Source organism: Bacillus coahuilensis m4-4, assembly GCF_000171615.1.
Lineage (GTDB): Bacteria > Bacillota > Bacilli > Bacillales > Bacillaceae_K > Bacillus_T > Bacillus_T coahuilensis.
Window position 1 is genome coordinate 1 of record NZ_ABFU01000052.3, and the last position, 57078, is coordinate 57078.

General features: G+C 38.2%; 40 protein-coding genes, 1 tRNA gene, 1 rRNA gene, 14 pseudogenes, 1 riboswitch and 1 other annotated feature. Of the genes and pseudogenes, 23 read left to right on the plus strand and 33 right to left on the minus strand.

Translation table 11 applies throughout. The features are described 5' to 3' along the window. Nucleotides 1–13 precede the first annotated feature (13 nt). From leuS to M44_RS13385, 4 genes and pseudogenes are all read right to left on the minus strand, one after another. Nucleotides 14–2421: pseudogene (gene leuS, locus M44_RS23190) on the minus strand (leucine--tRNA ligase). A 77-nt stretch (nucleotides 2422–2498) separates the two neighbouring features. Beyond that, nucleotides 2499–2747: a binding site (T-box leader), on the minus strand. Between the two features lie 253 nt (nucleotides 2748–3000). Beyond that, entirely contained in the window at nucleotides 3001–4191 is a 1191-nt protein-coding gene (locus M44_RS13375) for an MDR family MFS transporter (RefSeq protein WP_010174397.1), read from the minus strand. A 637-nt stretch (nucleotides 4192–4828) separates the two neighbouring features. Then, on the minus strand, nucleotides 4829–5005 hold the full coding sequence (locus tag M44_RS13380; RefSeq protein WP_010174398.1) for a hypothetical protein: 177 nt from the start codon (nucleotides 5003–5005) through the stop codon (nucleotides 4829–4831). A gap of 15 nt (nucleotides 5006–5020) precedes the next feature. Continuing rightward, nucleotides 5021–5290, minus strand: a complete 270-nt coding sequence (locus M44_RS13385; protein WP_010174400.1) for a YtzC family protein — start codon at nucleotides 5288–5290, stop codon at nucleotides 5021–5023. A gap of 166 nt (nucleotides 5291–5456) precedes the next feature. On the opposite strand from M44_RS13385, the gene mnmL reads away from it, so the two are divergent. Continuing rightward, nucleotides 5457–6419 carry a tRNA modification radical SAM protein MnmL/YtqA gene (gene mnmL, locus M44_RS13390; protein WP_010174402.1) on the plus strand — a complete coding sequence of 321 codons (963 nt, stop codon included), beginning with the start codon at nucleotides 5457–5459 and terminating at the stop codon, nucleotides 6417–6419. After that, the gene (mnmM, locus tag M44_RS13395) at nucleotides 6416–6988 is read left to right on the plus strand and encodes a tRNA 5-(aminomethyl)-2-thiouridylate-methyltransferase MnmM (RefSeq protein ID WP_010174404.1); all 573 of its coding nucleotides are present in this window, start codon (nucleotides 6416–6418) and stop codon (nucleotides 6986–6988) included. The genes mnmL and mnmM overlap by 4 nt, the downstream gene beginning before the upstream one ends. A 34-nt stretch (nucleotides 6989–7022) precedes the next feature. On the opposite strand, the gene M44_RS13400 is transcribed toward mnmM, so the two are convergent. The 3 genes and pseudogenes from M44_RS13400 to M44_RS13410 form a co-directional block, all read right to left on the minus strand. Then, nucleotides 7023–8024: an LLM class flavin-dependent oxidoreductase gene (locus M44_RS13400; protein WP_010174406.1), complete on the minus strand. Its 1002-nt coding sequence runs from the start codon at nucleotides 8022–8024 to the stop codon at nucleotides 7023–7025. Between the two features lie 68 nt (nucleotides 8025–8092). Next, nucleotides 8093–9170 (minus strand): annotated as a pseudogene (locus M44_RS23195) (tetraprenyl-beta-curcumene synthase family protein). Between the two features lie 4 nt (nucleotides 9171–9174). Beyond that, nucleotides 9175–9993, minus strand: coding sequence for an alpha/beta hydrolase (locus M44_RS13410; RefSeq protein WP_010174413.1), 819 nt, complete (start codon nucleotides 9991–9993; stop codon nucleotides 9175–9177). A gap of 67 nt (nucleotides 9994–10060) precedes the next feature. Here M44_RS13410 and M44_RS13415 point away from each other — a divergent pair, with 67 nt between their 5' ends. Then, complete coding sequence (locus M44_RS13415; RefSeq protein WP_010174415.1) at nucleotides 10061–10579, plus strand: gamma carbonic anhydrase; 519 nt, start codon at nucleotides 10061–10063, stop codon at nucleotides 10577–10579. A gap of 78 nt (nucleotides 10580–10657) precedes the next feature. Next, nucleotides 10658–11863, plus strand: coding sequence for a methionine gamma-lyase (gene megL, locus M44_RS13420; RefSeq protein WP_010174416.1), 1206 nt, complete (start codon nucleotides 10658–10660; stop codon nucleotides 11861–11863). A gap of 42 nt (nucleotides 11864–11905) precedes the next feature. On the opposite strand, the gene metK is transcribed toward megL, so the two are convergent. Beyond that, nucleotides 11906–13105, minus strand: coding sequence for a methionine adenosyltransferase (gene metK / locus M44_RS13425; RefSeq protein ID WP_010174418.1), 1200 nt, complete (start codon nucleotides 13103–13105; stop codon nucleotides 11906–11908). A 248-nt stretch (nucleotides 13106–13353) separates the two neighbouring features. Beyond that, nucleotides 13354–13467, minus strand: a riboswitch (SAM riboswitch). A 294-nt stretch (nucleotides 13468–13761) separates the two neighbouring features. Here metK and pckA point away from each other — a divergent pair. Next, a pseudogene (gene pckA, locus M44_RS23200) lies at nucleotides 13762–15349 on the plus strand (phosphoenolpyruvate carboxykinase (ATP)). 440 nt (nucleotides 15350–15789) lie between these two features. On the opposite strand, the gene M44_RS13435 reads toward pckA, so the two are convergent. Together M44_RS13435 and M44_RS13440 are read right to left on the minus strand one after the other, a co-directional pair. Beyond that, complete coding sequence (locus M44_RS13435) at nucleotides 15790–16032, minus strand: DUF2584 domain-containing protein (protein WP_010174424.1); 243 nt, start codon at nucleotides 16030–16032, stop codon at nucleotides 15790–15792. A 16-nt stretch (nucleotides 16033–16048) separates the two neighbouring features. After that, on the minus strand, nucleotides 16049–16861 hold the full coding sequence (locus M44_RS13440; protein ID WP_010174426.1) for an alpha/beta hydrolase family protein: 813 nt from the start codon (nucleotides 16859–16861) through the stop codon (nucleotides 16049–16051). 281 nt (nucleotides 16862–17142) lie between these two features. Here M44_RS13440 and M44_RS13445 point away from each other — a divergent pair, with 281 nt between their 5' ends. The 3 genes and pseudogenes from M44_RS13445 (at nucleotide 17143) to M44_RS29535 (ending at nucleotide 19685) form a co-directional block, all read left to right on the plus strand. After that, a complete protein-coding gene (locus tag M44_RS13445) occupies nucleotides 17143–18144 on the plus strand; it encodes an ABC transporter substrate-binding protein (RefSeq protein ID WP_010174428.1) in 1002 nt (333 codons plus the stop codon). After that, nucleotides 18141–18898: pseudogene (locus M44_RS23205) on the plus strand (ABC transporter ATP-binding protein). Before M44_RS13445 ends, M44_RS23205 begins: the two are co-directional and overlap by 4 nt. Continuing rightward, nucleotides 18879–19685: pseudogene (locus tag M44_RS29535) on the plus strand (ABC transporter permease). The pseudogenes M44_RS23205 and M44_RS29535 overlap by 20 nt, the downstream one beginning before the upstream one ends. Before the next feature lie 140 nt (nucleotides 19686–19825). On the opposite strand, the gene M44_RS23215 reads toward M44_RS29535, so the two are convergent. From M44_RS23215 to M44_RS13470, 3 genes are all read right to left on the minus strand, one after another. Beyond that, nucleotides 19826–20167 carry an NUDIX domain-containing protein gene (locus tag M44_RS23215; protein WP_010174431.1) on the minus strand — a complete coding sequence of 114 codons (342 nt, stop codon included), beginning with the start codon at nucleotides 20165–20167 and terminating at the stop codon, nucleotides 19826–19828. 118 nt (nucleotides 20168–20285) lie between these two features. After that, nucleotides 20286–20594 carry a hypothetical protein gene (locus tag M44_RS13465; RefSeq protein ID WP_010174432.1) on the minus strand — a complete coding sequence of 103 codons (309 nt, stop codon included), beginning with the start codon at nucleotides 20592–20594 and terminating at the stop codon, nucleotides 20286–20288. Nucleotides 20595–20641: 47 nt separating this feature from the next. Beyond that, the gene (locus tag M44_RS13470; protein WP_040365449.1) at nucleotides 20642–21058 is read right to left on the minus strand and encodes a phage holin family protein; all 417 of its coding nucleotides are present in this window, start codon (nucleotides 21056–21058) and stop codon (nucleotides 20642–20644) included. Between the two features lie 186 nt (nucleotides 21059–21244). On the opposite strand from M44_RS13470, the gene M44_RS13475 reads away from it, so the two are divergent. Beyond that, nucleotides 21245–21493, plus strand: a complete 249-nt coding sequence (locus M44_RS13475) for a DUF6154 family protein (protein WP_010174434.1) — start codon at nucleotides 21245–21247, stop codon at nucleotides 21491–21493. 231 nt (nucleotides 21494–21724) lie between these two features. Here M44_RS13475 and M44_RS13480 read toward each other — a convergent pair whose 3' ends face one another. Further along, a complete protein-coding gene (locus M44_RS13480) occupies nucleotides 21725–22171 on the minus strand; it encodes a Dps family protein (protein WP_010174435.1) in 447 nt (148 codons plus the stop codon). A gap of 120 nt (nucleotides 22172–22291) precedes the next feature. On the opposite strand from M44_RS13480, the gene ytzI reads away from it, so the two are divergent. After that, complete coding sequence (gene ytzI / locus M44_RS23220; protein WP_010174437.1) at nucleotides 22292–22510, plus strand: YtzI protein; 219 nt, start codon at nucleotides 22292–22294, stop codon at nucleotides 22508–22510. On the opposite strand, the gene M44_RS13490 is transcribed toward ytzI, so the two are convergent. After that, nucleotides 22478–22951, minus strand: a complete 474-nt coding sequence (locus M44_RS13490) for an S-ribosylhomocysteine lyase (protein WP_010174438.1) — start codon at nucleotides 22949–22951, stop codon at nucleotides 22478–22480. The genes ytzI and M44_RS13490 overlap by 33 nt on opposite strands. A 137-nt stretch (nucleotides 22952–23088) precedes the next feature. Here M44_RS13490 and yidD point away from each other — a divergent pair, with 137 nt between their 5' ends. The 4 genes and pseudogenes from yidD (at nucleotide 23089) to M44_RS26345 (ending at nucleotide 26064) form a co-directional block, all read left to right on the plus strand. Continuing rightward, the gene (gene yidD, locus M44_RS13495) at nucleotides 23089–23322 is read left to right on the plus strand and encodes a membrane protein insertion efficiency factor YidD (RefSeq protein ID WP_010174440.1); all 234 of its coding nucleotides are present in this window, start codon (nucleotides 23089–23091) and stop codon (nucleotides 23320–23322) included. A gap of 123 nt (nucleotides 23323–23445) precedes the next feature. Beyond that, nucleotides 23446–24801, plus strand: coding sequence for a cytochrome ubiquinol oxidase subunit I (locus M44_RS13500; protein ID WP_010174442.1), 1356 nt, complete (start codon nucleotides 23446–23448; stop codon nucleotides 24799–24801). Nucleotides 24802–24816: 15 nt separating this feature from the next. Next, nucleotides 24817–25855: pseudogene (locus M44_RS23225) on the plus strand (cytochrome d ubiquinol oxidase subunit II). Nucleotides 25856–25911: 56 nt separating this feature from the next. Continuing rightward, entirely contained in the window at nucleotides 25912–26064 is a 153-nt protein-coding gene (locus M44_RS26345; RefSeq protein WP_010174443.1) for a DUF1540 domain-containing protein, read from the plus strand. Nucleotides 26065–26113: 49 nt separating this feature from the next. Here the strand turns inward: M44_RS26345 and menC are convergent. The 7 genes and pseudogenes from menC to M44_RS23240 all read right to left on the minus strand — a co-directional run bounded on the left by menC (nucleotide 26114) and on the right by M44_RS23240 (nucleotide 33524). Continuing rightward, a pseudogene (gene menC / locus M44_RS28320) lies at nucleotides 26114–26928 on the minus strand (o-succinylbenzoate synthase). Next, nucleotides 26920–27220, minus strand: a pseudogene (locus tag M44_RS28325) (o-succinylbenzoate synthase); the annotation flags it as partial. The pseudogenes menC and M44_RS28325, both read right to left, overlap by 9 nt. Continuing rightward, nucleotides 27210–28680 (minus strand): annotated as a pseudogene (locus M44_RS23235) (o-succinylbenzoate--CoA ligase). The pseudogenes M44_RS28325 and M44_RS23235, both read right to left, overlap by 11 nt. A gap of 68 nt (nucleotides 28681–28748) precedes the next feature. After that, nucleotides 28749–29567: a 1,4-dihydroxy-2-naphthoyl-CoA synthase gene (gene menB, locus M44_RS13525; RefSeq protein ID WP_010174444.1), complete on the minus strand. Its 819-nt coding sequence runs from the start codon at nucleotides 29565–29567 to the stop codon at nucleotides 28749–28751. 12 nt (nucleotides 29568–29579) lie between these two features. Further along, nucleotides 29580–30389 carry a 2-succinyl-6-hydroxy-2,4-cyclohexadiene-1-carboxylate synthase gene (gene menH, locus M44_RS13530; RefSeq protein ID WP_010174445.1) on the minus strand — a complete coding sequence of 270 codons (810 nt, stop codon included), beginning with the start codon at nucleotides 30387–30389 and terminating at the stop codon, nucleotides 29580–29582. After that, entirely contained in the window at nucleotides 30379–32121 is a 1743-nt protein-coding gene (menD, locus tag M44_RS13535; RefSeq protein WP_010174446.1) for a 2-succinyl-5-enolpyruvyl-6-hydroxy-3-cyclohexene-1-carboxylic-acid synthase, read from the minus strand. Before menD ends, menH begins: the two co-directional genes overlap by 11 nt. After that, nucleotides 32118–33524, minus strand: a complete 1407-nt coding sequence (locus M44_RS23240) for an isochorismate synthase (protein ID WP_010174447.1) — start codon at nucleotides 33522–33524, stop codon at nucleotides 32118–32120. Before M44_RS23240 ends, menD begins: the two co-directional genes overlap by 4 nt. Before the next feature lie 312 nt (nucleotides 33525–33836). On the opposite strand from M44_RS23240, the gene M44_RS13545 reads away from it, so the two are divergent. Together M44_RS13545 and M44_RS13550 are read left to right on the plus strand one after the other, a co-directional pair. After that, nucleotides 33837–34757 (plus strand): 1,4-dihydroxy-2-naphthoate polyprenyltransferase, encoded by a 921-nt coding sequence (locus M44_RS13545; RefSeq protein ID WP_010174448.1) that lies wholly within the window; start codon nucleotides 33837–33839, stop codon nucleotides 34755–34757. A 152-nt stretch (nucleotides 34758–34909) separates the two neighbouring features. Continuing rightward, nucleotides 34910–35665: a TraR/DksA C4-type zinc finger protein gene (locus M44_RS13550; protein WP_010174449.1), complete on the plus strand. Its 756-nt coding sequence runs from the start codon at nucleotides 34910–34912 to the stop codon at nucleotides 35663–35665. 52 nt (nucleotides 35666–35717) lie between these two features. On the opposite strand, the pseudogene M44_RS23245 reads toward M44_RS13550, so the two are convergent. From M44_RS23245 to M44_RS13605, 7 genes and pseudogenes are all read right to left on the minus strand, one after another. Continuing rightward, nucleotides 35718–38130: pseudogene (locus tag M44_RS23245) on the minus strand (glycogen/starch/alpha-glucan phosphorylase). Further along, a pseudogene (gene glgA / locus M44_RS23250) lies at nucleotides 38120–39570 on the minus strand (glycogen synthase GlgA). The pseudogenes M44_RS23245 and glgA overlap by 11 nt, the downstream one beginning before the upstream one ends. Further along, nucleotides 39567–40594, minus strand: a pseudogene (locus tag M44_RS23255) (GlgC family sugar phosphate nucleotidyltransferase). The pseudogenes glgA and M44_RS23255 overlap by 4 nt, the downstream one beginning before the upstream one ends. 30 nt (nucleotides 40595–40624) lie before the next feature. Beyond that, nucleotides 40625–41772, minus strand: a pseudogene (locus M44_RS23260) (glucose-1-phosphate adenylyltransferase). A gap of 16 nt (nucleotides 41773–41788) precedes the next feature. Further along, the gene (glgB, locus tag M44_RS23265) at nucleotides 41789–43654 is read right to left on the minus strand and encodes a 1,4-alpha-glucan branching enzyme (RefSeq protein WP_010174453.1); all 1866 of its coding nucleotides are present in this window, start codon (nucleotides 43652–43654) and stop codon (nucleotides 41789–41791) included. Between the two features lie 621 nt (nucleotides 43655–44275). Continuing rightward, nucleotides 44276–44347, minus strand: a tRNA-Glu gene (locus M44_RS13600). Nucleotides 44348–44515: 168 nt separating this feature from the next. Next, nucleotides 44516–45355 carry a GNAT family N-acetyltransferase gene (locus M44_RS13605; RefSeq protein ID WP_010174455.1) on the minus strand — a complete coding sequence of 280 codons (840 nt, stop codon included), beginning with the start codon at nucleotides 45353–45355 and terminating at the stop codon, nucleotides 44516–44518. Nucleotides 45356–45456: 101 nt separating this feature from the next. On the opposite strand from M44_RS13605, the gene M44_RS28330 reads away from it, so the two are divergent. Both M44_RS28330 and M44_RS23270 read left to right on the plus strand, forming a co-directional pair. Continuing rightward, complete coding sequence (locus tag M44_RS28330) at nucleotides 45457–45741, plus strand: ion channel (protein ID WP_010174456.1); 285 nt, start codon at nucleotides 45457–45459, stop codon at nucleotides 45739–45741. Nucleotides 45742–45784: 43 nt separating this feature from the next. Beyond that, the gene (locus tag M44_RS23270) at nucleotides 45785–46504 is read left to right on the plus strand and encodes a TrkA-related ion transporter (RefSeq protein ID WP_010174458.1); all 720 of its coding nucleotides are present in this window, start codon (nucleotides 45785–45787) and stop codon (nucleotides 46502–46504) included. Between the two features lie 101 nt (nucleotides 46505–46605). On the opposite strand, the gene M44_RS25455 is transcribed toward M44_RS23270, so the two are convergent. The 3 genes and pseudogenes from M44_RS25455 to M44_RS13625 all read right to left on the minus strand — a co-directional run bounded on the left by M44_RS25455 (nucleotide 46606) and on the right by M44_RS13625 (nucleotide 50802). Continuing rightward, nucleotides 46606–47721 (minus strand): HD-GYP domain-containing protein, encoded by a 1116-nt coding sequence (locus M44_RS25455; RefSeq protein WP_010174460.1) that lies wholly within the window; start codon nucleotides 47719–47721, stop codon nucleotides 46606–46608. Nucleotides 47722–47822: 101 nt separating this feature from the next. Further along, nucleotides 47823–49110: pseudogene (locus M44_RS23280) on the minus strand (adenylosuccinate synthase). Nucleotides 49111–49452: 342 nt separating this feature from the next. Continuing rightward, nucleotides 49453–50802, minus strand: coding sequence for an IS1182 family transposase (locus M44_RS13625; protein WP_010174461.1), 1350 nt, complete (start codon nucleotides 50800–50802; stop codon nucleotides 49453–49455). A gap of 266 nt (nucleotides 50803–51068) precedes the next feature. Between M44_RS13625 and M44_RS25460 the strand changes: the two genes are divergently transcribed. The 3 genes from M44_RS25460 to M44_RS13640 all read left to right on the plus strand — a co-directional run bounded on the left by M44_RS25460 (nucleotide 51069) and on the right by M44_RS13640 (nucleotide 54922). After that, nucleotides 51069–52841 (plus strand): methyl-accepting chemotaxis protein, encoded by a 1773-nt coding sequence (locus M44_RS25460; protein ID WP_162013627.1) that lies wholly within the window; start codon nucleotides 51069–51071, stop codon nucleotides 52839–52841. 83 nt (nucleotides 52842–52924) lie between these two features. After that, entirely contained in the window at nucleotides 52925–54490 is a 1566-nt protein-coding gene (locus M44_RS13635) for an alpha/beta hydrolase (protein WP_010170249.1), read from the plus strand. Nucleotides 54491–54625: 135 nt separating this feature from the next. Next, a complete protein-coding gene (locus M44_RS13640) occupies nucleotides 54626–54922 on the plus strand; it encodes a hypothetical protein (protein WP_010170248.1) in 297 nt (98 codons plus the stop codon). A gap of 14 nt (nucleotides 54923–54936) precedes the next feature. Here the strand turns inward: M44_RS13640 and M44_RS13645 are convergent, their stop codons facing one another. After that, a complete protein-coding gene (locus tag M44_RS13645; protein ID WP_010170247.1) occupies nucleotides 54937–55152 on the minus strand; it encodes a hypothetical protein in 216 nt (71 codons plus the stop codon). 141 nt (nucleotides 55153–55293) lie between these two features. Here M44_RS13645 and M44_RS13650 point away from each other — a divergent pair, with 141 nt between their 5' ends. After that, a complete protein-coding gene (locus M44_RS13650; protein ID WP_010170246.1) occupies nucleotides 55294–56196 on the plus strand; it encodes a DMT family transporter in 903 nt (300 codons plus the stop codon). Nucleotides 56197–56647: 451 nt separating this feature from the next. Then, nucleotides 56648–57078, plus strand: a 16S ribosomal RNA gene (locus M44_RS13655); the annotation flags it as partial.

Here is a 57078-nt window from a genome sequence, read left to right on the forward strand (position 1 = left end):
TCTTTTTTATTGTTTAGTTCGCAACAATATTCACAAGCTTACCTGGTACAGCAATCACTTTGCGAACCGTCTTGCCTTCTATTTGACTCGCAACTTCTTCTAATCCAAGCTTTTCAAGCTCATCTCTTGTAGCTTCACGAGGAACCATCAGTTTAGAACGAACCTTTCCGTTCACTTGAACTACAATTTCCACTTCATTATCTACAAGCTTAGACTCATCAAATGTTGGCCATGCAGCGTAAGAGATGCTTTCTGAGTATCCAAGTTTGTTCCAAAGCTCTTCTGCAAGGTGAGGTGCAATAGGAGAAAGAAGCTTAATGAAGCCTTCGACGTAATCTTTTGAAATAGCTTCTGCTTTGTAAGCATCATTTATAAAGACCATCAGCTGAGAAATTGCTGTATTAAAGCGAAGCCCCTCATAATCTTCCGTCACCTTTTTAACCGTTTGGTGATACGTTTTATCTAATGATGCATCCGCAGTAGCTTGAACTTTTTCACTCACTGTGCCATCTTCTGTGATAAACAAACGCCATATACGGTCTAGGAAACGTCTTGATCCATCTAGGCCAGTTGTAGACCATGCAATGGAAGCTTCAAGTGGTCCCATAAACATTTCGTATAGACGAAGTGTATCGGCGCCATGGCTTTCAACGATATCATCTGGATTCACAACATTTCCTTTTGATTTACTCATTTTCTCATTGTTTTCCCCTAGAATCATTCCTTGGTTGAAAAGCTTTTGGAATGGCTCTTTTGTTGGGACTACGCCAATATCGTAAAGGAATTTGTGCCAGAAACGAGCATAAAGTAAGTGAAGAACGGCATGCTCTGCTCCTCCAATATACATATCAACAGGAAGCCACTCATCAAGCTTTTCAGGAGCAGCCAAGTACTCTTCGTTCGTTGGATCAATATAGCGTAGATAATACCAGCAGCTACCCGCCCACTGCGGCATCGTGTTTGTTTCACGGCGACCTTTTTTCCCAGTCTCAGGATCCACTACGTTCACCCATTCTTCAATGTTTGCTAGTGGAGACTCTCCCGTTCCAGATGGTTTAATTTCCGTTGTTTTAGGAAGAACCAGCGGAAGCTCAGATGCTGGAACAGTCGTCATCGTGCCGTCTTCCCAGTGAATAACAGGAATAGGCTCTCCCCAGTAACGCTGACGAGAGAACAACCAATCACGTAAACGATACGTTACTTTCTTCGTTCCAATACCTTTCTCTTCTAGCCAAGCAATCGCTTTTTCAATTCCTTCTTCTTTATTTAATCCGTTTAGTAAATCAGAATTAACATGCTCACCATCTCCAGTGAATGCTTCCTTCTCAACGTCTCCACCTGATACAACTTCAACGATTTTCAGGTCAAATTGTTTAGCAAATTCATAATCACGCTCATCATGTGCAGGAACCGCCATAATCGCTCCAGAACCGTAGCTCATTAACACATAATCCGCAATCCAAATTGGCATCTTCTCTCCGTTTGCTGGATTTACCGCATACGCGCCTGTGAAAACACCTGTTTTCTCTTTTGCCAGATCTGTACGCTCTAGATCACTTTTAGACTTAATAGAATCAATGTACGCTTTCACTGCTTCTTTTTGCTCAGGTGATGTAATTGTATCAACTAGTGGATGCTCAGGAGCAAGGACAGCATACGTTGCACCAAACAGCGTATCCGGGCGTGTGGTGAATACATCAAACGATTGATCCGTTCCTTCAATTGTAAAATTCACTTCTGCCCCTTCTGAACGACCAATCCAGTTACGTTGCATATCTTTTATGCTTTCTGGCCAATCAACTAGATCCAGATCATCTAGAAGTCTATCTGCATACGCCGTGATACGAAGCATCCACTGCTTCATCGGACGCCGCTCAACAGGGTGACCCCCACGCTCACTCACACCGTCTACCACTTCTTCATTGGCAAGAACTGTACCTAGAGCAGGACACCAGTTCACAGCCACTTCATCCACATAAGCTAAGTCTTTTCATATAGCTTAGTAAAAATCCATTGTGTCCACTTGTAATAAGATGGATCTGTTGTATTGACTTCACGATCCCAGTCGTAAGAAAACCCTAGCGCCTTTATTTGACGACGAAAGTTATCTACATTTAATTTCGTGAATTCTGCTGGATCATTCCCAGTGTCCAGTGCATATTGCTCAGCCGGTAATCCAAACGCATCCCACCCCATTGGATGTAGAACGTTATATCCCTGCATTCTCTTCATTCTAGAAAGAATATCCGTAGCCGTATACCCTTCTGGATGTCCTACGTGAAGACCCGCACCTGATGGATATGGAAACATATCTAGTGCATAGAACTTAGGTTTTTCCTTATCTTCTGTCGTTTTGAATGTCTTATTGGTTTCCCAATAGTGCTGCCATTTTTGTTCGATATCTTTGTGTTGAAAGCTCATGAATTTTCCTCCTATTCATCATTGTAAGTCGGTCCAAAGAGCTTTTTAAACATAAAAAACTCCCGTCCCATCGGTAAAAATGGGACGAGAGTGTCATATGTAATCTCCCGCGGTACCACCCAAATTAGTGCATGGCTTATAGCTCCTTGCACTCGGCTCATTAGGTTCTTATCGCGAACAAACGGAATGCACTACTACTTTGGTAGGGTTGGTTCATGCATTCAAGCTCGATAGGCGAGTTCATGAAGAATCCCGTTGACTTGCACCATCCGTCAACTCTCTTTAAGGGAAAGAATTCACTACTACTCCTTCTTAGACGCTTACTTACTATGTAGTTGGTCTTATTGTATGCAAAATTGAGGGAAGTTGCAAGTGATGTGTGAGGGATTTTTTGAGGGAATGATTTTTGAGTTTATTGGGGAGGGTGTCTGCGGCGGGATAGGGGATTGGGGATTGTGCGCTTTTTAGACTGGAGCTTGCGCGCATTTGGAGGTGACCTGCGTTTCATCTATTTTTCAACCCAATTTTACATGGACAAAAAAAAGCCCCTACTAGAGGGACCCTGCATATGCTAGTAATCTATTTCAACACACTTACTGTTAACGATTCTTCCCTCTTTAGAAGGCGGTCGTATAATACCGTTAGTGTGATGCTGATAATTAACAATCCGATAAGTGCATAGAATAAAACGCTCATTCCATATAAATCAACTAGGATACCACCTAGTAATGGACCGATCATACGCCCACCAGTTGCGGTACTATTTACAATCCCTTGATAAAAACCTTCACGACCCTTTGGGGCTAATTGATTTGCAATCGTGGGAACGGCTGGCCAAACTAACATTTCACCAACGGTTAAAATAACCATTGCCGCTACGAACGCTGTAAATACAGTAGCCTGAGCTGTAATAATATAGGAAACTATGAAAATACTAATTCCAATAATGATTTGTTTTTTCAAATTGTTTTCAAAGCGTTTTACAAGTGGCTTGATAAATGGCTGCCCCAGTACGATAAGCGCTCCGTTCACTGTCCAAAGAAGGCTATATTGGCTTAGTGAGATAGATAATTCTTGTGTATACGTTGCAATAGTTGTTTGCCATTGTACGTAGCCAACCCAACACAGCAAATAGGCTCCACATAGAATTAATAAAGCTGTTAAGCGTTCCTTTACAATTCCCGTTGAGGTTGAATCTAATACGGATGCCGTTTGAGTACTACTAATTTCAATGTTTCGGTAACCAATTACCGCAATGAATAGGAAAACACCATACATCGATAGATTGGCTAAAAAGATCCATTCAAATGAAAAGCTTGCGACTAGTCCACCAAGAGCGGCACCTAGAGCAACCCCAACATTTTGGGCCACGTAGATAGCATTAAATGCTCGGCGTCCTCCCTCTTTCCAAACAGAACCTGCCATTGCGTACATGGAAGGGAACACAATTCCAGATCCAAACCCAACAATAGTTAAAAAGATTATATAATGAGGCCATCCATGCCAAAAATTCATTCCAATGAGGGCAATTAAGGTAATCCCAATTCCAAGAAGAATAGAGCGATACCCACCAATTCGATCAAACAGAGACCCACCAATTAAATTTCCAATGACACTTGCTCCTGCGTTTAACATAAGTACAATTCCTGCCATTGATAACGTTTGTCCCAAATGGTCATGAATGTATATGGTGTTTAGTGGCCAAAGAAACGATGCACCCGTAACATTTACCATCATTCCAATTACCAATAGCCACAATGATTTTGGCATAAAAAATACGCTCCTCTTCCGTAAATTTCGAGAACCGTACTAATTGTAGAGGTTTTTATCACAATGCGCAATGGATATACATGTGTTTTGAATTGTAAGTTTTTTTGGCAGTGAAGGTTGAGAATTGAGTGGAGTGTTAGTGGATTTTTGACTCGGTTTTATTTTACGCAAAGTGGGCGGGTACACTCAAGGTCCGGGCACCCCTATTTAATTTAACACTCTCTCTTCAGGGTACCGGGCGACGTACCTTTGCTAGTGGGCGGGTTTTTTAGTTTCCCATTTGGGGCTGGGCTTTATTTTACCCTTAGTGGGCGGGTTTTCCTTTAAAGTGGGCGGGTACTCTCAAGCTCCGGGCACCCCTTTTAATTTTACACTCTCTCTTCACGGCACCGGGCGACGTACCTTTGCTAGTGGGCGGATTTCTTTTATAAGTGGGCGCTTTTTTCCCTTCACCGGGCTCAATCTCCATCCTAGTGGGTATTTTTATAGTTTCCCATTTGGGGCTGGGCTTTATTTTACCAATAGTGGGCGGGGTTTCTTTTATACCGGGCAGGTACGCTTAAGGTCCTGGCACCTTTTCGAATTAATAGACCGACCCATACCCAAAAAAGCCGCCCAACCGGACAGCTCATACATCTTAATCTGGATTTTCCACATGCTGCTTGGATTTTACAGCCTGGCTTCCCTTTTGCTCGTACTTCTTTTTTGAGGCTTTGACTGGGTTGTATTCTTCTCCGAACTCGGTATCAAGGTTTCGTCCTGCTCCTCTTGTTTTTTGCTCTGGGTTGTTTTGTTTTGAACGTTTCGTAGTCATCCTATGGACTCCTCCTTATCGGTCGTGATTCAGAAGTATCATTTCGTTTTGTAGATGCTCTACCTGAAGGCGCATACGGTGAAGCTGTTCACGTTGTTGATGGTTAGCACTATCCACTAGGTGTAAAAGTGAATTCACAGACGTTTCGAGCATCTGCATCGAATCGGAATATTCTTGGTCATGATAGTGCTCTTGTTTGGAACCTGCCTCATATTGTTGTTGCGCATAGCGAATTGCGTCTTCACACTGTTGTAGGCATTCTTCTACTGATTGACGTGTCGCCATTTACATCCTCCCTTTCCTACTGAAGCTAGGGGCTTCACGTACTAGTATTCACTGCTTCGTCAAAAACAATGATGGTAATATTGTACTTATTAAGAGGGGCAACGATTTTTACAGAAATTCATGGTAAAATAGAGCTTATTGAATTTCAGAAGCGGAGGCGACTCGAATGTCTCAACCAAAACCTTTTTTATTTGCTTCGGACCATAAACGTTATCATACATGGAATTATCATCTGCGAGGACATTTCGGGCATAAGGTGTTTAAAGTTGCGCTAGACGGCGGCTTTGATTGCCCAAACCGAGATGGAACTGTAGCTCACGGTGGATGCACGTTCTGTTCAGCTGCTGGTTCTGGTGACTTTGCAGGTAACCGTGCAGACGATATTATTACCCAATTTCATGATATACGCTCAAGAATGCATGAGAAATGGAAAGACGGAAAATATATGGCGTACTTTCAAGCGTTTACCAATACCCATGCCCCTGTGGATGTTTTACGCGAAAAGTATGAAGCTGTTTTACAACAAGAGGGTGTTGTAGGATTGTCCATCGCTACTAGACCGGATTGTCTACCTGATGATGTTGTGGAGTATTTAGCAGAATTAAATGAACGCACATACCTTTGGGTCGAGCTTGGTTTACAGACCGTTCATGAAAAGACCGCACGTATTATTAATCGTGCACATGATTACGAAACCTATGTAGAAGGCGTTAACAAATTAAGAAAGCACGGAATTCGAGTGTGTTCTCATATCATTAATGGTCTACCTCTTGAAGACCGGGATATGATGATGGAGACTGCACGAGAAGTGAGTAAATTAGATGTTCAGGGGATTAAAATACACTTACTTCATCTTTTAAAAGGTACGCCGATGGTGAAGCAGTACGAAAAAGGAATGCTAGAATTTTTAACACAAGAGGATTATGTGAATCTCGTTTGTGATCAATTAGAAATTTTGCCTCCTGAAATGATCGTTCATCGTATTACGGGTGATGGGCCGATTGACCTGATGGTAGGACCGATGTGGAGTGTGAACAAGTGGTCCGTATTAAATGATATTGATGCCGAGTTAAAAAGACGAGACAGCTACCAAGGAAAAAACTATGTAAGGATTGAGCAAAACGTATGAAGTTAAAGAGAATTCTTCCTTTTGCACGTGATCTTTTACAGAGTGCTGTAGACAAAGGAGATATTGTCATAGATGCCACTATGGGAAATGGTCATGACACTCTCTATCTTGCACAGCTTGTGGGAGAGGAAGGACATGTATTTGCCTTTGATATACAAAACGAAGCAATAGACAGTACTAGAATGCAGTTAAAGAAATCCGGCATTACCGAAGGGGTTACATTAATTCACCGTGGACATGAACATGTAAAAGATGCTGTACCGGCAGATGTTCACGGGAATGTAAAGGGAGCCATCTTTAATTTAGGCTACCTACCTGGCGGTGATAAACGCATTGTAACCACTGCGAATACAACAATTCAAGCCATTGAATCATTACTTTCCATTATGTCTCCAGAAGGAGTCATTGTGCTGGTCATTTATCACGGTCATGATGAAGGAAAAGAAGAACGTGACAAGCTTTTAACTTATGTAGAAAACCTTGATCAAAAAATGGCTCATGTTCTTCGATATCAGTTCATCAATCAACAAAATCACCCTCCCTTTATCGTCGCTATTGAAAAAAGGTAAAAGCTTGAGGCCAGTGTCCTCAAGCTTTTTATTTTCATAAATTAAATTCGTTTGCGATTAACTCGAAACTCTTCAACTTATCTTCAAAACTGTACGTAATGGTCACAAGCATGATTTCTTCTGCTTGGTAGGCTTGACTTAACTCTTCAAGCTGCTGACGAACAGAGGATGGGCTTCCGACAACCATACGTTTACGATTCTCTTTTATACGAAGAAGTTCATATGTGCTATAGTTATAGGCTGCTGCTTGCTCTGGACTTGGTGTTCCAGTTGATTTCATACCTTGTTCAAGCATTAAAATGGATAAATCAATACTTGATGCGATTCTATTGGCTTCTTCATCCGTAGCTGCACAAATGGTAAAAATGGCAGGCATGGTCTTAGGAGAATCTAGATAAGCGGATGGTTTAAAGTTTTCACGATAATGTCTCGCGTAACTTGGACCACCTTCTCCGTTAATAAACTGAGCGAATGTGTAGGGTAATCCCTTCTCAGCCGCAACCTCCGCACTAGATGGGCTTGAACCAAGTATCCATACTTCCGGTGCCGTATCTAATTGTGGTGTTGCCTTTAATCCTCGATATGGATGATCCTCTGGTAGATTATCATGTAAATACCCAAGTAAATCATTAATTTGATTAGGGTAATTTCGAATGTCTTTTCTAGCTCCATCTGCTAGAGCCATTGAGGCTAATGGCATTCCACCTGGAGCTCTACCTAACCCTAAATCAATTCGATTTTCTGTGAGACCTTCAAGAACTTTAAAATTCTCAGCTACTTTATAGGCACTGTAATGAGGTAACATAATGCCCCCAGAACCTACACGAATACGATCAGTTTTAGCAGCTAGATGACTAATTAAGACTTCTGGAGATGACCCAGCAAGTCCTGTTGCATCATGATGCTCCGATACCCAAAATCGAGAGTATCCTAATTTTTCTACATGCTGCGCTAACGTTACAGTATTGGCTAACGATTCTTTTGCAGACATCCCCTGGCTAATTGGTGACTGGTCTAATACACTTAGTTTCACCACAAATCCCCTTCCACTCTATTGATGTCCCTTATCTTAATACAGGATGAAGAGTTTTAAAATGAAAGTGCTCAGCCGACTTTTTTGAATGTTCTCCTCACATTTCTATACATCACACCATTTGCATAAAAGAACATACTAACAAGTCCACTTGAGCGTATCATTTTAAATGCTAGCTTGCGGAGGGATGGATTATTCCACACTTTTTCATCTGAAAGATATACCCCCAGTAACCCCCTGTTAATAAGCTTATGGAAATGGCGATCAGGCAATTTATCGGTTCTTTTATCGGCTTCTTGTAAAAAATGAAGAAGTCTCGTAAAAAGCTCTTCCTCACTTTGGTAATATTCACAAAAGTTTAAATCTCCTTCTAAAAGGTCTTCCTCTTGATCAATAAAAATAATCAAGTAAAATATGAAGTCCTTGGATATAAGGAAAATATCCCTCTTTGATTAAGTCTCCGTGCATCGGTTCATAATCCTCACGATGGGCATAGGATACGAGACAGAAAATCCCTAGAGTAGAACCAGAGCATGCAGAAAATTCATGCCAGTCCATTGTTGGAAGCTGATGGCGATGCTGCTCAAACCAATTGACTAACCTCTCTTCTCTCTCTTCTAACTTCACATGCTTATGTATTTGTAAATCACAATAATATTGACATAGCTCTAATAAAAACGTCTTTATCGACGGGTAATGCTTCATTTCTTTTAATAAGTGCTGGCAAGTTTTAACTAAATCGGCTAAGTATTCTCCGTCCCCGTTCGTCTCTCGGTATCGGTAATAGTCTCGTAAGGGGGCATCTACAGTTAAACTGTCCATCATGGATTCGTGAAGCGCAGCGAAATCATTGGGGTCTAGGGAGACACTGCGATCGCAAAGATTATCTAAATAGTCACTAATCGTCTGATAAGCCACAATAAATTTGACTACTCCATCGATTTCACTGTCTGATAGAAGACCGAGAATAGCCCCACCCTCACAATGAAATGTTTTATGCTCGATGCTTGTTAATGCTTGCTGCCTTAATTCTGAATCTGGAATTTGTTCTGCACGCTCTTTCCAAAATTCTAATTCCTTGTGAACAATCGGGAATACTTTCCGATATACTTTGGTCATTAACATGAACGGCTCTGTAGGAACGCCCATTTTCTCACCCCATTTTATTCGATTCAATTGTGAACAATTCACAATGACAGTCTAGAAAATGCTTTACGACGGTTACCACCTGTTCTTTTTCAGGTTCACTAAGAAGCTCATGGTAACATTTCTTCCAGCTTTTATAGTGCTTATCTGAAACGGACAGTGCTTGAAACCAGTCGTACACTTTTTCTTTATCTACTAGTTTATCATCATCGCCTTGTAAGACCAAAACAGGAAGGTCAGGAAAATCTTTTATTTCATCAAATGCTTTTCCCACTGCACTTTTCAACTCTCGGTACCACCTTACAGACACCTTTGTTAAGTATAATGAATCGTTTAAGTCAGAATCTTGCCGGTCCCTGTCTCTCGTTATGCTACCTGGCATAATTTTCGCCTTAAATTTCATTTTAGGTGAAAGAAGATTTAATGGATAGGACAATAAGTTGAGAGACATAGGGGGTCCAGCTAAAAGTCCTAAACCAGGCGATGATAAAATGACACCTTGAATTGGTTTGTTTTCTTTTTGTAAGTATCGGACGGCAACCAAGCCTCCCATACTATGGCCAAATAGAAACGTAGGAAGCTCATACTGAAGAGCATGTCCTACCCAATCCTCAACTTCCATTAAATATTCATCAAACGAATCAATGTGGCCCCTAAATCTCCTAGAAGAGGTTCCGTGTCCTGGGAGGTCTCCTGCAACGACCGTATACCCTTCTTCTCTGAATCGTTCAATGGTCCATTTATATCGACCATGGTATTCCATCGCTCCATGGATTAATACGAGTACGCCTTTTGGAGAATCTGTATAGGATTGAAAAATATACAAATCATTCTACCTCCTTACTCCTATTTTGTTAAAATGGATGAGACTAACGAGTAAAGGAGCTTATGCTATGATTTATCCTTATCATGATTTCACCCCAGCTATTCATCCATCTGCCTTCATCGCTGACCATGTGACAATCACAGGTGATGTTTCCATTGGAGAAGCGACTTCGATTTGGTTTAACACCGTTATTAGAGGAGATGTCTCTCCAACGATTATTGGGAATCGAGTCAACATTCAAGATAATAGTGTCTTACATCAAAGTCCTAACCGACCACTAATCATAGAAGATGAGGTCACTGTAGGCCATAGTGCCATTCTTCATAGCTGTATTCTTAGAAAGCATTCCCTAATTGGCATGGGCTCAATCGTATTAGATGGAGCTGAAGTTGGAGAAGGCGCATTTGTTGGAGCAGGCAGCCTTGTACCACCCGGCAAAAAAATTCCACCCCATACACTTGCATTAGGTCGACCTGCAAAGGTAGTTCGAGAACTTACAGAAGAAGATAAAAAGGATATGGAGCGCATTGTTCGAGAGTATGAGGAAAAGGCACAATACTATAAGTCACTTCAATATCCGAAATAATTTTTTATTATTTTTCCCAAAGTCTTCATTTATATGTTAAAATGTAAGCGGTTACACTCATAAAGGGAGAGTGATCCTATGAACAATGGGGATGTTCAGTTTGAAACAAGCGTCATTCATCATGGTTATTCATCAAGAGACCACCATGATAGTTTAACGCCTCCTATTTATCCATCTTCTACATTTGCTTTTGCAAACGCAAAGCAAGGGGAAGAACGATTCTCGGGAGAACAAGAGGGGTATATTTATTCTAGATTAAGTAATCCAACTGTTAAGATCCTAGAAGAACGAATGGCCGAGCTTGAAAAAGGGGATCAAGCCTTGGCCTTTAGTTCTGGGATGGCAGCTGTTTCGGCTGTTCTTTTAGCCTTAACAAAATCAGGAGATCACATTCTGTGCTCAAAAGGGGTATATGGTTGTACGTTTGGTCTTCTTCAATTCATGCAAGAGAAATATGGTATAGGCCACGATTTCTCAAATCTTGACACAGAAGAGGAAATTAGAAAAAGGATCTTACCAACTACAACATGTATTTATGTGGAAACGCCAATTAATCCTACGATGCAAGTGATAGATTTGACATTACTATCAGGTATTGCAAAGGAATATTCCATTCCTGTTGTGGTAGATAATACGTTTTCAAGTCCCTATTTACAGCAACCATTAGCTTTAGGCTGTGACCTTGTCATTCATAGCGCTACGAAATACATTGGTGGGCATGGTGATGTGGTAGCAGGAATTGCGGTTGGAAACAAAGACATTATGACGACTATCCAAAAAACGACGCAAAAGGACATTGGAGGTATTCTATCTCCTTTTGATGCGTGGTTGTTATTAAGAGGATTAAAAACATTAGCCATAAGAATGGATCGCCACACTGAAAATGCGGCAAAAGTCTTTTCATTTTTAAAGCAGCATGAGCTAATTGATAAAATTTACTATCCAGGAGATCCAGACCATCCGGATTATGGGATTGCCAAACAGCAAATGAAAAAGCCAGGAGGACTCCTTTCTTTTACCATAAGGGGTGGGAAAGAAATGGCGCAGAAGCTAATGGATTCGCTCCAACTGATTCAAATTGCTGTGAGTCTTGGTGATGCCGAAACGTTAATTCAACATCCTGCAACCATGACACATGCTGTAGTGCCAGAAGAAAATAGATTAATAATGGGAATAACGGACGGACTCCTGCGGTTGTCTGTTGGTCTTGAGCATGGGGACGACTTATGCCGTGATTTAGAGCAAGCTCTTTCCAAAACATTAGAAGCAAGTAAAATGGTATAAAACAACAAAGAGGTGCATGTAAAATGCACCTCTTTGTTACTTTTATTTAGAAACAGATGCAGTTAGCACTTCTGCTTTATCTGTACGCTCCCATGGTAGATCAAGATCGTTACGACCAAAGTGACCATACGCTGCTGTTTGCTTATAGATTGGACGACGTAAGTCTAGCATCTTGATGATACCCGCTGGACGCAAGTCGAAGTTATCGCTAACTGCGTCAATTAATACGTCTTCTGAGTATGTGCTAGTTCCAAATGTATCAATGGAAATAGATACAGGCTTCGCAACACCAATCGCATAAGCTAGTTGAACTTCACACTTGTCTGCAAGACCAGCTGCTACAATGTTCTTAGCTACATAACGAGCTGCATACGCTGCTGAACGGTCAACTTTTGTTGCATCCTTACCAGAGAACGCACCACCACCGTGACGAGCATAACCACCGTACGTATCTACGATAATCTTACGACCTGTTAATCCAGCATCCCCTTGAGGCCCGCCGATTACGAAGCGTCCTGTTGGATTAATGAAGTATTTTGTTTCACTGTCAATTAGTTCTTTCGGAACAACAGGATCAATAACGTATTCTTTAAGATTACGTTGAATTTGCTCAAGTGTAACTTCTGGATGATGTTGAGTAGAAATAACGATTGTATCAATACGAACTGGTTGATCGTTTTCATCATACTCTACTGTAACTTGAGTTTTACCATCTGGACGAAGGTAAGGTAAGATTTCTTCTTTACGTACTTCAGTTAAACGGCGAGCAAGCTTGTGAGCAAGTGAAATTGGTAAAGGCATAAGCTCTTTTGTTTCATTACAAGCATACCCGAACATTAAACCTTGGTCACCAGCACCAATTGCTTCAATTTCTTCTTCTGTCATTTGACCTTCACGAGCTTCAAGCGCTTGGTCAACACCCATTGCGATGTCAGCAGATTGCTCATCGATCGATGTAAGAACAGCACAAGTTTCAGCATCGAAACCATATTTAGCACGAGTATAGCCGATCCCTTTAACTGTATCACGTACAATTTTCGGAATATCAACGTATGTGTTCGTTGTAATTTCACCTGAAACTAGGACTAAACCAGTCGTAACAGATGTTTCACAAGCTACACGTGCGTTAGGATCCTTTGCTAAGATTGCATCCAAGATGCTGTCAGAAATTTGATCACAGATTTTATCTGGATGCCCTTCTGTTACTGACTCAGAAGTAAATAAATGACGTTTTTTGGACATGATAATTCCTCCCTTATATAAGAGCATATCGCGATCTGGTTTATGTATTCAAAAGTCTCGCCTCTGCGTCTATGGTCTTCACGGTACTCATTCCCTAAGTAGTATAGATTAAACAGGGGTAATTTACTCAAATTTTTACTAACTACTAATTGGCCGAGTGAACAAATCTTATGATTATAAGCATAAGAAAAACCCTTCCACTTCATACTCTAAAAGGAAAGGGTTTGAATGTACTCTCTCGCCTTTCACTCTTATCGACCAAGGATTTCCTTGCAGGTTAGCACCTTCTCTAATGATAGTATAATAATTAGCAGGTTGCTGGGTTTCATTGGGCCTGTCCCTCCACCAGCTCAGGATAAGAGTATCCGTTCAAGGTACAATATTAACTGAAACAATGAAAATCTGTCAATTACTATCTTCATTTAAAAGGAAAATTAATTTACTTTATTATAAGTTACGAATCATACATGCCTCTTTCTCGATAACCCATTCACCATGAACGTAATATATTATAGAAGAATATTGACAGAATTTTTGCGTATTAAAGAAAATATACGAAAATAAACATAATTAGTATAGACTATTTAGTTTAATGTGTTATACTATTTGTGAGATTTAGGAAAAAGATAAAATATCGAACAAAGGAAGGGTTTGAAATGAATTCAGTGGGTATGTCTAGTGAGTTGACAAAGTTACTACAGGGAGATAATATGCGTGTTCAACTTTCAGTTCCTCAATTAGTTGAGAAAGTTCTAAACCGTGAAGAAGGTATTTTAACGGCTACCGGTGCTGTTCGAGCTGAAACAGGAAAGTACACTGGACGTTCTCCTCAAGATAAATTTATCGTCGAGGATCGATCAACAAAAGATAAAATTGACTGGGGTTCTGTCAATCAACCGATTTCTCCAGAAGCTTTTGAAAAGCTTTATGATAAAGTAGTAGATTACTTGCAAGAAAAAGATGAAGTATTCCTATTTAAAGGTTTTGCAGGTGCAGACAAAAAACATCAACTTCCTATTCAAGTAATCAATGAGTATGCATGGCATAACCTATTTGCTCAACAATTATTTATCACTCCAACAAATGAAGAATTAAATGATCATCAATCAGAATTCACAGTGATTTCCGCACCAAATTTCAAAGCGGATCCCGCTATAGATGGTACAAATTCAGAGACCTTTATTATTATATCATTTGAACGTAGAACTGTCCTAATCGGAGGTACTGAATATGCAGGAGAAATGAAAAAATCCATTTTTTTCTGTTATGAACTTCCTTTTACCAGAACAAGATGTCCTATCTATGCATTGTTCAGCTAACGTTGGCTTTGAAGGCGATGTTGCCTTGTTCTTCGGTCTTTCAGGAACAGGAAAAACTACACTATCCGCTGATCCAAACCGCCGCTTAATCGGGGATGATGAGCACGGTTGGTCTTCAACAGGGGTATTCAACATTGAAGGTGGATGTTATGCAAAATGTATTGGTCTATCTCGTGAAAAAGAACCACAAATCTACGATGCCATTCGTTTTGGTTCCGTACTTGAAAACGTTATGGTGGATGAAGATACAAGATTACCAATCTATGAAGACAACACCTTAACTGAAAATACACGTGCGGCGTACTCTATCGACGCCATTGATAATATTGTGATGCCAAGCATCGCTGGTCACCCTACGACCATTATTTTCTTAACAGCTGACGCATTTGGGGTTCTACCTCCAATCAGCAAGCTATCAAAAGAACAAGCTATGTATCACTTCCTAAGTGGATACACATCTAAGCTTGCAGGAACTGAGCGCGGCGTAACGTCTCCTGAAGCAACATTCTCTACATGCTTTGGTTCTCCGTTCCTACCATTACCTGCACAAGTTTATGCAGAAATGCTAGGACAAAAAATTGATGAGCATGAAGTACAAGTATACTTAGTGAACACAGGCTGGACTGGTGGAGAATACGGCGTAGGAAACAGAATGAAGCTGAAATATACACGTTCCATGGTCCAAGCTGCCCTTGAAGGTGAATTAACAAACGTAGAAACGATTCAAGACGACATCTTTGGTCTGTCTATCCCATTACATGTTCCAGGTGTACCTGATGAAGTTCTTCAACCGGTTAAAACGTGGAATGATTCTTCCGCTTATGAACAAAAAGCAAAAGAACTAGCGACAAAGTTCAAAGATAACTTCAAAAAATTCAAAAACGTTGCCGAAGAGATTGAAAAATTAGGCGGACCTGTTTTGTAAGGACCGTATTATAGTTTAGCTATGACCCAGTTCTCACCTATGTGAGAGCTGGTTTTTTATTTTCGTGGGTTTTGAAGAATTGGTACCTTTGGTTTGTAGTTAATGCAGTAGCCACGAGAAGATTATTGGCTATGTTTTTCGTTTTTTGGTTTATTGCTTGTAAACTTCTTGTGGGTTACTCGAATTCCCCTTACTTCTGATCGAATTTTTCTGAGAAGCGCTCGAATCAATCACATCTGAGCTCGAAAACGACTGTCAAGTGCTCGAGTTCTATATAAATGCTCGAATAGTCCACTATCTTTGCTATATAGACTCTAATTAAGAATTCAAGGTTCAGCCGACTAATGAAGATAGCTTTCCAAGCTACCGTCGCCCCTTTCATTCAAACAAAAAGCCAACGAAAGTTACCATTTCCGTTGGCTTTACATCACGCTCACTTTTTAATTTGTTGTATGTAACTTCACTAACTCATAATAAATAATGGTTTGGTCATTTTCCCACTGAAGCTTCTTCACATATGCAATTCCATTTGCATCGCTCTCTTTTGTTTTTCTTACCTCAATCGGAATATCAATGGGATAAATTCTATACTCATCCTTTACTAAGCGAAACACGTTTTCCTCTTCGCGTGTTTCATTTCCTTTTGTCACGATCATGGTATTTAGCTCTAATTTCATACCCATTTCTTTCTCCTCCTACCTATTCTATTACAGCTATCGTATCACGTGTCTTTTGCTTTTTCATCCACAAGCTTAATTCTTTTACGACGTTTCGGTTCACAAGAGGAGGAAAGTAATGAGTGTACTCATTAAAGTACCAACTTTCAACAGGCTTTTCTAAAGCCTTCAGTCTATTTTCGAGACGATAGGCATGATCAATGGATACATTCCTATCATTTACTCCGTGAATAATTAATGTGGGAGACTGTATTCCTTCTAATTCAAATAATGGTGTGCGATATTCATAGCTTTCTGGAGAGTTTTTTGGTGTCCCCCCTACAACCCTCTTTAACATTCTTCTAAGATCCTTCCGCTCTACATACGTAAGGAACATATCTGATACTCCACCCCATGTGACAATTGAAGTCACTTGGGGACGATAGATCGCAACAAAGAGAGCCATTATGCCTCCGCGGGAAAAACCAAAAACATGAACTCTCTTCTGGTAGACCCTATCGTATCCTTCCAACAAATCATAGGCACCGATTGCATCATATCGATCTTCCCCGCCGAAGTCTTCATTGCCCTCTCCCCCTTGATTGCCTCTGTAAAAAGGAGCAAACACTATAAACCCTTTTGAAGCAAATTGAGCGATTCTAGCCGGTCTTACTTTTCCAACACCTTTTATACCACCACGCAAGTATAAAAATCCGTCATACTCCCCTTCACATTTTGGCTCCGCTAATAAGCCTTTCATCTTTAGTCCTTTACTCTCATATGTAAACAAAAACAGTAAGACATTTGGATTCGGTGAGGGGAATGGTAATTTATTTAAAATGGCACTCTCAGTCATGATAAGCGTTTCCTTTCGTTCCGTTCGACATTTTTAATCCAATCCGATGTTTAAAAAGCATTGGTGTTATGCTTTACCTTACCCTATTATCTTCTCAATCAATTATTTATATTTGCTTGTACCAGTCACAACCTACAATTAAAAGATTGGCAAAAAGATTATTTTCTCTTCAAATATTTTGAATTCTGCATCTGAAACATCTTTATATAACACCTAGGCACTCACACATTTTTCCACCCCATCATATCATATTCTAACTTGAAAATTAGAGGTGCCTGCATATGAAAAAATTCATGAAATTAATGATGTTCTTCAGTATGGTTGCTATGGTTAGTTTTACTCTATATGCTTGTCAGTCCACAAATAATAATGCAGAAGAAATTGTTGTAGCAGAAGTGACACGAAGTATATTTTACGCTCCACAATACGTTGCGTTAGAGCAAGGGTTTTTCGAGGAAGAGGGACTTCTTGTCGAGTTGATTACCACTCCTGGTGGCGATAAAACGATGACCACGTTGCTTTCGGATGGTGCAGATGTTGCTCTCGTTGGATCTGAAACGTCTATTTATGTTCATGCCCAAGGAGCGGCAGATCCTGTGATTAACTTTGCTCAATTAACTCAAACCGATGGAACGTTTCTGGTATCTCGAAATCCTGTTGACTCATTCACTTGGGAAGACTTGAAAGGCTCTACATTCCTTGGTCAACGTAAGGGTGGGATGCCGCAAATGGCGGGAGAATATGTGTTAAAGCAGAATGGAATTGACCCGCAGAATGATTTAACTCTTATTCAAAATGTAGATTATGCAAACATCTCCACTGCTTTTGCTTCTGGAACAGGTGACTACGTACAATTATTTGAACCAACGGCTTCTATTTTTGAACTGGAAGGCAAAGGGCATATAGTGGCATCGTTTGGAGAGGAATCTGGTCACATACCGTATACAACGTTCATGGCAAAGGAAAGCTTCATTGGAGAGGGTGAGACGGCTAAAAAGTTTACACGAGCCATCTACAAAGCGCAGGTGTGGGTAGAAACTCATTCACCAAGAGAAATCGCTGAAGTTATTTCTCCTTACTTTGAGGATACAGATTTAGAGTTAATTAAAACGGTCGTAGAACGCTATAAGAAGCAAGATTCTTATGCCACTAATCCAATACTAGATATGGAAGAATGGGAGAACCTTCAAAATATAATGGATGAAGCAGGGGAACTTCCAGAACGGGTAGATCATTCAACGTTAGTTAATACAGAGATTGCGAAGCAAGTGATGAGCGAATGATGGTAACACTTGATCACATTTCACATGCCTATGTGACAAAGCAGCAAACTACTCTTGCATTAAAAGATGTTTCACTTTCTATTCAAGAAGGGGAGTTTGTATCGTTCATCGGACCGAGCGGGTGTGGGAAAACCACACTCCTTTCTATCATAGCAGGACTAATCAAGCCAACGGAAGGACATGTGAAATACGTTTCGAACAAAGGAATTACCGGCTATATGCTTCAACATGACTATTTGTTCCCATGGAAAACGATAAATGAAAACATTTTACTTGGCTTATCCCTTAAAGGAAGCATAGAGAAGGCGGATGAGGAGTTAGCCCACCGACTATTAAAAGAAGTAGACTTACTCCATACGAAAGACCTTTATCCTTATCAGCTCTCAGGTGGAATGAGGCAGCGAGCAGCTCTTGTACGGACGCTAGTTGTTCAACCTTCTATCCTACTCTTGGATGAACCATTTTCTGCGCTTGATTATCAAACAAAACTAAAGCTAGAAAATTTAGTAGTAGATTTACTAAAGGAGTACGGAAAAACTGCTATATTGGTTACACATGATATTGGGGAAAGCATTGCGATGAGTGACCGTGTGTTTTTATTCTCTCCCAATCCAGGTAGGCTTCATAAAGAGTTTGTCATTCCTGACACTTTAAAAGACCTTACTCCATTCGAAGCAAGAAATCATCGTGAGTTTCCTTCCTTTTTCAAATAGTATGGAAGGAGATGGAACAGCTTGAAACAAAATCTACATGAGTTACACCAACAGTATCTCTCAAGCTTGCAGAAGGAAAAGCGAAAGGTTTTGTTCTATCAGGTTCTGATTTTTGTTGTTATTTTTTAGTCTGTGGGAAGGGGCTAGTTATATGAGATGGATTGACCCACTCATCTTTAGTTCACCTTCTAGCATCTTTTCCCTATTATTTGAAAAGCTATTGGATGGGACCCTAGTTCAACATGTATATGTTACTGTCTTCGAAACCATTGGTGGATTCCTATTAGGAACTTTACTTGGCACCCTTTTTGCCGCTATTCTTTGGTGGTCTCCTACCTTATCAAAAGTGTTAGATCCCTATCTTGTTATCTTAAACGCCATGCCCAAAGTTGCGTTAGGTCCCATTTTAATTGTTGCTCTTGGTCCAGGTTTACAAGTATTATAGCAATGGGTACCTTGATATCTTTAATTATCACAACCATTGTTATTTATTCTGCTTTTAAGAGCGTGGATGAAAATTATACAAAAGTGTTAAAAACCTTTGGTGCTACAAAACATCAACTATTCTCTCAAGCCATTTTACCTGCATCATTCCCTACAATTGTTTCTACATTAAAGGTGAATGTGGGGTTGTCATGGGTAGGGGTTATTGTAGGGGAATTTCTTGTGGCAAAACAAGGACTTGGCTACATGATCATTTACGGTTTCCAAGTGTTTAATTTCACCCTTGTGCTGCTTTCTCTCCTTATGATTGCTGTATTTGCAACCATTATGTATAAACTAGTAGAGATGACAGAAAAGAGGCTGATGAAACATTATCAGTCATAGTGCATTGTCCTATACAAGGGCAATGTTTTTTAATTGTTGATAGGAAAATTTTATAACATCATCTTTCATATAAGGGCTAAAGGTCTGGTCCTGAATGAGGGTTAATAGATTCCCAGAACATCGAACAGGTCCCTCGGTTTCTAAATAAGACTCCTTTTTTCAAGTCTTTCAACTTCCCCGAAAAATACTCGTTTCACAAAGGGACGATCACCTTGACCAACTTGATACTCTGCAATTGGCATTAACCGTGAAAGAATCGCCCCTGTTTCTTCATATACTTCTCGTCGAGCTGCTTCTTCGGTTGTTTCTCCACTTTCGATTTTTCCTCCTGGAAACTCGACCCCTCGTTCTTTGTGCTTTGTAAATAACCAATCCTCGTCCCATTTCGTTAAAACAAGCACGTCGCGCGGAGGAAAAGAAAACTGATTGAACTGTGTAGAGAATTTTACTAATTCACCTTGCAAATCATAAAATTGTTTCATCTAGCTCCTCCCCCCTCCAATATATACAGTATACTATTCAAGATGAAAGAGGAAAAGAAAGTGAACATATGAAAAGAATAGCCAATCGGCTATTCTTCCACATCTTCATATTTCCAGTCTAAAATACCCATTTTTCAATATGCGCCTTCGTCTCTTCATTGCCAAGCTCATGTATTAATTTGTAAGAGAGCTGCAAGTTTTTATCATAGGCATCATTGGGTCGGTCATAGTGATATTGCAAATATGGAACATGTGCCCTGAAAAAAGCTTGCCAGTCTGTAGAATAATTTTGATCAAATACTTCTCTAAGCTTCACTATTTCATCATTGGTTGCTTCAATTTGAAAATCCCACGGAGAATCTGTAGAAGACGTAGAAATCTCACCTGAAGCAATTCCAACATAGTACGTCCTTTTACTCTCAGTCATAGCATCACCTCAATTTCTTACTCTTCTTTTCTCCAATATAGGATTTTCTATTCTTTTTCATTAGAATTTGTTTTATCTTTTAGGAGTTTTATTTTATCTGTTAATGCTTGCGGAATGGGTACTCCAGCCCTTCCTGCGTTTTCAATGATGGAAATGAGCTCATTTATAAGATAAAATATGATAACAACATCTCGGATCATGGTAGAACCAGATCCCGATAACTGATCGGCAAAGTTTGCTACAGCGATCACGGCAAAAATAAGGCCTTTTCTTCCTATGCGCTTAAATCCATATGAACTGCTTAATTCACCATTAATACCACTAGCAATAATACCTGAAATATAATCTACAAGCATGGCTGCAACTAATATTGATAGCAAATAGGACCATCCTCCAAATAAAAACATGAAGACAGATAGCAAGACAGAGATGATTCCAATAAAAAATGTTTGCAATAACAACATCTCCTTTCTTTCTACTATATGAAAGAATTCTTACTGATGAACTAGGGAGCTGCTAAATTATTGTTGGTCTTTTGAAAGAATGTGCATATTTGGTTAATAAAATTTGAAAAGGGTATATACTATTTATAAAGAAGTCTTTTTATAAATGCGTATGAATACTCAAACAACCTAAGGTGGTGAGCAGATGTGAAGCTAGTGGATGAGTTATACGAGATGTATAAAGGCAAACTTCGTGGAACAGAAGAAGACTTAGATATGATTACGTTAACCGTTTTAGAACACTTTGACAGAAGTGAACTCATAGAATTAATTGAAGATATGAAGCAAGAAGAATTGGAATATTTCATCAGACTATACATAGTAGAGACACTTAAAGAAAAAATCTTAAATGAAGAGAATGCAGAAGAACGTAATAGTGCAAAACATCTTCACTAATAAAGGAAATGGCCGAAGAGCCATCTCCTTTTTATTTTTGGCTTTGTTAAACAACCCTCTTTAACAGAGCTAAATTTTTTTATTCATACAAAAAAAGCGCTAAAGAAAAGCGCCTTTTTCGTTTGGAGGTCTATTTCAACTCTTACTCGGGTAATAAGAGATGAAAACGATAACAAAGTTTCCCCTCTATCATACCAAAATTTTCTGTCTAGTAAAATTATTTATTCAAAATTAAACCCTTTTACCTAAAAACGACTGAAGCATCCATACATGTTTCTCTAATCCCTTGTGAATAGCTAGTAGCATATCACCTGTTGTTTCATCATCAACCTCAGATGCAAGATCCATACCTTCTTTTACTTCTGAAATAAGTTTCGTAAAATCACTCACTAGTGCCTCAACCATCTGCTCTGCCGTTTCTGAACCATTGGCTTCTTCAATACTAGCCCATTCTAATGATTCTTTCATGGTTGCGACAGGAGAACCACCAAGTGCTAACAGTCGCTCCGCTAGCTCATCGATATGAACGCCCGCTTCTGTATACAGCTCTTCAAATTTTTCGTGCAGTGTAAAAAACTGTGGTCCTTTAACATACCAATGGAAATTATGTAATTTCGTATAGAGTACAGTCCAGTTTGCTACTTGTAAGTTTACTTGTTTCATTAATTTTTCTGACATATTTTATTCCTCCCTACTATTTATCTACTGTATTCTTATACCACTTGTAGATCGAAATAAACCAATTGAAAACCAAATTCATGATACACTAGAGAAAAGAACATGATGGAGGTTGGTTTTATGGCATACACTATTGTATTAATTATCTCGATTGTTATTATCTTTGTGGTCATTGCAATTAGTGCATTAACCACTAGTAAAGCATACTCCTATCAGCACACGATTGATCCTACACCAACAGATGATTCCTCCAAGCAGGATGAAGGAAAAAAAATAAAGGGCGCCCACTTAGGACGTCCTTTACATTTAGCCAAATACTGTACGAAGGTCTTCTTTTGACTGAGTTAACCAGAAATTCATTAATTTCTTAGCTCCTTCTAAATCGTGAAGCTTCGCTTGACCGCATTGTTTTTCATTTGCCGCTGGAATCTCTTCAATCAGTACTGCATCTTTCATTGTGGCATCAAGTAGGTCAATAATTTCGTCGACCGTAGGTTCACCACTAACCACTAGATAGTAGCCTGTCTGACACCCCATTGGCGAAATGTCAATAATATCAAAGTGATCATACTTTTCTGCATGTGTACGAATGTTAAACGCCAATAAATGTTCCAGTGTATGGATGCTATCCGGCTTCATCGCTTGTTTATTTGGTTGACAAAAACGAATATCATATTTATTTACGATTCCATCTGTTCCTACTTTGTGAACTCCACAATGTCTAACATAAGGAGCTTTTACTGCATTATGATCTAATTCAAAGCTTTCTACTGAAGGCATAGTCACTCTCCCTTTCTTACAATCTAATTTTTATTGTACCTTAAATTCCGAGTAATTTCATCAATTTAATCCGAAAAGAGAATATTACCACTTTTGTTGATTTCATGGTACTATTTCTTCATAAGGAGTGAACGAACATGCTATCAAAACTATTCATTTTCCTCATAAAAATTTATCAACGTGTGATTTCTCCTCTAAAACCTCCATCCTGTCGATTTTATCCAACTTGCTCTCATTACGGTGTGGAAGCCATTCAAAAACATGGGGCAGTAAAAGGTGGTTGGCTTACAATCAAACGCATTAGCCGTTGTCACCCGTTTCATCCAGGAGGATTCGATCCTGTTCCAGAGAAAAAATCAAATCCTTCTTAAAACCAACTGTCTTGGCAGTTGGTTTCATTTATATTTCTCCCCAAATCTTCTTCTATTTGTATAATATCCCAATCATTGATGATACTAACAGCATATTAAAGACCGTAAAAAGGGGTTATTCATATGGATGATTTAGTACTGGCTCGATCGCTATTTGGTATGACCATGGGTGTTCATATCATTTTTGCTACGTTAGGTGTAGGTATTCCACTTATGGTGTTGGTCGCAGAAATTCTTTATCAGCGAACGAAGGATTCTGATTATGCTGTAATGGCCAAACGATGGACAAAAGCCTTTGCCGTCTTACTTGGAGTGGGCATTCCAACAGGAACAATTGCAGGTGTCCAATTATCTCTATTATGGCCGGGATTTATGGAAGTCATCGGGAGAGTCATGCCACTACCATTTCAAATTGAAATTTATGCGTTTTTCTTAGAAGCATTATTTATGTCAATCTATGTGTATGCGTATGATAGACTATCTCCATTTATGCGTATTTTTAGTGTTACCCTTGTATCTTTAGGAGCTTTAGCATCAGCTGTATTGATTACAAACGTCCACGCGTTTGAAGGAACACCTGCTGGGTTTCGTATTGAAAATGGTGTCATTGTCGATGTTGAGCCTTGGAAAGCTTTTTTTAATCCTAGCTTTTTCAATACGGCAGGTCATGTTGCTCTTTCTGCATATATGACTGGGGCCTTTGTCATTGCTTCTGTAGCAGCTTATAAAATGCTACGTGAGGGTTTTGGTTCAAAGCTATATGCATTCCACCGAAAAGCATTAATGGTGTCTTTACTTCTTGGGGGGATTTTTTCATTTTTCACATCGATTAATGGCCATGAGTCAGCTCAGCTATTACATGAATATCAACCGGAAAAACTGGCAGCTGCTGAAGGCTTATTTGAAACTCAAACACATGCACCACTAGCAATAGGAGGCTTCACAAATCCTGAGACTCAAGAGGTAGAATGGGGGATTGAAATCCCTTGGGCTTTAAGTTTTTTAGCAGGGAACAGTTTTGATACAGAAGTTATCGGATTAAATGATTTTCCAGAAGAATATTGGCCACCATTATTTGTTCACACCTTATTTAACGGGATGGTTATCATTGGATCTTTACTTATTATGCTTTCTCTCATTGCCTATGTATGGAACAAGCTACTTAAAAAGCCACAGTTTCCTAAATGGCTCATGTGGTCTTTTGTCGCATCGGGCCCGCTATCTTTAATCGGGATTGAATTCGGCTGGATATTTGCTTGTACAGGAAGACAACCCTGGACAATCTACAGAATGCTAAGCACAGAAGATTCTGTTACCGCATCTGGGAACTTTGGGACGTTATTCGTCTTATTTGCTGTCATGTATGTGATTCTGATGTTATCTGTTGTGCTTGTTCTTTTATACTATTTCAAAAGAAATCCAGTTGAAGAAGATATCCGTAAGCACCACGAACAAAATGATGTAACATTGTCAACTTAGAAAGGAGTCTTTCGAATGACTGATTCATTGTTAGCCGTTACTGTCATATGGGGATTTGTGTTTATCTATGCATTTATGGGCTCCATGGATTTTGGAGCAGGCTTTTGGTCTATGGTTTACATTAATCGAAAAAAAACCAATGCTACGAATATTGCCAATCGGTATTTATCTCCAACTTGGGAAGTGACGAACACCTTTATCGTTGCAATTGTCGTAGCGATTTATAGTTTCTTCCCTGGTGCTGCTTTCACATTTGGAACCGTTCTATTAATTCCTGGTTCCATCATACTCTTGTTACTTTCTATTCGAAGTGCCTTTATGGTGTTCTCTCATATAGCAGATGATTACCGGGAAATCCTAACCTATATTTCAGGAATTACTGGCGTATTAATTCCTGGATTTTTAATTAGTGTGCTTCCCGTTTCACATGGAGGCTTTGTTGACTTTGAAAATAATCAACAACTTAAGCTTGTGGAGCTTTTTACCTCACCGAATGAGTATGCCTTTTTAGGATTTGGTATAGCTAGTACCTTATTTCTATCTTCTTTGCTACTGGCTGATTATTCTAAGGCGTCAGATGATATGGAAGCTTATGAGGTGTATCGCCGAGATGCACTCATTACAGGACCAATCTCACTAATCATGGCCTTTCTCATTATGATTACATTAAAAAATGAAGCGCTATGGCTTTATGAAGGTATGATAGAAAAACTTCCTTTACTCTTACTTTCCCTTCTATTTTTTCTTTATAGCAGGATTAGGTTTAGTCATTAAGGACCGGAAAGGACAAAGAGGAATGCCGAGATTATCCATGATTTCTATCACTTTACAATATATGCTTGCAAGTCTTGTGTATGGACAGGCTCATCTACCCTATCTAATTTATCCAGAGGTCACGATTACTTCTGGGTTTACGGATCCTAATTCCTTTAAAGCCGTTTTTACTACCTATATTTTTGGGTTTGCCATTCTATTTCCTGGCTTTATTCTTTTTTTTGGTAGTTTATTCATGAATGACAAACGGTACTTAAAGGGTAGAACGAAAAAACATTGATTATTTTTCTTCTTTCAGGGTATAAACAAGTAAGACCCGAAAAGGAGTGAATATCAATGGCAAAAGATGTACGATGCGAAGTGAATAACTGCCTTTACTGGGAATCAGGAAATCAATGTGGCGCTGAGCGAATTATTGTAAAAGCTTTGAATGGTAAAAAAGCAGAGCATTCTAAAGAAACTGATTGTGAAACGTTTGAAGCTGTATAAACAACGTTAAAAAACTCGGAAGGACTCCCTGCCGAGTTTTTTGGTTCATTTAGTCTAGTGTATAAACGTTCTCTCGAATCGTAATCTCTTGTACTCTGTTTAAATTGATCTCGTACCCTATACCCGGTTGTTCTGTTACTTCCGCCCAACCATTTTCCACAACAATCTCTGGTAGGACAATATCTTCTTCCCAGTAACGAGAGGAAGATACGATATCACCTGGAATCGTAAATCCATCTAAAGTAGATAATGCCAGGTTAAATGCTCTCGACACACCAAATTCAATCATTCCACCACACCATACTTCTAACCCATTTTAACACAATAGTCGTGTACGTTTATTGCTTCTGTTACCCCACCTAAACGAGAGATTTTAATATTGATCACGTTACAGCTGTTCAATTCCCATGCACTCTTTACATCAAGAAGAGATGATATACTCTCATCTAGGCAAATAGGTGTATTCATTATCGCTTGAATGTGCCGATGTTGAACAATATCACAAGCATCTAATGGCTGCTCAATCATTAATAATCCCAGTGTATCAAACTCCTTTAGTATAGGGATATCATCTAAAGTGAAAGATGAGTTGGCATCTGCTAGGATATCTAATAAAGGAAAGCGAGCTTTTATTTGCTTAATCACATCTAACCCATTTTGGGGACTAATTTTTACTTTTATACGTGAATACCCCTCATTTAAAAATTGTTCGGCTTGGTCTAGCGCTTCAGCTGTGTTACTTGCCGCAATAACTGCTCCGCATGGTACTCTTTTTTTACTCCCTCCCATCACTCTCCATAATGGTAGCTTCTGCAGCTTAGCATACAAGTCCCACACTGCCATTTCAATTGAAGCCTTTGCCATTTGATTTCCTTTTGATTGATTGAAACAATTGGTGTACATCTCTTGGGTGTTCGATAGTGGATCTCAAAAGTCTAGGAATTAAAAGAGAACTTAGTATAGTATAGGCCGATTCAATGGTTTCTTCTGTATACCAAGGAGTTTCAAAGGCTAAACATTCACCGTATCCTGTTTCCCCTTCTGCCTTCACTTCTACTAAGATAATTTTCCGTTCATTTACCGTTTCTAATGCCGTAACAAATGGTTGTTTAAGCTTCATTTTAAGAAGACGTAACGATACCTGCTCAATCCTCATCCTTACTTGCCTCCAATCTACCCTTTAGTTCTCGTCTGAGTAGCTTGTTCGTAGCATTTCTTGGTAATGGATCTTTCGTCATCACTATTTGTTTGGGTTGCTTATATGGAGCGAGTTTATCTGCACACCATCGTTTAATTTCGGCTTCTGAAATGTTGGTTGCCTTAACATAGGCAACAGGAACTTCTCCCCATCGATTATTTTTCATGCCAACTACTCCCGCATCCTCAATGTTTGGATGCTGTATTAACACATTCTCAATTTCAGCAGGATATATATTTTCTCCACCTGAGATAATTAAATCCGAGCGACGATCTAGTATATATAAATATCCTTCTTCATCCATTAGTCCAATATCACCTGTGTAAAACCAATCTCCTACAAAGCTTTCTTCGTTTGCTTTTGGGTGAAAGTAATAGCCCTTTGTAACATTTGGACCCTTTACACAGATTTCTCCTTCCTCGAAAGGCAGTGCCTGATTATTGTCCTTCATTATCTTCACTTCACATGGAAATAATGGCTTACCTGCTGATCCTAGCTTTCGCATACTATCTTCAGGTGCAAGAGTAACAATTTGCGAAGCGGTTTCCGTCATTCCATAGGTATGATATACAGGAATGTTTTTTTCTTTTACATGCCTCGAGTATCGATAATGGAGCTGGCCCTCCTCCTAATAACATACAGCGAAAGCTTGAAGGATAAGAGCTCTCTCTTATTTCATCAAGAAGTTGAGTTGCCATTGTGGTGACTACGGATAGGATACTACCTTTTTCTTCTACTATATCTTGATTAATTTGAGAGGGATTGAATTGATGATACAACCGAACATGCATCCCATACACCATGGATTTTATTAGAATGGAATACCCACTAATATGAAAGAGAGGTACGGCACACATCCACGTATCTTTTTCTGACAACCCAAGATTAAGTGCAGAGCCAATCGCACTCCACCAATGATTTTGATACGACTGCTGTACAGCTTTTGGATTACCCGTTGTTCCAGACGTAAACATCATAGAGCAAACATCTTCCATTTGAAAATAATCCATCTCTTTAAATAGATTATTTTCTTCTGTTTGATCTAGTTCAGAAAATAAAACGGTTGGAACCTCTAACTGATCCCTATACTGTAGAAATGCATGATCTAGTATCATTCGATTTATTTTGGCTTCAGTTAATTGAAAATTAATTTCTGCAGCAGAGAGCCTTGTATTAATTAAAACGGAGATAGCCCCTATATGCTGTAGTGCGTATAGAAGAATAGCAAAATCTAACTGATTTTTAGATAACACTCCAATATGTTCCCCTTGCTTTACCCCAAGCTTTGCAAGCTTTCCCGCCGTTTGGGAAACCCTTTCATAAAGTTCGAAAAAGGTGAGTGTCTGTTCTTCATATGTAATGGCGGGTCGATTAGGGGTCAAATAGGCGCGTTGTTTTATCCAGTTTGGTATCTTCATTTATATTCTCCCTCTCTCCTAAGAAAAAAGCTTGATGGTCATCCATCAAGCTTATCGATATGGAATGATCAAGGAAAACGAGGGAACTGACCGAAATCAGGAGAACGTTTTTCCTTGAATGCATCACGGCCTTCTTTAGCCTCTTCTGTTGTATAGTACAATAATGTTGCATCACCAGCAAATTGCTGCAAACCTGCTAGACCATCAGTGTCTGCATTCATTGCTGCTTTGATGAAACGAAGAGCTGTTGGGCTCTTATCTAGCATTTCATAGCACCATTTAACGGTTTCTTCTTCTAATTGATCAAGAGGTACAACCGTATTAACAAGCCCCATGTCTAAAGCTTCTTGTGCAGTATATTGACGGCATAAGAACCAAATTTCACGAGCCTTTTTGTGACCAATAATACGAGCTAAATACCCAGAACCATAACCTGCGTCGAAGCTACCAACTTTTGGTCCAGTTTGTCCATAAATGGCATTATCTGCACTGATAGTTAAATCACACACCACATGCAATACATGCCCACCACCAATTGCGTAACCTGATACCATGGCAATGACTGGTTTAGGAATGACACGGATTAAACGCTGTAGGTCAAGTACATTCAAGCGAGGAATTTCATCTTCCCCTACATATCCACCGTGACCACGAACCTTTTGGTCACCACCAGCACAGAATGCTTCATCACCAGCACCTGCTAGCACAATCACTCCAACACTAGAATCGTCTCTTGCATAGGCAAATGCATCAATCAATTCCATAACCGTTTTTGGACGGAAAGCGTTACGTACCTCTGGACGGTTAATTGTAATTTTTGCAATTCCTTTATGTGTTTCATATAAAATATCTTCATAAGATCTTTCTGATACCCACTCAATTGCCATTGTAATTCCTCCTTATGTAGTAATTAAAGCCCCATTTACTATTGTACCAAATTTTTCAGGTTGTTCCACATGTATTGTATGACTTGCATCGGAAACAGAATGAATAACGCAACGGGGCAATCGCTGCTTCATCTTATTTGCAATCATAACAAACTTCTCGTCCTGTTCTCCTACTATTAATTCTACGTTATTGATTAATTCAGAGAGTCTTTCCCAATAGGATTCTTGCACCCCAGTACCCATAGCTTTTAAACTATTTGCCAAGCCTATTGGATTATTTCGTAACCTCTGTTCTCTTAGCTTACCTTTTTCTATTCTAGATAGATTTTGTAGTCCTGAGAATAAAGAAAGAGTTTCCCAAAAATTGATAAACGATACTATTCCTTCATTCAATATTTTTTTGGCCAATGCATCATCTTGTCTTTGTCTATTCCTTCGTTCCTCCCACGTTTCTAAACCTGGTGAGGCACTTTCCAATAGTAGAGTCTTAACAGATTGGGGATAATTGAGTGCAAAGGCTAATGCTACTCTTCCTCCCATGGAGTATCCTAGAATATTGACTGCTGCAAGTTCTAAATGATCCAGTATAATTTTTATATCGTGTAGAACTTCAATCATAGAATATCGTTGGGGAGATTCTGGGACATCGGTTTTACCATGCCCTATTAAATCTACTTTAATAACTTGCATTGTAGGTGATAAATATGGAAGTATAGCATCCCAAGTACTATTATCACCAGTGAAACCATGCAAACAAACCAACGGCTCCCCAACGCCTACTACCTCTACATTGTAGTGTATACCTCTACATTTAATCTTCATGCTGAAGTTCATCCAAACGCATATTTATTTCCTGGGAAACAATTTCCCACAAATTTCGATGCTGAACAAGATTTTCTTCTCTATTTGTCATCACTTCTATTATTTTCAACCCTTTGGAGTCCCTTATATGTTCAAGTGCAAGAGTCCATTCTCCCCAGCTATTTACACGAACATATTGGGCTCCAAATAAAGCCGTAACACTTGAAAACTCTATATCAGTTGGTGTGCCAAATAATGCTTCAAAATGTTTTTCATCTGCCTTTTGAGGTAGATAAGAAAAGATTCCTCCACCATTATTATTTAAAACAATCACTGTAAGGTTCAACTTATTTAATTTAGCCGCAATAAGTCCACCTAAATCGTGTAGAAATGACAAATCACCAATTAGTAAGTACGTATTTTCAGAAACAGAGCTAACTCCTAAGGCAGTAGACACGACACCATCTATTCCATTTGCCCCTCTATTAGCCAGTATGGTAAAGACCTTACTATTTTGTGATAAATGCGTATCTATATCTCTAATTGGCATACTATTTCCTACAAACAAGGTTGAATAAGATGGTAGACGTTCCAATAAATCATGAACTGCTTGCCCTTCTGTCAAACGTGGCTTCTGCTCGCTATAAAAGGATTGTATTCTATTGTGAGTTAGAGAATTAACATACTTCCATTGATGTAGCCATTCTGCACCCTTGCTGTGGTTTTCTACTACGTCTGAACAAAAGTGCTTGATTGACGTAGAAAGATAGTGGGTTCCAGTATGAATCGGATCTTTCCAGTCACCATGATCATTGATAATCCAAATAGGACATGCTTGCTCTTTTAAATAGGTTAGCAAAGCTTTGGAGACAGGCATCGTTCCAAAACGGATAATCAAATCTGGTTTAAACCTTTCACGTAATGCAGGATTTCTAAGGAAGCTATCATATCTATCAATAATAGTAGAAAACTCTTTATCCTGGCTTCTAAGCCCACTAAGTGGATCAGCTAATATAGGAGCATAACATTTTTCTCCCAAATCTTTGATAGCAGACAAAGAATCAGGATGCTGTGTTTCACCACAAATGATGAGTAGCTTTTGTTTTTCTCGAAGTTCTTCCTTATAGATATGTAGATCTTCCTGTTCAATCCTTTTATTGGATAGTACTGGCCTGTTCACCTCATTTGTAAAAAGAGAAGCAGACTCCGTTAAATCAGGAATAAGTGGTTCTCTAAACGGAAAATTATAATGAACGGGACCACTCGGTGCTTCCTGAGTCAAGATAACTCCTCGCTTCGCCATTCTCCTAGCGTAGTCAGATAGTGATTCACTAGGAAGGGGCATGTCGATGCTCCATTTGACATGTTGACCGTATAAATGAATTTGATCAATGGCTTGAGGCGCACCTACTTCACGAAGTTCATGCGGTCTGTCTGCCGTTAGTACGATTAATGGTATACCGCTATATTTAGCTTCAATAACAGCTGGATAATAATTAGCTCCCGCTGTACCTGAAGAACATAATAATACCACCGGCTCACGTAATCGTTTTGCAATCCCTAACGCAAAAAAGCCAGCAGACCTCTCATCTACATGGACAGTCATGTGAATAAGAGGATGCTCAGCAATCGTTAACGCTAAGGGGGTGGAGCGAGAACCTGGGCTAACAACAGCATGACGTATACCACACACTGCTAGCTCATCAATGAACGCCGCAGTATAGTGGGTTAAATCTCGTTGATGCTCTGTCATTCTTTCATTCCCCCTAATGCTCTTAGCATTGGTCTAAATTTAATACTTGTTTCTTCATATTCAGATTCTGGAGTGGAATCCTTTAACACTCCGCAACCTGAATATAAATATGCTTCATTTTGATACAATAATCCTGACCGGATAGCAACAGCAAAATCACCATTTCCATTGTAATCAATCCAACCGATTGGTGCTGCATAAAATCCTCTGTCCATTTCTTCCTTATCACGAATAGCATTCATTGCTCGCTCACGTGGAACTCCGCCTAATGCCGGAGTAGGATGAAACTTTTCAACCATATGAATTAACGAATAGTCACCGTCTAATGTACCAGTCACGGGAGTAAATAAGTGTTGTATATCTTTCATTTTCAATAATTTTGGGGAGGACGGAATGGATACATCTCTACAGAAGCTTGACATCGTAGAAGCAATTACATCCACCACTAACTGATGCTCTTCTTGATTTTTCTTATCGTGCAGAAGTTCTTCCCCAAGCTCGTTATCATAGGATAAAGAGTGCCCTCTTCCGATGGAACCTGCAAGGCATGTAGAATATACTTGATCTCCTTTTTTCTTCACTAAACGCTCAGGAGTAGCCCCTAAGAAGCAACTGTTTAATGCTTCAAGACTAAACACAAAGCTGTCATACTGCCGCTCTAACAGTCGTTCAATCGCAACATCAGAAGGAAATGGTTGATCATACATCAATTTCATTTTTCTCGCCATAACTACTTTCTTAAATGTACTGTCCTCATTCATTTCGTCTACTAAATCTGCAATTAACTGTTTCCATCGTTCTCCGTCCTTCTCCGTTGCCTTATAAATGGTTGGAGCCGTGACTTCCTTGTTCTCACCTTCTAACAATGTGAGACTCATTTCATCTAATCTTCTTAATTCGTTCTCATCTAGTAACGGAGACACAAATAAGTTTATCGTTAAGAAATACTCATCATCCACCTTACTTAACATAAACGTCGGTAATTGGAATAATCCTTTTGAAAAATGGGACCATTCTTCTTCCGGTTCATTTAAATGATCATAAGCAAACCCACCTAACAAAAGTGGACCAGTTCCAATAATATTTTCGTATGGATTATACAAAACAATCTCTTCTGTTAAGCGCTTCCACTGAGTGTCAATTTCTTCAAAGCGCGTTTCCTTTTCATCCGTACGAATGGTATATGCTGCTCCAAGACCTACTAAATATGTGCTACTATTGCTATCCTTCCAAAAGAACCGTTCACCTTGAAAGATTTTAGAACCATTCTTATAAAATAGATGGGGATCTATTTGTTTTAACTTCCGAACATAACTAAAGATTTGTGGTTTTTTGGTCAAATGCACACGAGATAACGTTTTGGAAAATAAGTCGTGTACAATTGTTTCATACGTGGTTGTCAATGCTATCCCCCCAAAGCCAAAAAAAGACCATTTTTGCTTATTTAAAGATACACCTGTCAGTATAAGGTGTCAATGAAATCAAGCGTTAAATCGATGTTTATTCTTATTATATAATATCCCCGTTTTCCTTTGAAGGAAACCGGCTTTAAATATTGGTATTTATGTTCCTAAACCATGGGAAAAAGTTAAGGTTGACACTCTACCTTCCTTTCCCTAAACTGTTTCTGTACAGAAGTTCGGGCTTGACAATTACAATAGAGATTAAAAATGACAAGCTTGTAGACAATTTCTCTAAAAGGGGAGCAAAATATAGTGGAGTATCAAGCAATTAAAGGAGATAAAGGTTGGCGTATTTGGTGGCAATTAACTCGACCTCATACACTAACAGCAGCGTTTGTTCCTGTCTTCCTAGGAACCGTACTTGCCCTATCATATACTGAGCTACATTGGGGACTATTTTCGGCAATGTTAGTGGCAAGTTTGCTTATTCAAGCAGCAACCAATATGTTCAACGAATACTTTGATTATGTAAGGGGATTAGATTCAAAGGAATCCGTTGGGATTGGTGGAGCCATCGTACGGAATGGTGTAAAACCAAAAACAGTTTTATATTTAGGATTTTCTTTCTTCGCCATAGCTCTATTGCTTGGCATTTATATTTGCATGCTCACATCATGGTGGTTAGCTGTTATAGGGATTGTCTCTATGGCTGCAGGTTATTTTTATACGGGTGGACCAGTACCCATAGCCTACACACCATTTGGTGAAATAACGGCAGGATTTTTTATGGGAATGCTAATTATCATCATTTCCTTCTTCATTCAAACCTTAACTGTTGAGCCTATTGCATGGATTGTAAGCTTTCCGATTGGATTATTAGTAGGGGCTATCCTACTTGCCAACAATATCCGCGACCTTGATGGAGATAAAGAAAACGGAAGAAAGACCATTGCCATCTTACTTGGCAGAAAAAGAGCGGTCTACTTTTTAGCTACATTATTTATCGTCTCGTATGCATGGGTGATTGGATTAATTGTCACAGATTATATTAGCTTTTTTGCACTTATATCATTTTTAAGTATCCCTAAAGCCATTCAAGCAACAAAGGGCTTTATTGGTAAAACAAGGCCGATTGAAATGATGCCTGCTATGCAAGCTACTGCTAAGACGAATACGTTTTTTGGTTTCTTATTAGGAATCGGGTTATTATTGCAATTTTTTATACTATCTTAATGGATGATAAGCACTCTTTCTGAGGGTGCTTTTTTTGTACATAAAACCTCCTTGTTAATATCCATGTTTTAGTTCTACTGATTACGGATAAAACACAAGTATAAACAGCCATACTAAACTCAATAGCTGTTACCATAAAGGAAGTGTATAGGATGATTACAAAAAATCAAACAGATCAATTACGTAAAGAACTTTTACAACAACGTGAACAATTTGTACAGCAGTTACACTTAGATGAGGGTCCTTTAAATCAAGATAGTGAAAGAGACAGTGTAGGAGAACTATCCTTATATGATAATCACCCAGCTGATATGGGCACGGAATTATTTGAACGTGAGAAGGATTTAGCCATTGATGAACATGCTGAAGAAGAGTTGGAAAAAGTTAATAAAGCGTTAAAAGCTATGGATGAAGGAACTTATGGTCAATGTATTGTGTGTCATCAAGACATTCCGTATGAACGCTTAGAGATTGTTCCTTACACTCTTTATTGTGTTGACCATACACCTGATCAAAGTATGAATGAATACCGACCTGTGGAAGAAGAAGTATTAGAACCTCCCCATGACAATACGTATACGAAAAGAAGACAGGATGAAACAAGAGATTATCAAGATAGCTTCCAAGAAGTCGGTAGATTCGGAACGTCTGAAACACCTTCTGATTTCAATGGAGATTACAATAGCTATGAACATCTGTACCAAGATGGAGATTTCGACCGTGAAGGCTTCACGGAGAACTACGAAACTTTTACAGCTACTGATATTGAGGGGAAAGATCGAAAAGTTATGCCGTCAAGAAAGCATGAAGAATACGAAAAACAATTAGACGATCAAGGGACAGAAGCACCTTTCGGTGATGTACCCTATCACTACCGAGATTCTTATGTTGATGATGATAAAGAGTAATGTTTAAAGGAAAAGGGAATCCGTTTAATTCGGATTCCCTTTTCTTTTAACCTTATTTCCTAATCAATGAATATTGCTCAATTCCCCAAATATCTTTAGCATATTCTGCTATAGTTCTGTCACTTGAGAAATAACCAGAGTGCGCAATATTTAGTATGCTTTTTCTTAGCCATTCTTTTTGGATGCTTATACGTAGCATTAATTTTTTCATGGGCGTCTACATACGCTGAGAAATCTCGCAAAACAAAATAATAATCGTTTTCTGTTAAAAGAGAATCATAGATCAAATCGAATGGTTCGTCATTATCTGAGAAAAATCCATTAACCAACTGATTAACCACCTGGCGAATACGTTCGTCATGATGATAATACTCACTAGCTACATACCCACCATAAGAATAGTAATCTAGCACTTGTTCTGATCTAAGACCAAAAATGAACATATTTTCTTGGCCAACTCTTTCAGCCATTTCGACGTTTGCACCGTCTAGTGTTCCAATAGTAAGGGCTCCGTTCATCATAAACTTCATATTCCCAGTGCCGGAAGCTTCTTTACTAGCAGTTGATATTTGTTCACTCACATTTGCAGCTGGTATAATTTCTTCAGCTAGAGATACTCTATAATTCTCTAAAAATACCACTTTAATTAAATCTTTTGTTTTGGGATCATGATTCACTTTATTCGCAACGGAATGTATTAATTTGATGATTTTTTTCGCATAGTAATATCCTGGAGATGCTTTCGCACCAAAAATAAATGTTTGAGGATGCATAGTAAAAGAAGAATCTTCCTTAATACGATTATACAAATACATGATATGTAGCACATTTAGCAACTGTCTTTTATAGGCATGGAGTCTCTTTACTTGCACATCAAAAATAGATTCTGTATCAACAGATAGTCCATTTTGATCCAATATCCTGGCAGCCAATTGCTTCTTTTTTTATTTTGTTTTACTTTTTTCATGTCTTCTTGAAGAACAGAGTCATTTGAATATCTTTCTAGTTCCATCAACTGTTCGGGATCTTTAATAAATGAATCGCCTATCGTATGAACTAGTAGCTGAGTTAACTCAGGATTTGATTTTAATAACCATCTACGGTGAGTGATTCCATTGGTTTTATTATTAAACTTTTCAGGAGAGAAATTGTAGAACATGTTCATTTCTCTTGTTTTTAATATTTCAGTATGAAGTTTAGCTACACCATTGACACTGTAACTACCTGCAATAGCAAGATGTGCCATTTTCACTTCATCATAACTTATAATGGCCATATGCTTTATTCTATCCCACTCGCCAGGATACTTTTCCCACAATTGTTGACAATATCGCTCGTTAATTTCATGAACAATACCATAAATTCTCGGTAGTAGCGGTTGAAAAATTCGGACTGACCATTTTTCCAGCGCTTCTGATAACGTTGTATGATTGGTATAACAGAACGTCTTTGTCGTTACCCGCCATGCCTTATCCCAGTCTAATCCGTATTCATCTAAAAGGATTCTCATTAACTCTGGAATTGCTAAAACCGGATGTGTATCGTTAATATGAATAGCAACATGTTCTGGTAAGTCCTCGATATTGGATTGTCTCGAAGAAAATTGGCGAAGAATGGTTTTAACACTTGCTGAAACTAAGAAATATTGTTGCTTTAGACGTAAAATTTTCCCTTCATCATGCGTATCATCTGGGTACAAAAATTCTGATATTGCTTCTGTATCCCTCTTATATCTCATCATGTCACGATTAGGTTGGTACCTAGAAGGCTCAGCGCTCCAAAGTCTTAGTGTATTGACTGTTGTGTTTTGATATCCTACAACAGGTAGATCATAAGGTACAGCACTTACATATTCTGCATCTCTGTGCTCAAAGATTAACTTCCATCTTTCCCTTTAATCGTTTCAACTCTTCCCCAAAATGGCACCTCTACGGTTAAATCTGGCTTTCTTACCTCCCATACATGGCCGTGTCGTAACCACTGCTCTGGAAGCTCGACCTGAAACCCATCTACAATTCGTTGCTCAAATAATCCGTGCTTGTAGCGAATTCCATATCCATGACCTGGAAGATCTAATGATGCTAATGAATCCATGAAACATGCAGCTAGTCTCCCTAATCCCCCGTTTCCTAGACCAGCATCCGATTCTACTTCTTCTAAGTCATGGAGCGATATACCAAGGTCATGAAGACCCTCTTGGACAATATCGTAAATACCTAAATTTAATAAATTTTGACCTAAAAGACGGCCTAACAAGAACTCTATGGATAAATAATACACCTGCTTTTTTGATTCAATCTATAGTGTTCATTCGTTTGAATCCAGTTGGTGCTAATATGCTCCCTAATCATGTTTCCTAAAATATGAAATTGATCTCGTTTCGTGGAATCTGGAAAGGCTTTTCCTAGACTCATCTCGATTCTTTTAAGGAACGACTCTTTAAATTCATTTTTATCAGAAAACATGAGTTTCACTCCTAGATCTTAACTCTTCATAGAGTTGATTATACCGGTAGGCAGACTGAGCCCAACTAAAATCTTTCACCATTCCACGATAAATTAGCTTATCCCATACTTCCTTTTGCGGGTAATAAGCCAAGGCTCTCTTGACGGTGTGCATCATATCATGAGCATTAAAATTCTTGAAGGTAAATCCATTTCCATCCCCTGTTAACTCATCATACGAAAACACAGTATCGTTTAATCCTCCCGTCTCTCTAACTACTGGAACTGTTCCATACTTCATAGCAATCATTTGCCCTAATCCACAAGGCTCAAACTTTGAAGGCATTAAAAAGATATCAGAACCAGCATAAATACGATGAGCAAATGCCTCATCAAATCCTATTGTTGCACTTACTCGATTCCCATATTTATAAGAAACATGTCTAAAGAAATTCTCAAATTCATATTCACCTGTGCCTAACAGAACAAACTGGAAATCCTCCGTCCAAAGAAGCTCTTCTAATACATGTTGGATAAGTTCTAAACCTTTTTGCTTTGTTAGCCTAGTAACCATCGAAATAATAGGACGTTCCAAATTGACTTCAAGTCCTATTTCTTCCTGTAATTTTCTTTTATTTTCAGTTTTACCTGCCAGTTTAGATGGAGAATAAGGGTGAATATTCTCATCAATTGCAGGATTGTATACGTCCTCATCAATTCCGTTTAAGATTCCGACAATATCGCTCTTTCTAGTGGATAAAACACCTTCTAATTTTCACCAAAGTAAGGGTGCATGATTTCATTACGATACGTAGGACTCACTGTCGTAATATAGTCTGAGGCTAATAGCGCACCTTTCATGAAATTCATATTTCCGTAGAACTCTAAGTGTTCGTGGGTATAAAACCACTGGGGCACCATTAATAATTCGGAAAGCACTTGTTTAGGAAAGATACCTTGAAAATGAAGGTTATGGATTGTAAACAAGCTTTTTATAAAATGATAGTTTGGTTTATGGATATATTCCGTCCGTAATAAGAATGGAACCATAGCCGTATGCCAATCATGACAATGAACTAAATCAGGATAAAAATCCAAATGTGGAAAGCTTTCTAAAACCGCTCTTGTAAAGAAAGCAAAGCGCTCACCATCATCGTAATGTCCATACATGGAATCGCGGTTGAAATAATAAATATTATCAACAAAATAATAGAGGACACCCTCATGATTACATACTTCAATTCCACAGTATTGCTTTCTCCAGCCTACTTGAACTTCATACTCTACTACTTTCGACATTTGAGACCGAACATGCTCAGAAATAATTCCGTATTTAGGCATCATGACGCGAATATCTGTACCTAACTTAATAATTTCCTTTGGCAATGCCCCTGCGACGTCTCCTAAACCTCCTGATTTTGCAAATGGTACACTTTCTGATACAACGAATAATACTTTCACGAATTCATCAACTCTCCTTGAATGACCCCTTTTCTGATTACAATCGGGTTATCTTGCGTTCCAATTAATTTAACATTATCCTCTACCTTTACATCTTTATCTAAAATTACATGCTCTAATACACAGTTTTCACCAATTTGAACCTTTTGCATAATAATGCAATTCTTAATCGTTGAGTTCTCTCCCACTCTCACAGATCGAAAAATCACGCTACTTTCTATGTTCCCTTTAATGGTGCATCCATTTGCGACCATTGAATTTTTAACAATGGTATCTTTTCCATAATGAGTAGGCGGTTCATCTTTTACTTTCGTAAATATTGGAGATTGTGGTAGAAATAGTTGCTTCCATATACTAGGATCTAACAAACTCATATTTACATCCATATACTCTCTAATACTCGAAACTTTATATGCGTAATTGGAATATTCATATTGAGCAAGTGCGTAATCATGATGAAGATCTAGGACTACTTCATTAATGGATGAATAACCTGTTTGAAGTCTAGTTTCAATCAACTCAATGAGTAAAGAGGTCGAGATGATGAATATATTTAATGATTCTCCTTTTTTTGTTACTTCTGTGATATCTACATTGTTCTCAATATGACGATCTAATATAGGTTTTAAATCCATATTGCATACAATGTCGCAGTCACTAATGACTGCATATTCTTGTTTACTTCGATAGAAAAAATCTAGATGATGAGCAAAATGATGAAAGTTTCCAGTTCCTTCAATGGTCACTTCATTCTCTGGAGAAGGTAAAAAGAAAAGTCCATCTCTTTTACGGTTCAAGTCCCAATTCTTACCTGAACCTAAATGATCCATTAATGATCGATATTGGTATTTTGGAAAATAGCCACACTATCTATGCCTGAATTCACCATACTAGATAAAATAAAATCAATAAAACGATATCTGCCTCCAACTGGTACTGCTGCAAGTGAGCGATGGAGCAATAAATCTTGCATGGATGAATAATATGTTGTTGCATCAATAATACCTAACATGGATTTATACATAATACTTCCACCTTTCGTTGATGTAATGGATTATACTTCTTCTCGAGAACGTAAATAGTCATCGGTCACTAAAATAATTTCCTCGTTATCCTCGATAGGACGAACAAACGCATTAATTGGAACTACTACATCATTGGAAACGATGCAATTTTCGATAAAAGCCCTCTCACCAATTACAGCACCTGGCATAATAACTGAGTTTTTAACTATAGCATCTCGCCCTATGGTTACTCCATGAAATAGAACAGAATGATCTACGGTCCCTTCAACAACACATCCTTCATTAATGAGTGAGTCCTTAATGATGGCATCATCTGAAATAAATTGAGGAGGTTGATTTGGATTGACGGAATAGATTCTCCAATCGCGATCATATAAATTTAATTCATTATCTTCCTGCAGTAGATCCATATTGGCTTCCCATAAGCTCTTAATGGTTCCTACATCTTTCCAATATCCTTTAAAAGAATGAGCCATTAATTTTTTCCCCTCGTCAAGCAACAAAGGTATAATATCTTTTCCAAAGTCATGGCTAGAGGCTGGATTACGTTCATCCATCTCTAAGTACTCTTTTAAGACTTTCCAATTAAACACATACACGCCCATTGATGCCAAATTATTTTTAGGATGAGCAGGCTTTCTTCAAATTCTAACACTCTATAATCCTCGTTTGTGTTCATAATTCCAAATCTACTAGCTTCAGACCACGGTACTTCAATAACCGAAATGGTGACATCTGCTTTGTTTTGAATATGATCATTTAACATTTCACGGTAGTCCATTTTATAAATATGGTCACCAGAAAGAATTAACACATGTTCTGGTTCATATTGCTCGATATAATTAAAATTTTGATAGATTGCACTCGCTGTACCGGAATACCACCTAACTTGAGAGGATTCACTATATGGAGGAAGAACTGTTACACCTCCATGTCTGCGATCTAAATCCCACGCGCTACCTATACCTATATAAGAATTCAAGACTAATGGTTGATATTGTGTTAGTACTCCAACCGTATCAATCCCAGAATTTGTGCAATTACTTAAAGGAAAGTCAATAATTCTATATTTCCCTCCAAAAGGGACAGCTGGTTTTGCTAAACTTTTTGTTAAAGAACTTAATCGGCTTCCTTTTCCACCTGCTAATAACATCGCAACACAACTCACATTACTCATATAGATTAATCCCCTTTCAATTAAATACTGGTTGTAAATACACAAATCCGTAAGGTGGTATTGTTAATTCAATACTATGAGATAGACCATGGAACCCTTCATTTCTCACGACTAAGGGTACGGGATTTATTTGGTTAGATCCTCCGTATACTTCCCTATCACTATTCATAATTTCTTCATAGTATTCTGCTTCTTCGACACCCACTCTGTAATGATGATAAGGTATAGGGGTGAAGTTAAACACAGCAATCAAGTAGTCTTCTTTATTTGTACCTTTTCTTATAAATGAAATAATACTTTGGTGATGGTTATTAACATCAATCCATTGAAACCCATCAGAATGATGATCCATTTCATATAAGGAACTGCTATCTTTGTACAGATGCATCAGATCAATAAAATAATGGTTAAATGAAAGATGTTGGTCATAATGTAATAAGTGCCAATCTAACTGCTCTAAATCCTTCCATTCTGAGAAGGGGGCTAACTCAGAACCCATAAATAGTAATTTTTTTCCTGGATGAGCAACTAAGTATCCCATTAGTAATCTAAGTTGAGCAAACTTCTGCCAATAATCTCCTGGCATTTTATCTAGTAAACTCTTTTTCCCATGTACTACTTCATCATGAGAAAGAGGGAGAACGTAATTTTCAGAAAAGGCATATAGTAATGAAAAAGTTAATAGATGATGCACATTTTTTCTTTCTTCATATGGTGTTTCCATATACTTTAAGAAATCATTCATCCATCCCATATTCCATTTATAATTAAAACCAAGGCCTCCATAATGAGTGGGAGCTGTTACTAGTGGCCAATCTGTAGAATCCTCTGCCATCATCAAGGCATTTGGTTTATATTCAAAAACAGCCTTATTGAGCTCTCGTAAAAACTCAATTCCTCCGTTATTGGCAACTAACTCTCCTCTATTGGGCCAGTACAGAATGTTGGCAACAGCATCAATCCTAAATCCATCTAAATGAAACTCTTCTATCCAATACCTTGCATTCGAAATTAAAAAGCTTTTTACTTCATTTCGGTGGAGATTAAAGTTTGCTGTCCCCCATGTATAATTTTCACGGTCTCCCTCTGTTTCATATTCATATAAAAAGCTGCCATCAAAACGGGATAATCCATGAGCATCTTTACAAAAGTGACCAGGAACCCAATCCAGAATGACACCAATATTTTGAACATGACATTGATTCACAAAGTACTTTAATTCCTCAGGTGTTCCGTACCTACTGGTAGGAGCATAATACCCTGTACCTTGATAGCCCCAGGATCTATCAAATGGATGCTCTGTAAGTGGCATTAATTCTACATGAGTAAAACCATGCTTTACTAAATAAGGAACTAACGTATCACCTAATTCTTTGTATGTATAAAATACTTCTTTCCCTTTTATTTTCCATGTTCCAAAATGAACCTCATAAATGAATAAAGGCTTATCATAGACTTTCTGCATTTGACATGAATGCAACCATTCATCATCATTCCATAAAAATGGGCGCTCTCTACGAATGATACCTGACGTGTTCGGTCTTCTTTCTGTATAGGTTGCAAAGGGATCTGTCTTAACCAATCTCTCTCCAGAAAGAGATACTATTTCATATTTGTACATTTCTCCATCTAGGGATCTTGGCACTGATAGAAACCATATGCCTCCGTCGTTTAATCTCTCCATTTCATAACTCTGCCCATCCCAGTCGTTAAAAGAGCCGATTACCTTCACTTCCTTAGCATTTGGGGCCCATACACAAAACGTAGTGATAATATACTCGTTGATTTCGTGAATATGAGCACCAAATGTTCGGTAGGCTTCATAAAGTTTCCCTTCATGAAATAAGTGAATATCAAAGTTACTTGGATAAATATTTTTCATGTCTTCACCTGCTTATACTGTTGTCCTTACTAACTTCTTTCTTTTCATTTTGATCATTCCCTTTATTTTTTATATGACATTTCTCGACTTTATGAAAAACAAAACAGTTTCATAAATCTACAGGATTATAAGAATTGGGATTTATCCTACATAACAACAAAAGTGTTACCGTTTACAACCTCTGATTAGAGGGGTTTGATAAAACATAGTGAAGAAAAAGAGAAGAGGCTGGGAATGTCGAATTCTGATGTATATTGATGATGAAAAAAACATAACTTTTTTAGTCTTTAAAAAAGAAGGAGCAATTATTAATATTTATATAATGATAATGCCACTTAGTATTAATGATGAATAACGTTAATAGATGCGTTTTTATTGTTGTGTAATTTTCTTAATTCTCAAAATATATGATTTATAAGAATTGGAGGAATATATTCTATCCTGGCATATTCTAAAAAAAATATTGTAATATATCATATGACAAAGAAAAGAATAAGAAGTGATGAATGCGAATTTCGTTACTAGTGAGTTAGCTATATGAAAAGGATAGAATGAGGATTAGTAGGAGAGTTAATCAAATTTGAAGAACGAAAAAAAAACTATCCAGAATGGATAGTTTTATGACCCGTACGGGATTCGAACCCGTGTTACCGCCGTGAAAGGGCGGTGTCTTAACCGCTTGACCAACGGGCCATGGTAAACAATAACGCTATGTTAAGATTGTAAATTTTCCGTGACAACGAAGATTATAATATCATACGACTTTTCTATTAGGCAAGGCTTTTTCAAAATTTGTCGAAAAAAATAAACTAGAGAGTATTTTCTTACGAAACGAATTCCTCTCTAGTAGTCTATTACTTTCTATTCTCTTTCATTCCCGTATTTTACATAAGCTTGTGCGCCTATGATTTGGAAGCCTACACTTGTATACAGTGACAGGGCGCGTTCGTTTTTCGCTTCCACTTCTAGGTACACGCTACTCCCGCTTTCTGACCCAAGCTTCACCGCTTGAATAAGAGCATTCCGTCCTATGCCCTTTCCTTGATACGCTGGTAATACGGCAAACCCGTATATCCAGGCATCGCCTTCCAATTCTGAGAATCGAAGCTTTCCTACACCCACACCGTTTTGTTCTACGATATAAAAATCTTGAAGATCTTCCTCTTTGATCCGCTGATTATACAAAACTGCATCGTCTTCTGAAAATCCAAAGCATTGTACATCTAATTGAATTTCAAGGGTCAAATCCGTTTCACTTGCTGGTCGTAGAGATACGGAAGGGTCACTTAGTTGAAGCTCGGATCCTTCCTCCCATTTCATTTGATATTCGGTCATTTCATATTGATGTGGGATGTTGTTGACAAAGGCCTCACCGCTTGAAGAATTCAAAGGGTAGTTCAGGAGGATTTTTCTATACCCTTTTGATTTGGCATAGTCTGTTGCCTTTTGAACTAGTTGGGTGAATAGTCCTTTTCGGCGGTAACTCGGGTGAACCATGCCACACAGTTCTATTTTACTTCCGAATCCATAGAGTCCTAGGAATGCAATAAGTTCTTCCCCTTCATATTTGAAATAATCGTGTGGCTCGTTCTGCGTGCGAGACTCTAGCATGTCCCAGTTGAGCTTTAACTGAATGGAGTCTTCTTTTTCGCATAGAGTCTGAAGCTTTTTAATACTCGTTAACTGTTTTGCTGATAGCATGAAACCAACCCCCTTTTTTATAAACTATCATAATACTGAGAAAAATATGGTACTATTTTAGTATTGTAGGTAGATTATTTTAGATGAAAGGAGGATCCTGTATGAATTTTTTACTGCGATTTTGGAAGCGACTTTCTCACTTTGACACCCCGCTCGCTGTGGGCAGTGCGTTGTTTGTAGTCTTATTTGGGACGTTTGCGATTCATTATTTGGAACCCGAAACGTTTCCAACGTTGTTTGAATCCTTGTGGTGGACACTCACGACGTTAACAACGGTAGGATACGGGGATTATTATCCCGTTTCACGTGAAGGAAGACTTCTTGGCATTTTTCTTTTTTATCTTCGGAATTGGAGTTATCGGACTTGTGATTGGGAAGTTTGTTGATTCTCTATATTCTTTACGTACGCTCAGGAAGGAGGGAAGACTCATGTATTTAAAGAAAAATCATTATGTGTATATTGGCTGGTCGAAAAAGACGGAGCAAGCGATTCATGAAGTATTCGCACACGACTCTCATGCTGAAATTGTTTTAATTGATGAATTACCTGAAAGCCCAGTCAGTCATTCTCAGGTTCATTTCATTCAAGGGGATCCGTCTGATGAAGAAATTTTAGAAAAAGCGAATCTGTTTTACGCTAAGCGAGTGGCGATTTTCTCTGATACGAAAATTGATCAAACTCTTCTAGCAGATGGGAAAACGTTATTGATTGCTTCAGCCGTAGAGGCTATGTGCAAAGAAGGCGGGAAGAATATACATACCATTGTAGAGATTTGTGAGGAACGGAATATACCGAAATTTAAGCATATTAATATTGATGATTTTGTGTTATCAAATGATGGGGTTTCCTTACTAATGGCCAAGGCCACTCTTCACCCAGGGTCAACCGCTCTCTTCAGGCAGTTACTGAGTAAGCGTACAGGTGACAATATTCACGAGCTGAAGCCTGCCCCAAACTGGAAGACATATCGCGATGCATCTCAGGCCATATTTGAACAAGGGGGATCTCTTTTAGCTGTGAACGATCAGATGGACTTTACCAATGCTAGTACTCAATTGTTAAAAGAGACTGATACTTTGTATATCGTCTGTAAGGATGAAACGTATTTACGCGTGATAAGAGAAACGGGTGCCTCACCATCTGATTGAATGTACACGATCAGACCGGGATTTCCATATAACACGAAGAAACCCCATGAAAGAACGGATAAATCCCTTTCTTTCATGGGGTTTTCTTTTACCGTCTAACCCTACGAGCCATACTTTTCGCTAAACAAGGTAGGCGCAATTTGGACTTCGCTTTTATTTAGCGCAATTTCTTCTAGACTCGGATACACTTGCCTAAAATACGGTTCAAAGCTTGGATCAAATTGAGTTCCCATATTCTCAAGGATGATTTCCTTCGCCTGGTGAGGTGTTAACGCATTCCGATAAGAACGGTTTGATGTCAGGGCATCAAATGTGTCACAGACCGTAATAACTCTTGAAAGAAACGGGATGTTCTCTCCTGCAATTTGAGAAGGGTACCCTTTCCCGTCATAGCGTTCATGATGATGATAGATGGTACTAATAATATCTTTAGAGTAGTTTAGCTTTTCAGCAATTTCAGCCCCTACTACAGGATGTTTTTTAATGACCTCAAATTCTTCATCCGTTAGCCTTCCCTTTTTTTGTAGAATGGCTGCTGGGATTTKGAGTTTTCCTACATCATGAAGAATKGAGCTCGTTKACAWAMCGTCTAAATCGACAGGATWCCCTKCACGCTTTAACGTTTCTCCAAACAAGAGACTGTATTCTTGAACTCGCTTACTATGTCCTTTTGTATAATCATCTACCATTTCGATTGCTAAAATTAAGCTTTCTATCCCTTTTTCTGCCTCCACCTTGGATGTCGTTGTTGAAACGACGACAGACATTAGAAAATAGAGAATGGTATTATAACAGGCGAAAAATGATAAATTCATCGTAAAGTAGACCCAGTCCGTTTCTGGTCCTCCTACTAGCTGTAACACACCAATATACGCTATACCTGAGACGACGACTGAAAAAATAAACAATTTTACTTTACGAAAAAACATTCCAAATAACGGAACAAAATAGAAAACAGCATGACCCATATACGGAGCGAGGTAGTAGAAAATTGAAATGACTGCAATGCAATTGACGATTAACAATGGGGCTTGCCATTGTGCGGGAATACTTTTATAAAATATGGTGTATGGTACGTATCCTAAACATAACAAACTAATTAATTGGATCATTTCGACGTTTAATGTTTGGAAAAAGAATAATGAAGTAGGTATAATCGTGACGACACCTATTCCAATTGCAACCCACATGATGTTCAATACAATCCTGACTTCCATTATTTTCTCTCCTTAACACGTACTATTTCATCTATTACTATCTTACTAAATAATTTCCAACAAAAAAACCCTTGAAGAAACATATTCTTCAAGGGATCAAGTTAACTCCAAACGCTTCTTACAACGTTAGTTTGTGAACGATCAGGACCAACAGAGAAAATCGCCACTGGTATTCCTGTTAATTGTGAAATTCTCTCAAGATAATGTCTAGCATTCGCAGGAAGCTCACTTAAGGACTTGCAACCTGTGATATCTTCTGTCCAACCTGGTAGCTCTTCATACACAGGCTCACATTTCGCTAGAATATTTAAGTTCGCAGGGAACTCTTCGATGACTTCACCATTGTACGTGTACGCCGTACAAATCTTTAACGTCTCGATTCCTGTTAATACGTCAATGGAGTTTAGAGAAAGATCCGTGATCCCGCTCACACGACGTGCATGACGAACCACAACAGAGTCAAACCAGCCAACGCGGCGAGGGCGTCCAGTAGTCGTTCCGTACTCTCTACCGACTTCACGAATGTGATCCCCAATTTCGTTCGCAAGCTCTGTTGGGAAAGGCCCATCTCCAACACGCGTTGTGTATGCTTTTGAAACGCCGACTACATGGTTAATCTTTGTAGGACCTACACCAGAACCAATTGTTACGCCACCAGCCACTGGATTAGAAGACGTAACAAACGGATACGTACCTTGGTCGATATCAAGCATAACCCCTTGTGCCCCTTCAAACAGAACACGGTGGCCATTATCTAATGCGTCATTTAATACAACGGACGTATCACACACATAGTGCTTAATTTGTTGACCGTACTCGTAATACTCTTCAAAGATCTCTTCTAACGTAAATCCTGTTGTCTCATAGAACTTCTCTAGTAGACGGTTTTTCTCTTCAAGATTACGAGCTAGCTTTTGTTCAAACAACTCTTTATCTAAAAGGTCTGCCATACGAATCCCCATACGTGCTGCTTTGTCCATATAGGCAGGTCCGATTCCTTTTTTTAGTTGTTCCAATTTTGTTATCCCCTTTACGCTCTTCTTCTACTTCATCTAATTTTAAATGATAAGGTAGGATGACGTGTGCACGGTTACTGATACGTAGATTGTCCGTTGATACCCCGCGGTCATGAAGGTATTTAAGCTCCTTCACTAGCGCTTTTGGATCCACTACCATTCCGTTACCGATCACCGAAATTTTTTCTTTATAAAAGATTCCAGAAGGAATTAAGTGAAGTTTGTACGTTTCCCCATCAAATTTAATGGTATGTCCCGCATTGTTACCACCTTGGTAACGGGCAATCATTTCTGCATGCTCTGAAAGGAAGTCTGTAATCTTTCCTTTTCCTTCGTCTCCCCATTGTGTCCCTACAACAACAACTGATGACATTTCTAGCACCTCCGCATGGCCAACTTTTCGACCACTTTCTATCAAGCAAACCTATTTTACCAGTAATATGTAAGAGAAGTCAACGAAAATACGAACATTCTATTAAAATATTATTTTTATGTTCGTATAATAATTATCTATCTCTCTTTATTAAAAGGACTCTGCTACACAACGTCACTCGGTTTTATTTACGATATTATTGATATTGAATCAAGTAAAAAATAAAAAAAAAGACAGCATTTCGCTGCTCAGCTTGTCGAGAAAGTTAATTTTTTCATAGTTATTCAAAGGTTTTTTTGCTTCGATATCTTTGGATAAGTATAAAAAAAGATTGCTTCCCATTTATCCTAGCTTCGCTAGGTGGGTCGCAATCTTTTTTATATTCTGGCAAGCTGCAGTTAGAAGAACCTGCTCACTTGCGTTTTTAATTCCCCTAAACCTACAATAGCGAAGCCCATGCAGCTCTTTTGAGTCTGCGAAGCTTCGCTCCACTTTTTCTTTTCTAAATTTATATAGCTTCTTTCCAGGATTTGATAACCTATTTATCCTTACCTTCTCTTTATGTTCTTCCCATACATGACGGGTTACCACTTTCACATTATTTTTAGATCTTGTACATTGTGATAGAAGTGGACAACTGCCACATAATTTTGGATCAGATTTATATTCTCTATATCCTTCTCGATTCGTTGTTCGGTAAGTTAATACTTTCTTGTTGGGGCAAACATAAATGTCTTGGTTTTTTTCATATGTAAATTTCCATTTTGGGAATAAACCAGTTGTAGGGCGGTACCTTCTATGTGCAATTACACCAAATATTTTCCTATCGGCTAGCCCCTTACATATAGGATTTGTAAGATATCCAGAGTCCAGTGCGACAGCTTCTACTTGAAAACCAAAACGTCCTATTTGACGGTCTAAGCGATTAAGGTAAGGAACCGAATCGTGAACGTTACCTGCGGTAACGAATGCATCAGTTATGATATTAAATTTCATATCAGTTGTTCGATGATCAAGATAACAAAACATCTCTTGTTTGTTATCTCGAGACATAAAGCCACAATCTGGATCTGTAGTGCTAACACGTATTTCTTTAGTTTCTATCACTTCCTCTTTATCCTTTAATGGCTTTTTTCCTTGTAGTTCTCTGTCTTCCTCTACAGCTTTGTTTAGTTCGTTGATATACTCACGGGTTTCTACTTCTACTTCTTGTCTTGTGAACTTGTGTTTGTTCGCATTCGCCTTTAAATGAGTAGAATCTGTAAAAAGAACTCGTCCTCCTACCATATTGTGATTCATTGCTAGAAGAACAATTTCATCAAAGATTTCTTGAAAAACGTTTGTATCTTTGAAACGTTTTTGACGATTCCAACTGATTGTTGAATGATGTGGTATAGGATCATGAAACTTTAATCCTAAGAACCATCGATAGGCCATATTCATCCGAATTTCTTGTTCTAGTTTTCTTTCTGAACGAATGCCGTATAAGTATCCTATAAACATCATTTTAAAAAGAATAAGAGGGTCTGAAGGACGACCTTTTTCTTCACTATAATAAGGCCTAACTTTCTCAATAATAAAGGAGAAGTCAATGTATTTATCTATCTTTCGAAGAAGATGGTCCGAAGGAACCATATCATCAATGGAAACAAATTCATATTCATTTTGCGTAAATTCTCTTGGTTTTAGCATAGTTAATCCCCGCCAATCAATATATTATATATCTCTATTTTAACATATTAACGCGGTGATTTGTTAAAATATTTATACATTATTAAAGGCTGTCGAGATTTTCTCGACAGCCTGAGCCATTTTCAATGGCTCTTTTTGTTTGAAACAATAAGGAAGAGAATTGTCGTTTTTTTCTCTAAACACTGAACATATTGAAAGATTATGACGATATAGTCATAAAGTAGTAGTATTAGACAATTTAATAGTGAGGAGAGAGAAACGTGTTTATGAGTAAATTTCGACTTAAAGGTAAAAAGAACTCTTCTAAAGAGAGAAGACCATCTAAAATTGCCTTTACCATAGGAAAAAAAATTAGTAGTGGATTTCTTATTGTCCTAATTATATTTGCTGGAGGAAGTATTTTTAACTTAACTCAGCTGAACTCCTTTCGTTCTACTATGAATAATATGACCGAACAAGCTGTTCCTTCTATTCAGTTAGCATTAGAAATTAAAGGGGAACATGAACGTTCATATGGTATTTTAGTAGATTATCTGGAGTCCCTTAGAAGTGAAAATACTTCTAACCAAGGTAAATACCAAAAAGAATATGCGGAAGCTTTATCTTTATTGGACTCCTATTACAGTGAGTATGAACCACTATTAACGAGTGAAGAAGAAAAATCATTATATAATCGACTGTCTACTCATAAGGAGACGTTCTATATCAAGGGAGAAGAAATTATTACTCTCACTACTTTTGATCTCGTTAAGATAAATCGATTGCGTGACGAAATCGAAATGGCTTTAACTAATATTCAAGCAAACGGAACGCAGCTTGTAGAATATAATGAAGATAAAGTAGCAAGCGCAAGAGAACAGGCAAAAGGTTCTATGGAATCTATATGGATAAATACGATTGTTCTTTTAATCGTAAGCTCTATTCTAGGAGTTTCTATAGCATTCTTTGTGTCTACTTTTATTTCACGACCAGTCAAAAAAGTGACAAGTGAACTAAAGAAAGTATCGACAGGGGATTTATCTGGATCAACCATTATGTACAAAGGGAAAGATGAGATAGGAGAAATGGTGCATGCGTTAAATGACATGCAGCGACAATTATCTTCATTTTTAAAAACCGTGAGTGATTCATCTATGCAGCTCGCTGCTTCCTCTGAAGAACTGTACGCGAGTTCAGAGCAAACAACTAAAGCTACCAATCATATGGCTTCTTTAACTCAGGAATCTACGGTAGGGGCTGAAAACCAGTTAACAAGTGTAAGGAAAGTGTCTGAATCAGTAGATCAACTTTCAATGGGATTACAGCAAGTGGCAATAAAAGCAGTGGAAATGTCAGAAGTAGCAAATCAAGCTAATTCTGCAAGTATGATAGGAAAAAATCACGTTCAGCATGTGGTTGAACAAATGCAAAAAATACGAGATACTGTTCTTCATTCATCTGAAGTAGTGAATCAGTTATCCTCTCAAACAAATGAAATAGGTAAAATTACCCAACTTATATTAGAAGTAGCAGAACAAACGAATCTATTATCTTTAAATGCAGCAATTGAAGCTGCGAGAGCAGGAGAACATGGAAAGGGCTTTGCTGTTGTTGCGGATGAAGTAAGAAAGCTTGCGGATCAAACGAGAGAGTCATCACAAGAGATTACGCGAATGATTGAATCAATTCAAGAAGAGACAAAACGTGCCATGACAGTGATGAGAGAAGGGACGTCTCAAGTTGAACAAGGAATGTCATTAACGAATGAAGTAGAGGATGCTTTTGGGACAATTGAAGGCAACATGGGAAGTGTAACAGATAAGGTTCAAGATGTTTCTGATGCAGTAGAACAGATGGCCTTCATTAGCAGTGATATTGTTAATTCCGTAGATGTAGTGCGAGAAGTTGCTGAGCTAAGTGCTTTATCCAACCAAGAAAGTTCAGCAGCCAGTGAAGAACAACTTGCAACGATGGAAGAAATAGAGAGTTCTGCTAAAGGATTAAGTCAATTGGCTGAACAACTCCAAGAAGAAATAGCAAGATTTAAAATGGAATCGTAACCTTGGCTGCTATTTTTAACTGTTCAATTTCCTAATATAGGGATAAAATATATCTAATAGTCTGTTAGAGAGGATTAAGATAAATGCCAATTACACTATTAGAAAATAGTCAAACAACCTACTATGATTATATAGTATGTGAACAAAAGGACGCAGAGACATTTCTATTTATACACGGGCTAGGATGCGATAGCACTTTGTGGGACGATATTATTCCGTTCCTAAAACCTAAATATAATCTTGTTGTATTCGATCTACCAGGCCACGGAAGAAATAAACTAAGCGAGAATGTTGGATTTTCTTTATCGTTAATATTTTCTGACATAGAACATATTCTCTTTACAGAAAATATTCCTTCTTGTCATGTAGTTGGCTATGCTGGAGGAGGAAATATAGCATTAGAGGCCGTTTTAAAACAAAAGAAATGGGTTCGATCATTAACACTTATTTCTACCCCGATTTTTATGCCTTTTCAAATCGGTGAACAAGAAATGAGAAAGAGGTTCGCTACTATTGAAGAAGGTAAGAAACAACAGGTATTTAAAAGCATTATCGATGGAATAACGGTGATAGCTTCGGAGGAAAGAAAATCTCGTCTCGAAGGTATGATGAATCGAGTGGATATAAGATCCTATAAAGATTTCTATAAAGTTTGTAAAAATTCCGTACAAGAATATTCTCCGGAGAAGTTTAAAAATGTAGATCTTCCAATTTTTCTGTTAGTTGGTGAATTCGACGCTACTTTTCCACCGAAGCTTCACTTGTTTGATGATACGTATCTAAATTCTTCAAGATTTCTTATCATCCCGAATGCGGGGAATGCTGTAATGGTTGATACACCTAAACAGTTAGTAGAACTCCTCGATGATTTTGTAATCCAATACGTATTAGGCTCTCCGCCTTCTTTAAAAGGGAGAGGATACGTAGATAAATTAAATTTTGAATTACAATCAATAGTCAACTTAGGAATAAGACAAGTCAACAGTAGAAACACGATTGAGCTTCATTTTCTTTCAAGCTTTAAAGTACTGTTAGATGGAAAAGAAATAGAAGGAAAGTGGAATCAAAGGAAAGCAAAACAAATCTTCAGTTACATTTTATATCATCAACAAGTTACAAGAGATCAGCTCTATGATGTATTTTGGCCAGACCTAGAATTAACCAAGGCTAGGAACCAATTAAGAGTCTCTCTTAACCATATAAAATCGATTATTGAAGGATTTACAGGTGACGATTTATCTAAATATATTGATATTGGTAGAGACCTCATTGTCACATCTGTTCGTGTTAAATCCGATGGAGAAAATTTATTAAATGAGATTGAACAATTGAAGCTTGTATCATACTCCGACAGAGCGGCTAAAGTTGTAGAACTTATTGCGAGGCTACCTGAAGTGCTGTTTCCTGGTTTATATGATGAGTGGGTTCTTGAATTACGTTCTTCTATAGAAATGGAACTCACTAGTATAATTGAAGATTTATTAGACGAAGATCTGGATCCTTCTGAAGAGATTAATATGCTAAAATATTTAATCAAGATTCATCCAAATGAAGAATTATACTACGAGCAAATCCTTTTTGCCCTAGAACAAGAAAGAAAATATTCAGAGATGGATTTTTATGAAGATAAATTAAATTCATTGAAATAATATTGTCAAAAAAAGCGATCTAAAAAAATTTTTTAAAAAATTTTTCAGATTGCTTTTTTTCTGTAATGCTTTTGTAATGAGCTGTATTGTATGATGAGTACGTAAAATCATATCACAGCTTAGGAGGTAAATGACATGACCAACTCCCTTTTAGTTACCGCACATGAACGAAGTACATTATACAATCTACAGCAGAGAATTCAATCGAATACATATGAAGAGAATGATTTTAAAGCATTGTTCAGTATGCTTTTAAATTATTCAAATGAACTATCTATGGCTCAAACAAAAAAACTTTGTGAATTAGTCGAATACTTCCATGTCGTAAAGAGGGAAGATCGTTTACCTGAAATCATAAGCTCAATGGTTGATTTTATTGTCTCTTCTACTATTCATGATGAATCAACTTCTCAGAGCTTTGTTATATCATAATTCATACTACTCGTTTATTCGAAAGGGTCAATACTTTCAATTTGATGATGGGTTAAGGACATGACTGACTTTTGGTCATCATTATAAAATAGTATATTTTCCTCTAAGAAAGAAAAGTTTAAAATTCTACCCGAGAAATTTTGCCTTCCTACTTTTGGGATGACGTAAACTACATGTACTAAGGTGTTGTGTACCTGCCAATTTTCTAGCATTTTTGTCATCTCAATCATTCAGTTTTGCCTCACTTTCAACATTCCTAGCTACAATTTTAGACTAACATATCTCTAAGATACAAGATTTAAATTTAGGAAAATATCTTCTATTCAATTTCATCTAGACTCGTTACAATAGACTAAAAAAGGTTGAGTATATTGAATAAATCACTGCCTATCCTATCCCTTATTATTGGAGTCATATCTGTTTCAACCTCTGCTATATTTGTGAAACTATCAAGCGCTGATGCAGGTACTATTGCTTTCTATCGTTTGTTATTTTCTACAATATTATTACTTCCGTACTTTTTATTTAAAAGTAAAGCTGACTTAAATCACTTCAATAGAAAAGATTGGTGGCTATCCTTACTGTCTGGACTATTTTTAGCTGTACATTTTATATTGTGGTTTGAATCCTTAAACTATACAAGTGTAGCAAGTTCTACTGTATTAGTTACATTGCAACCAATCTTTGCTTTCATCGGTACATATATATTTTTCAAAGAGGTTATTTCAATAAAATCTATCATAGCTGCAAGTATTGCTATGGTGGGTAGTTTCATTATTAGCTGGGGAGACTTTAAAGTAGATGGACAAGCATTACTTGGTGATATGTTAGCACTAGCAGCTTGTGCTTTAGTAACGGGATACTTGCTTATCGGTCAATCTCTAAGAAAGAAACTTACTTTAACAAGCTATACATTTATTGTTTATGGATTTAGTTCAGTGATTCTTCTTATATACGTACTACTTAATGGAGAGATGCTAGTAGGTTTTTCTAACGACAATTGGATTTATTTCTTGTTATTAGCGATTTTCCCTACACTACTTGGACATAGTCTCTTTAATTGGTCTATAAAATATATAAGTACAAATGTTATTTCTGTAGCTATATTATTGGAACCGGTTGGGGCCACAATACTTGCTTATTTATTGTTAAATGAAAGTATCTATATCTATCAAATTGTTGGGGGAATGATTATTATTGTTGGTATACTCTTATTCTCCATTCCCGTTCGGTTAGTAATTAAAAAGAAACGATCCATTGAGAATCATTCATAATGATTTAATAAGTCTTATTTAGTTTCTCTAAGACACTCTGCTATTTAGAGTGTCTTTTTGCTTAAATAGAAGTCATTGGTAAGCCATATAAATGCTTTTTATATAAAAATCAAAAAAAGTATTAAAAAAGTATTGCCTTGGTTTCGCTATCGTGATATATTATTCCTTGTCCTTAAGAGGACGACAACTTATCAAAAATAAACTTCTTAAGCTAAACAGAAAAATGTTTGACAAGAGATTATAGATAAGTTATGATGTAAAAGTCGCCTTGATGAGCGACGATTGAACTTTGAAAACTGAAAAGACAACACGTCAACGTTAAAACTAGTACCCATGAGGTACAAAAACAATTTACACTCTGGTGTAAAAATGAACGTCGAATAAGTTCGCTATGTTTTGTAGCAACATCGACTTCATGCACATCATGTGCAAAGTGAGCTTGCTCAAACTTTTTATGGAGAGTTTGATCCTGGCTCAGGACGAACGCTGGCGGCGTGCCTAATACATGCAAGTCGAGCGAGGCCTTCGGGCCTAGCGGCGGACGGGTGAGTAACACGTGGGTAACCTGCCTGTAAGACTGGGATAACTTCGGGAAACCGAAGCTAATACCGGATAATATTTTTGGTTGCATGACCGAAAATTGAAAGATGGCTTTTAGCTATCACTTACAGATGGACCCGCGGCGCATTAGCTAGTTGGTGAGGTAACGGCTCACCAAGGCAACGATGCGTAGCCGACCTGAGAGGGTGATCGGCCACACTGGGACTGAGACACGGCCCAGACTCCTACGGGAGGCAGCAGTAGGGAATCTTCCGCAATGGACGAAAGTCTGACGGAGCAACGCCGCGTGAGTGAAGAAGGTTTTCGGATCGTAAAACTCTG

Excerpts from the sequence above, each read along its gene's own strand:
- M44_RS26345 (WP_010174443.1), top strand. The coding sequence starts at position 25,912 with ATGGCAAAAGATGTACGATGCGAAGTGAATAACTGCCTTTACTGGGAA.
- M44_RS13625 (WP_010174461.1), bottom strand. The coding sequence starts at position 50,802 with ATGCTAAAACCAAGAGAATTTACGCAAAATGAATATGAATTTGTTTCC.
- M44_RS13465 (WP_010174432.1), bottom strand. The coding sequence starts at position 20,594 with ATGACTGAGAGTAAAAGGACGTACTATGTTGGAATTGCTTCAGGTGAG.
- M44_RS13375 (WP_010174397.1), bottom strand. The coding sequence starts at position 4,191 with ATGCCAAAATCATTGTGGCTATTGGTAATTGGAATGATGGTAAATGTT.
- glgB (WP_010174453.1), bottom strand. The coding sequence starts at position 43,654 with ATGAAAAATATTTATCCAAGTAACTTTGATATTCACTTATTTCATGAA.
- M44_RS13480 (WP_010174435.1), bottom strand. The coding sequence starts at position 22,171 with ATGTCAGAAAAATTAATGAAACAAGTAAACTTACAAGTAGCAAACTGG.
- M44_RS13645 (WP_010170247.1), bottom strand. The coding sequence starts at position 55,152 with ATGATTGAGATGACAAAAATGCTAGAAAATTGGCAGGTACACAACACC.
- M44_RS13635 (WP_010170249.1), top strand. The coding sequence starts at position 52,925 with ATGCCAATTACACTATTAGAAAATAGTCAAACAACCTACTATGATTAT.
- M44_RS13640 (WP_010170248.1), top strand. The coding sequence starts at position 54,626 with ATGACCAACTCCCTTTTAGTTACCGCACATGAACGAAGTACATTATAC.
- yidD (WP_010174440.1), top strand. The coding sequence starts at position 23,089 with ATGCTATCAAAACTATTCATTTTCCTCATAAAAATTTATCAACGTGTG.
- menH (WP_010174445.1), bottom strand. The coding sequence starts at position 30,389 with ATGAAGATTAAATGTAGAGGTATACACTACAATGTAGAGGTAGTAGGC.
- M44_RS13500 (WP_010174442.1), top strand. The coding sequence starts at position 23,446 with ATGGATGATTTAGTACTGGCTCGATCGCTATTTGGTATGACCATGGGT.
- M44_RS23270 (WP_010174458.1), top strand. The coding sequence starts at position 45,785 with ATGTATTTAAAGAAAAATCATTATGTGTATATTGGCTGGTCGAAAAAG.
- M44_RS13385 (WP_010174400.1), bottom strand. The coding sequence starts at position 5,290 with ATGGCGACACGTCAATCAGTAGAAGAATGCCTACAACAGTGTGAAGAC.
- M44_RS13550 (WP_010174449.1), top strand. The coding sequence starts at position 34,910 with ATGATTACAAAAAATCAAACAGATCAATTACGTAAAGAACTTTTACAA.
- ytzI (WP_010174437.1), top strand. The coding sequence starts at position 22,292 with ATGGCATACACTATTGTATTAATTATCTCGATTGTTATTATCTTTGTG.
- M44_RS13605 (WP_010174455.1), bottom strand. The coding sequence starts at position 45,355 with ATGCTATCAGCAAAACAGTTAACGAGTATTAAAAAGCTTCAGACTCTA.
- M44_RS25460 (WP_162013627.1), top strand. The coding sequence starts at position 51,069 with ATGAGTAAATTTCGACTTAAAGGTAAAAAGAACTCTTCTAAAGAGAGA.
- mnmM (WP_010174404.1), top strand. The coding sequence starts at position 6,416 with ATGAAGTTAAAGAGAATTCTTCCTTTTGCACGTGATCTTTTACAGAGT.
- M44_RS13380 (WP_010174398.1), bottom strand. The coding sequence starts at position 5,005 with ATGACTACGAAACGTTCAAAACAAAACAACCCAGAGCAAAAAACAAGA.
- M44_RS13435 (WP_010174424.1), bottom strand. The coding sequence starts at position 16,032 with ATGGGTATGAAATTAGAGCTAAATACCATGATCGTGACAAAAGGAAAT.
- megL (WP_010174416.1), top strand. The coding sequence starts at position 10,658 with ATGAACAATGGGGATGTTCAGTTTGAAACAAGCGTCATTCATCATGGT.
- M44_RS13445 (WP_010174428.1), top strand. The coding sequence starts at position 17,143 with ATGAAAAAATTCATGAAATTAATGATGTTCTTCAGTATGGTTGCTATG.
- M44_RS13415 (WP_010174415.1), top strand. The coding sequence starts at position 10,061 with ATGATTTATCCTTATCATGATTTCACCCCAGCTATTCATCCATCTGCC.
- M44_RS23215 (WP_010174431.1), bottom strand. The coding sequence starts at position 20,167 with ATGAAACAATTTTATGATTTGCAAGGTGAATTAGTAAAATTCTCTACA.
- menB (WP_010174444.1), bottom strand. The coding sequence starts at position 29,567 with ATGGCAATTGAGTGGGTATCAGAAAGATCTTATGAAGATATTTTATAT.
- metK (WP_010174418.1), bottom strand. The coding sequence starts at position 13,105 with ATGTCCAAAAAACGTCATTTATTTACTTCTGAGTCAGTAACAGAAGGG.
- mnmL (WP_010174402.1), top strand. The coding sequence starts at position 5,457 with ATGTCTCAACCAAAACCTTTTTTATTTGCTTCGGACCATAAACGTTAT.
- M44_RS13440 (WP_010174426.1), bottom strand. The coding sequence starts at position 16,861 with ATGACTGAGAGTGCCATTTTAAATAAATTACCATTCCCCTCACCGAAT.
- menD (WP_010174446.1), bottom strand. The coding sequence starts at position 32,121 with ATGACAGAGCATCAACGAGATTTAACCCACTATACTGCGGCGTTCATT.
- M44_RS13490 (WP_010174438.1), bottom strand. The coding sequence starts at position 22,951 with ATGCCTTCAGTAGAAAGCTTTGAATTAGATCATAATGCAGTAAAAGCT.
- M44_RS28330 (WP_010174456.1), top strand. The coding sequence starts at position 45,457 with ATGAATTTTTTACTGCGATTTTGGAAGCGACTTTCTCACTTTGACACC.
- M44_RS13470 (WP_040365449.1), bottom strand. The coding sequence starts at position 21,058 with ATGTTGTTATTGCAAACATTTTTTATTGGAATCATCTCTGTCTTGCTA.